Genomic DNA, 56,896 nt, shown 5'->3' with positions numbered 1-56,896 from the left:
TGTTCAGCGGGGAGATACTGGTTTAACACCAAGCGGGATTATTGAAGCGTTAGGTATCCCAAATGCCACTCTAAGTTTTCACTTAAAGGATTTGGTTGATGCCGAATTGTTATTAGTAGAGCGTCAAGGACGAAATATGATCTACCGCCCTAACGCTGTACATGTTCAAAAATTAAGTGAGTTTTTATTAGACAACTGTTGTGGTGGTAAATCATGTATTCCTGTCAAACCCCTCAAGAAAGCCAAAGCCAAATGAAGCAATACAACATACTCTTTTTATGTACCCATAACTCGGCCCGTTCAATCTTGGGGGAAGCGCTAGCATCAACTCATCCTAGTGGAAAATTTGTTGGTTACTCAGCAGGTTCTACTCCCGGAACTTCAGTAAATCCATTTGCTGCAGAACTAACACAAGAAATGGGTTACGACCAAAGCAAGCTCAGAAGTAAAAATTGGGATAAGTATGGTTTATCTGACGCTCCAAAAATGGATTTCATCATTACTGTTTGTGACAATGCGGCTGGTGAGCAATGCCCATATTGGCCAGGAACCCCAGCGACTGCTCACTGGGGATTTCCTGACCCATCACAAGTTCAAGGAAATGATGAGGAAAAGAGAAGAGCATTTAGAGATGTCATGATTGGCTTAAAAAAGCGTATAGACATATTAGCAAATATGCCATTAGATACTTTAGATTCAATGAGCTTAAAAGAGATTCACACAAAAGTATGAGAAGTTATCTAGCCGAATTTGTTGGTACGGCGTTACTTCTAGCAATTGTTGCGGGCTCTGGATTCATGGGAGAAACTCTAGGGGCTGGAAATGCCGCAGTAGCTTTGCTTGGAAATAGCATCGCTACTGGCGCTGGACTCTATGTGCTGATTGTTTTGCTAGGGCCAATCTCAGGAGCTCATTTAAATCCAGTTGTCACATTGATGTTTTGGCGATTAGGCCATTTAGACATAAAAAAATTGTTAGGCTATTGGGCTTGTCAGTTTATGGGTGCCATCACTGGAATATTGCTGACACATATTATGTTTAGTCTTCCAATCATTCAAGAGTCAACTAAGGTTAGAACTGGATTGGGTATTTGGGCGAGTGAATTTATCTCAACCTTAGTATTGCTCTTAGTAATTCGCATTGGTGATAAAGAAGCAAAAGATCGAGTGCCTATGCTGGTTGCTTTAACTGTTACAGCTGGCTATTGGTTTACCTCGTCGACCTTTTTTGCCAATCCTGCAGTTGCTTTAGCGAGAAGTTTTACAAATACATTTGTTGGTATTGCCCCAAATGATGTCTTAGGATTTGTTATAGCAGAGACCATAGCGGCGCTAATGTTAATTGCTTTGATGAATAAATCAAACATAGAAAGTTAACCCTCAATGAATGAAGTAACGATTTACCATAATCCAGCATGTGGAACTTCAAGAAATACACTTAAGATTCTCGTTCAAGCAGGCATTAAGCCAACAGTTATTGAGTATTTAAAAACACCTCCAACCAAAGACCAACTAAAAGAACTAATTTCCCAAATGAAAATCTCAGTTAGGGATTTACTCCGGCAAAAAGGAACTCCATACGATGAACTTCATCTTGAATTACCAAAATGGAGCGATGACGATTTAATAAATTTCATGATGGATCATCCAATATTAATTAATCGTCCAATAGTAGTTACAAAGATTGGCATAAAACTCTGCCGACCTTCTGAAAAGGTTTTTGACATATTACCTGTTGGCAAGATTGATCCATTTACAAAAGAAGATGGTGAAGCTGTCATTGACTCCGGAAAGCGTGATATCAAATAATCTGTCCTTTAAAAAATATAATCCAATTAGACATCTCTGGGACAGTCGAAGTCCTTCAAAAAGACAAAATCATTTAAAAGGCATAAAATAGAAGTATGAGAAAGATTTGTATCGCCATTTGCTTTAGTCTATTATCCAGCTTAATTCATGCGGCAGGGATGCCTATCGATTTATCAGCGCATCTGCCAAATCATCAAGCTACAGTTACGGATAATTCAACCCATCATTGCGACGAAGTGGCAAGCAATTCTCAAGACACTAATACTAATCAGCAATGTCATAGCGATAGCTATCAGTGCTGTTTAGGATTGGTAGTTATTTCAATATTGGGCATTGAATTATCGGCCAATTCAACCCAAGTGCCACCTTCAATTGGCTCATCATTGGTTCTTCAGTCAATGATCAACGCCATCTACAAACCTCCAAAAGCCTAAGTTAATTTTGTAATTCGAATTAGTTTGATTTGTGACATCTAGTCACGCTTATATTTTGGAGAACCACAATGAACATGACTCATTACATGGAGTTATTGGCTGCTAATCAGCCTTGGAATTTAATTATTTTTATGGCTATACCGATTGTTTTAGCTGAGACTTTGGCTATTACCGAGTTATATCTACTCTTTACCCGCAAGTTTGAAGGAGCTGTTTATCATCTCAATCGCTTTGCTGGGATTGCTGTTGGTATTTACTTTGCGGGCATCATTTACTACATGATTACTAATGCAATTATTCCTATTACCAAAGCGGGTGAATGGAGAACGGTGATTGATGTAATAGCCGTCAGCACTTATGTGATCGCAGGTTTGCCATTAATCTGGATAGCATTACAAGAGTTAGGCATAGTCAATAAGGCTTTAGATCAAATGGGTAAGCTAAAAATCCATGCAACTTGCGTTGCACTGTTTTTAGTGTTTGGACATGTGGCAATGATTTCGGGAATGATTGATCCAGGTATTTTTGGATATAAAGCTCCACCTTCAATGGAGATGAATCATGAAATATCAGTAGATCATGCGGAACATATGAAGTAAGTATTTGACATCCCAGTCATTTGTCGTTTAAGACTTGGACAACTAAAAACAGACAATGCCCCACTATGTGGGGCATTGTCTTTTGCGATATTTATTTATCAAGGACTACTTGCTATGTGGTCAAACGAACAATTAAATGAATTTCTTTAACTTAGGATAAGAACATGAAATTAAATGTTATTAACGCAATATTTTTTGAGAATAAACACATAGTTAATCTAAGTTCTTAATTTTGAATTACAACTGGGAGAAATGTAATGAGTGATAACCACCAAGAGGCAAGCCGTCTTCATCAACAAGCTGCGAGCGATCACGAAATTGCTGCAAAGCACCACCATAAAGCCGCCGAGTGTCACGATAGGAATCAGGCAAGTGACGCTAAGGAAAATTCTAAGAGTGCTATGGATTGTTGCAACAGTGCACAAAAATCCTCAACTTCGGCATGTGGATGTTCAGCCAAAAACTAGACTTTTCGTTCAGTAAGTATTCTATTTTAATAGGATGGTCCAAATGTTCCTTAACAAAAAATTCTTTACACGAATCCTCATCTCCACTTTGGGTCTTGGAGTTTTATTTTCTAGTTCGTTGTTTGCTCAGCCAGCGCCCCAAGACAATACTAAAGCCCAAAAAGAACGTATTGATATAACTGAGTTTGATAAAAAATCTACTTTAGTGCAAGAAAACTTCAAAAAGATGCAAGAGCAAATAGATATTATGCGTGTTACTAAGGATCCTCAAGTTAGGCAAAAGCTGATTGAGGAACATTGGACAACGATGCAAGCAAATAACAATTTAATGGGTGGTATGTGGGGTCGTGGAATGATGGGCTGTTGTGGTGGATCAGGATATTGGATGAATGGAGGTCATATGATGGGTTGGGGTGGAATGGGAGGCTATTACTCTAAGCTGACTTCGGAAGAGTTAAAGCAGCGTCAATACATGACAGATCAATATATGAATATGCAGCAAAACATGATGAATCAAATGATGCAGCAAAACTATATGATGATAAATCCTGGGCGCTAGTTGTCAGCGTTCATAACTTTAGTCCAGGCTGCAACAAAATCATTAACAAACTTTTCTTTGTTATCGTCCTGGGCATAAAACTCTGAGTAAGCACGAAGCACGGAGTTAGAGCCAAATACTAAGTCCACTCTAGTGGCTGTCCATTTGGTTTTACCTGTGACTCGATGAATCATGTCATAGCTATTGCGACCAGTTGATTCCCATGTGTAGTTCATGTCGGTCAAGTTAACAAAAAAATCATTACTTAAGACTCCTACTTTGTTTGTAAACACCCCATGTTTTGTTCCGTTATGATTTGTTCCTAGTACTCTCATTCCACCTATCAAGGCCGTCATCTCTAAAGCGGAAAGCCCCATCAACTGCGACCGGTCTAATAATAGTTCTTCAGGTGTAACTACATAGTTATCTTTTAACCAATTGCGAAAACCATCTGCCAGAGGTTCTAATACCTCAAAGGAATTAACATCTGTCATTTTTTGTGAAGCATCGCCTCGCCCTGAAGTAAATGGCACCTTAACATTAAAGCCACCAGCTTTAGCTGCTTGTTCAATACCAATATTACCAGCCAGCACAATGATGTCTGCAACACTCGCGCCAGATTTTTTAGAAATCATTTCGTATATAGAAAGGACTTTTGATAAGCGCTTTGGCTCATTTCCAGCCCAATCTTTTTGGGGCGCTAAACGAATTCGAGAGCCATTAGCACCACCTCGTTTATCAGAGGCGCGGAACGTGCGAGCACTATCCCACGCTGTAGTAATCATCTCACTATTTGATAAACCACTAGCTTTAATATTGGACTTTACTAAATTAATATTATATTTTTTGCGGTATGTTGGAATTGGGTCTTGCCAGATTAAAATTTCTTTTGGAACATCTGGACCAAAGTATCGTGCTTTGGGGCCCATGTCGCGGTGAGTGAGTTTGAACCAAGCACGAGCAAAGGTATCAGAGAAGTAGGCCAGATCTTTATAGAACTTTTCAGAAATTTTTCTATACTCTGGATCCATCTTCATTGCGATATCAGCATCAGTCATCATTGGCATAGTACGTATCGAAGAATCTTCCACATCAACAGGTTTATCTTTTTCTTTGATGTTGATCGGCCGATATTGCCATGCACCTGCAGGGCTCTTGGTTAGTTCCCAATCGTAATTAAGCAACATGTGGAAGTAGCCGTTATCCCATTGTGTGGGATTCGTCGTCCAGGCACCTTCAATGCCGCTAGTAACCATATTACGACCAATACCTCTAGTCTTGTGGTTCAACCAGCCAAGTCCTTGTTCTTCAATTGGCGCAGCCTCAGGTGCTGGCCCTAAATGATCCGTATTACCATTACCATGGGCTTTACCTATCGTATGTCCACCAGCAGTTAAGGCAACTGTTTCTTCGTCGTTCATAGCCATTCGAGCAAAAGTAACACGAATATCTTGTGCTGTTTTTAATGGGTTAGGTTTACCATCTACACCCTCTGGGTTGACATAAATTAAACCCATCATTACGGCGGCCAATGGGTTAGCTAAATCACGCTCTCCTGAGTAGCGACTTCCCTCTCCCCCACTTTTTTGGAGCCACTCTTTTTCTGAACCCCAATAGATATCTTTTTCAGGATGCCAAATATCTTCGCGACCAAATGAGAAGCCGAAAGTTTTTAACCCCATAGACTCATAGGAAAGTGTGCCAGCCAGAATCATGAGATCTGCCCAACTAATTTTATTGCCGTATTTCTTTTTGATTGGCCATAAGAGCCGACGCGCCTTGTCCAGATTTGTGTTATCTGGCCAAGAATTGATTGGAGCAAACCGTTGATTACCAGTGCCTGCACCACCTCTTCCATCGGCAATTCGATAAGTGCCAGCGGAGTGCCAAGCCATACGAATCATTAGGCCACCATAGTGACCCCCAATCAGCCGGCCACCAATTTTGACTCGTAGTCAGTAATTTTTTGATATCTTTTTTGAGTGCATTTACATCTAATTTTTTTAATTCTTTTCGATAGTTAAATGTTGGTCCTAGGGGGTTTGTCTTCGTATCGTGCTGGTGAAGAATATCCAAATTAAGTGATTTTGGCCACCAAGCCATTGGCGTGTTACTTGATTCAGTATTTGCTCCGTGAGCAATGGGGCAAGTTTTATCGGTTGTCATGTTAGTTTCTCATTCAATTAATTTTATTTAAATAATTGCTTCAACAGGTGCAGGTTTTCAAATAAATATGCACTTTTTTCTGTTGAATCACTCAAGCCTCTTCTAAAAAATTACGGGTAAAAATTCGTGACTTCCCTACAATATTAACAACAATTAATTTTTTACTATGTTTGATAACAGACACTCAACAATACTGCTTATCTTTATGATGAATATCTAATACAAACATCTTTGTGTGGAGCTTCTTACTCAATCAATATTTATGCGGAGAATTTTTATGAATGAAAAAAAAGTATCATAACGAAAGCATCTTCTACTGGAGCCGATCAATTGATTTGTGAATTTAAAGCACTTATATCTGATGCCGAGGATTTGATTCAGGCAACTGAGGGGCATTTGGATGGTGCGCTCGGAGCGATTCGTTCAAAAGCCCTAGAAACCCTTGCAGAGGTAAAAGAAAAGGTTGCAGATTATGAAGGTATCTTGACAGATAAAGCCAAAGCAGTGGCTGAAGGCGCAGATAATTTTGTACATCGTAACCCTTGGGAAGCGGTAGGTGTTGCCGCGGGATTAGGTTTATTAATTGGCATATTCATGCGTCGCCGATAACGCACATGTCTCAAGAAAATTTATTATCTGCGATTAAGAATCTTGTATCTACAGGGGCGTCTATTGCGCAAACACGCTTAGAGTTAATTTCGGTTGACATACTTATAGCTAGAAGAAAATTTATAAACCAACTCGTATTAATTGTGAGTGCTTTGTTCTTTTTATTCCTTGGCCTGGCCATGTTGGCACTGTTCATCGTTATCTACAGTTGGGAGTCTGATCGCATCCTCGTTTTAGGGATACTTACTGGTTGTAGTCTATCTATCGGGCTACTCTTGGCCTTATTAACCATGCAATCTTTACGTACGATGCCTAATTTATTTGAGGCATCTATAGCCGAGCTTGCAAAAGACCGTGAAGTGCTCTCAAAATGACTGGTTACCTAAAGGACTTGAAGCTTCGCCGGCGAGAGCTTCAAGCTCAGTCTAATCGAGAGAGGAAAGAGTTCGGGGATCACTTCGAGGCCTTTAAAAAGCCAATCTCTTGGGCTGATAAAGGGCTTGATGCCCTTCATTTTTTAAAGAACAGTCCGCTACTCTGGACTACGGCATTCACAGCACTTGTTCATTACAAGCCTAAGATGGCTTCTAAAGTACTCGTGGTGGGACAAAATGTTATCAAGTTTATTAAAAGCCTTTAAAAAGTGTTTTAAAACCGATGTCACTTAAGTACTAAAGGTAGATTACTCGAACACGTAGAGATAATTAGCTAAAACGAAATTAAAGCAGAAGGGTATTTCTAGCATTTGTTTGATCAAAATCAAACAAGCACTCATTATTATTTTTTAATAGGTACAAATTTATTCTACAGAGCATACCTAAAATACATTCTGCGATGTATAGCATGTGCTTGGTCGTGAATGTAGCGCCCAAGAAAAAGCCAATGTCCTCTCGTGTGGCCGATTCCACCATCGGACATAAAAAACCTAAATCGCATTCGGGGGATTTATTCGTCGTTACCTTAAAATGAATGAAATAAACTTTGGAGTTTTTAATGCTTATAGTAACTTCTATGATTGCCGCCGTATTAACAACTATTTTTATTAAACTTTCTTTTGCTGTTATCAAGCTAAGAAGAAAGAATCAAGTTGGCTTAGGAAGTGGTGGTTTTGAAGATTTAGAGAGAGCTATTCGAGCCCAAGGCAACTTTGCTGAGTATGTTCCTTTTGGCATTATCTTGATCGCTTGCCTTGAGTTAAATGGTGCGCCTTGGTGGTTGGTTGCTATCACTGGTATCACTCTCATTGTTGGTAGACTGATTCATGCTCAAGGAATTAATCAGCCACCGCCAGACTTCAGTAAACGGGTCTTGGGAATGAAATTCACTTTTTACACACTGATATCCCTAGTAGTTCTTAATTTGGGATGGTCTTTGTATCGGTTGGTTGATTAGACGCCATCTTTCAATAGCAAGTAGCGATATTGTCATAGGCTACAAAAAATTTTGATTACCCCAAAAAGTTATAGGCTTTATGAAACAACAATATACATAATCGCCTCATAAGAATAATGTTAAAGTAATAAAAATATTAAAAAAATCCAATCCAACAATTTTCGGTTTGGAAATAGATAAATAATGAAGGAGACACATTGAAACTCAGTTGTGGAATGCGCATGCTATTTTGCTGCCATGTAAAACATTGGCAAAAGTTTTTTCTATGCATGTTGATGGTATTGAGTGGGCCTATTAGTGCACAAGAGTACCCCAATAGACCTGTTCGTATTTTTGGTCATGGCCCTGGGAGTACCGCTGATTATTTGTCGCGCGTTATCGCGCAAAAGCTATCTGAAAAATGGGGTCAACCGGTGATTGTTGATAATCGTGCAGGTGCTGGCGGCACTGTGCCGGCTGATATAGTTGCCAAAGCTCCCGCAGATGGATATAGCTTATTGATGGGGCATGCAGGACCTATGGTGAGCGCCGTTGTTTTATACCCTAACCTTCCTTATGATCCTGTAAAAGATTTAGCTGGAGTGTCCATGGTTGCAACTGGCGTAACTGTGATGATGGTGCATCCAAGTATTCCAGCCAATACAGTTGCTGAATTTATTCAATATGCCAAAAAAAGAAATGACCTCAATTTCTCATCAGCTGGCAATGGCACGATTAGTCATTTAACTGGAGAGTTATTTAAACAAGTGACAGGCGTCAATATGATGCATATCCCTTATAAGAGTGCTGGCGCAGGCTTAACGGCTCTACTCGCCAACGAAACTCAAGTTTCGTTTTTGTCTCCAGTGACTGCAGCTGCACAGTTAAAAACGGGAAAATTAAAAGCATTAGTTGTTTCAACTAACGATCGATTTCCCGGCTTACCAGAAGTCCCGAGTGCATCAGAAGCAGGACTGACGGGAATGGATGCTAAATTGTGGTTTGGACTTTTTACCGCAGCAAAAACCCCTAAAGCAGTCATTCAAAAATTGAATCAAGACATTACAGAAATCCTACGTCGTCCAGATGTAAAAGAACTATTCTTGAAACAGGGTATTCAAGCATCCGCTTCAACACCTGAGTCTTTAGAAGATTTTGTGAAAACAGAAATCAAACGTTGGACTCCTATTATCAAAAACGCAAATATACAGGCTGACTAAAATGACACAAACCACAAACGAACAGACAAAAGATCCACGTATTGAATCGGCTATTTCGCATTGGGCACCACGTTTTGTCGCTAATGGCGTGCCGATGACAGATTTCTTAGAAGTTACTGCAAGCTTGGAACATTGGGATAATTGGTGTCAGGCCTGGTCACAAAGAGCCGCTATCCATGAAGGCCTAGGACATGAAGCATTTAATGACGGTTTTGAATATTCAGCGAGTCAACATTGGACACGTGCGGCCGTTTGTTATCACTTTGGTAAATTTTTATTTGTGAACGATTTGGAGCAGATGCGCCTAGCAAATATGAAAGCTGTTGAATGCCGCAATTTAGCATTACCTCATTTAAAGCCACCTGGCGAAAGAGTCGCTATTCCATACCAAGGTAAATTTTTATATGGCAATTTAAGAAAACCACTAGGTGTCTCAAATCCCCCGATTGTTGTGATGTGTATGGGGCTAGATTCAGCAAAAGAAGAAATGGACGATTATGAAAATCGTTTCTTAGTTCGTGGTTTAGCTACTCTCGCATTTGATGGCCCAGGTCAGGGAGAGGGTGAATATGATTTTCCACTGTGCCCTGAGTTTGAAGAGCCTGTAGGGGCTGTATGTGATTATTTAGAAACCAGGTCAGATATTGATCAAAACCGAATTGGGATTTGGGGAGTTTCCTTAGGAGGTCATTTAGCTCCAAGAGCAGCTTGTTTTGAAAAAAGAATTAAAGCCTGCGTAGCTCTATCGGGTGCATATCAGCGCTCAGCAAGTTTTGAGGGTAGACCTGTAATCAATGTTGAGGCATTTCGTGTTCGGACAAAAAGCGCCAATCTTGAAGAAGCAGGAAAAGTTGCACTGCGGATGTCATTAAAAGGTATTGCTAAAAATATTACTTGTCCAATTTATATTGTTGCTGGGGATAAGGATCGGTTGACACCAGTAGAGCAAGCAAAGCAATTAGCTGCGGAAGTTTCAGGACCATGCGTACTATCCATCATTCCGGGTGGTAATCATGTGGTGAATAATCTTTGGTATAGATATCGCGATCAAACAGCAGACTGGATGTCACGACAGTTATATGCTGTCTAGGGCATTTTTTTCCTAAAAGAGTATGTAATGTCCTGAGGGTTAAATACGCTTAACAGGCTTAAGAAATACCTTTTTCAATCGTCAAACAAGAGTAAAGTGGACTTATGTTCAAAACTTTACTGGCACTTCCTCGAACCGTTTGGTTGATTGGGTTTATAAGTCTGGTTAACGACTCGGCCAGCGAGATGCTCTATCCTTTAATGCCCTTGTACTTGGTATCAGTTTTAATGGTAGGGCCTAAAGTACTTGGTGTTATTGAAGGTATAGCCGAAGCGTCTTCAAGTATCTTTAAACTAGTTTCAGGGGTCATTGTCGATCGAACCAAGAAAGCTAAGCCTTGGATTGTGTTGGGTTACACACTTGCTGGACTTGGCAGACCTCTAATCGCTTTTGCTAATTCGTGGTTCATGATTCTAGCCATTCGTTTCACAGATCGAATGGGCAAGGGGCTGAGGAGCTCGCCACGCGATGCGCTTTTAGCCGAGAGCGTGCAGGCAAATCAACGAGGCATAACATATGGCTTACATCGTTCAATGGATAATGCCGGGGCAGTCATTGGCCCACTGTTGGCGGCTATGTTTTTATCGATGGGTGTTCCACTTAAAGATATATTTCTCTGGGCAATTGTTCCTGCGATTATCGCCATTACTCTCGCTTTTTTTATTAAGGAACCACCAAGGGAAGTTGCGCCACAAGCCAGCAGATTTAGTTGGTCACTCGAAGGGATGCCAATTCAATTTAAAAGATATTTAGTTGTAGTCGGCATTTTTACTTTAGGGAATTCATCGGACATGTTCTTATTGCTAAGAGCTAGAGAAGCGGGTGTTCCTCAAGAACAAATCCCCCTCATGTGGGCGGCCACATCATTGATCACAACTCTTTTGGGAACTCCTTTATCGGCACTATCTGATACCTTTGGTCGCAAGCGGTGTATTTTGATTGCATGGATTGCCTTTGCCTCATTCTATATCGCTATGGGATTACCGGAAATTTCTGTCTATCAAATATTTGGTCTATTTGGTATTTATGGCTTATTCAAAGCTGCAACAGAAGGAGTTGAAAAAGCTTTTGTTGCAGATATGGCTCCCCAAGGGTCGGCAGGAACAGCCTTCGGTTGGTTTAATCTGATCACCGGACTTATGCTCTTTCCCGCTTCGTTTATTTTTGGTTGGGTATATGAATCAATTTCACCATTTTATGCATTCTTGTTTTCCGGAAGTTGTGCAATACTTGCCATCATATTAATGGTTTTTTGGATTGATAGAATAGAAGCTAAAGATTCTATGAAATCAAATTAAATGATGTAAATACATTAAATAAGTGTTTCTCGATATTCCATAAAATCTAGAATAGACTTTGACTATCAATTAAACGCCATCTTTAGCAAGTCTTAAACCAGTCATTTGCCAACGAGCGTGCGTTGGAAAAAAATTACGATAAGTTATTCTGGCGTGTCCAGGCGAGGTATATGCAGAACTTCCTCTAAGAACCATTTGGTTAATCATAAATTTACCGTTGTATTCTCCAGCAATACCTTTCCAAGCTTGATATCTTGGGTAAGGACTATAGTTACTACTGGTCCATTGCCAGACTTTACCAAACAGATCATCAATCAAATCTATATTCGTTTTAGCGAAAGTTTCCCACTCAAATTCAGTTGGTAAACGAGCACCTTCAAAGCCACCTAGATTTTTATCAGCCCAACGAGCAAAGGCTTCAGCTTCAAAATAGCTTATGTTTGATACTGGTGAAGAGGGTTCGATAGGTAAATTACCATGCAGTGAAAAGGAAAAGTATGAACGATTTTTGTTTTTATTCCAATAAAGTGGCGCCGTAATATCTTCAGAGCAAACCCATGCCCAACCAGCATCTAACCACCATTGTGAATCTTGGTAACCACCATCTTCTATAAATAGGAGCCATTGATGATTGGTAACCAGTTGATTCGCGATGAAGTGGTTTTGATTAAGAATTGAATGTGCAGGGGATTCATTATCAAAATGAAAGTCTTTGCCCGTAAAACCAATTTCAACAATACCTGAAACACCCTCTATCCAACGAAAAGACTCCATGAATGAATTGGAAGTTTTGGTCTCGGGGGAATAGGTCGGCAATAATGAGTTCTGATAGAAAAGATGCTGAATATCCGTTAACAATAATTCTTGGTGCTGTTGCTCATGATTAATTCCTAATTTGATGAGCCATTTTAGTTCGGGAGTTAAATGTTCTCGAATGAGAATTTCTACTCTACCCTCTACATTTTTTCGCCATTCAAGAACTTCGTTTAACGATGGTCGTGTTAAAAGTCCGCGGTGTTTACGGGGATGTTTATCTCCAACACTGTTGTAATAACTGTTAAATAACACAGCAAACTGAGAGTTCCAAAATGCAAAGTTCTTTTCAAAAGATTTGAGAACAATCACTTCATAAAACCATGTGACATGCGCCAAATGCCACTTAGCGGGACTTGCATCATCCATCGACTGTGCCTGACAATCCTCAGGGCTTAAGCCAGCAATTAAGTTAACTGTATGGCTTCTTGAGCGGTGAAATTCATTAAGGAGTGAGTCAGTCGTTAACATGGTTTAAGAAGTTTTAGTTAGCATAAATCACTGCAAAATAGTCTTTAGGATCTTTCCAGATTTTTGTCGATTTAAATCCAGCATCCTCTAATAGTTGTTGAATTGAATTAATCGCGTACTTATGAGAATTTTCTGTATGAATTAATTCACCTTTTTTAAAAAACCGATGATTTCCTGACCAAGAAACTAATAAATCTTCCAGAGCTTCCAAGTAAAGCTCAACACGATGTTGAGAGTGGTTGATGATCACCTTGTGACGAAACTGCGAAACATTGAAATTTGATCCGATAATTGCATTGATGGATCTTAAAATGTTGAGATTAAATGCAGCAGTTACTTTTAGATCATCATCGTATGCGGCCTTAAGTACCAGATCGTCTTTCATGAGGTCAACCCCAATCAGTAAACCACCATCGCCAGCCTGCTCTTTAATCTGAGTTAGTAGGGTTAGAGCTTCAGATGTAAGAAAATTACCAATACTTGAACCAGGATAAAAAAAGACTCTACCATGATTATTTATGGTGCTCGGCACTATAAGGTTTTGAGAAAAGTCTAGACCTAAGTATTGCATATGAATATCAGGATACTTACTGCGTAAATTTTCTAGCGCATCCTGTAAGTATTCTTCAGAAAAATCAATTGCAACATAATTGCTAGGTTTGAGAAAATCAAAAAGAGATTCAGCTTTTAGACAATTCCCCGCACCTAAATCAATCAGAGTTTCAAAAGGCCCAATTGTTTGCGCTATTTCCAATTTGTATTGGCTTAGAATGTTTTTTTCAGTGCTTGTGGGGTAGTACTCTGGTAGTAAAGTGATTGCGGTAAAAAGATGCGACCCAAGAGGGTCATATAAAAATTTTGGAGAAATTGATGCTGATTGAGCTAATAGCCCTTTTTCAATCTCAAGGACAAAGTTTTGTTGTTCGAGAACCGTTTTATTTTCAGAGACATCAGGTTTTTGCATAAATAGTGAATGACTAATTTTTTATAGGATTTAAGTGTTTATACTACAAATTAGTCGAATGCGCTGTTCGCTATTTTTAATCGGAGATGTTATGAAAGCCATGTGGAATAAAGAAGTTTTAGCAGAGTCGGTTGAGACGATAGTTGTTGAGGGGAACCATTATTTTCCACCAGCTAGTCTAAATATGAAATTTTTTAAAAAATCAGATAAAACTTCGGTATGTTCCTGGAAAGGTACTGCTAGCTATTACGATGTAGAGGTTAATGCACAATCGAATAAAGACGCTGCCTGGTTCTATTCAGAACCAAAATCAGCCGCAAAGAATATTTCGGGCTATGTTGCTTTTTGGAGAGGCGTAGAGGTTGTAGACTAGTGAAATAAGTCTGCACAAGTCTAATCTTGAAGTGCCTTAACATGCCATTTTTTAAGTAATAGGGCATTGCTTAAGACAAAGAAACTTGATAGAGCCATTGCACTTCCGGCAACCATCGGCGAGAGATATCCGAGGGCCGCCAAGGGGATGCCGGCCGTATTAAAAATAAAAGCCCAAAATAGATTCTGACGAATTTTATTCCAAGTTCTTTTCGAAATATCAATAGCATTGGGCACTAGGCTAAGATCACCGCGCATTAAAGTGATGCCAGCAGATTGAATCGCCACATCAGTCCCAGTTGACATTGCCATACCTACATCTGCAATTGCTAAAGCTGGGGCATCATTAATACCATCACCAATCATCGCAACCCATTGACGACCTTTATTGCTTTTAGAAGTTTTAAGCTTTTCAATAATATCTGCTTTATCACTAGGCATCACTTGCGCAAAGACTTCATCAATACCAATGATTTTTCCAACACGATCCGCTGAAGATTGGTTGTCACCGGAAATCATTGCAGTACGGATGCCTAACTGGTGTAAAGCTTCAACGGCTTGTTTTGCGTTAGCTTTAATTTCATCGCCAAACATGAATGCGGCAATCACAGATGAGTCTGCAGACTTAGCTCTCAATATTGAGATAGTGTTACCTTTTAGTATGGCGGAAGTCATTTGTTCCTCAATATCTTTGTATTGCGGATTGTCCTTTAGAGAAGCAATACTTTGAAGACATAACAGTTCATTGAGCCAAGGACCGCAGATGGGTTTACCTTCAATGCCTATTCCTGCTATTGCTTTATTTTCTAATGAGGTAATAGGTAATATATTTTTTTCACTCGTATATTCAAGTAGCGCTTTTGCAAGGGGGTGTTCACTACCGAGTTGAAGCCCGGCAGCTGTTGCCAGAATATCTTCAATATTTCCCTTTTCATTTGTAAGTGGAATAACCTCAATTAATCTAGGGCGCCCAATCGTGAGAGTACCCGTTTTATCAAATGCGACAACATTGATGCGGTGGGCAATTTCTAATACTTGGGGATCTTTAATCAAAATTCCAAATCGAGCCGCAACCCCAGTACCCGCCATAATTGCCGCGGGGGTGGCTAAGCCCAAAGCGCAAGGACAGGCAATCACTAGAACAGATACTGCGCGCAAAATTGCGATTGGTACAGAGTCCAAATAAAGGAAGTTAGCCAAACCGGTCAATATGGCAATTGCAATAACGCTAGGAACAAAAATAGCGCTAACTTGATCAACAAGCTTTTGAATCGGTGCTTTTTGAGTCTGAGCTTCCTCTACTAAAGAAATAATTTTTGACAACACACTTTCAATGCCAATTGCTTGAGCCTGAATGATGAGGGCACCTTCACCATTCATTGACCCCCCAATAACTTGATCCTGAATCTGTTTTCTGACTGGTTCACTTTCACCTGTCAGTAAGGATTCATTCACATGGCTTTGACCGAACAAAATCATGCCATCCACAGGTATCCTCTCGCCAGGTAAGACAATGACTCGGTCAGTTGGCAGTACTTGGTCTATGGGTAGAATGCGATAATCCGTTAAGTTAAGCGCATCGTTTTTGACCAAAATATCTAAGACTTTGGCATTTTCTGGCCAGAGTTTTTGCAAGGCACGAATAGCTTCACTCGTCTGCTTTTTTGCCCTTGCCTCCAGCCACTTACCAAGAAGTACCATGCTGATGATAACTGCCGAACCCTCAAAGTACAGGCTATTCATATCCTGTGATTGGGCAAATATCAGATACAAACTCAGTCCATAAGCCGAACTTGTGCCGATTGCAATCAGTAAATCCATATTACCGACACCTGCGAGTAAAGATTTGAACCCGGCCACATAAAAGCGCCATCCTAAAATAAATTGTATGGGTGTAGCTAAAGCGAGTTGCCACCATGGGTTTAATGAGAAGTGAATTCCAAAAGGCATTAAGACCATAGGTAAAACAAGAGGAGTAGCTAAAGCAAAGCTAATGATTACCTTAGTTAATCCGTCCATGCCCCAAGAGAACTTTGCTTCTTGTTGTGAACTTTTGCCTAAAGGCTTGCTTGGGTGTGCTTCATACCCAGTTTTGTCGATGGCCTTAATGATTTCATCAATAGTTATAGATGAGCCATGCTTGATACGAATCCGTGCCTGTTCTGTTGCCAAATTGACGCTAATAGCTTCTACGCCACTCATTTTTTGAACAGTCTTTTCTATTCGACCCACGCAGGAGGCACAAGTCATGCCACCAATATCTAAGGTATAAAAATCTGAGCTTAAAGAGGTTTTAGTGTCCATATGAGGTTAATATAGGCTCTTAGTTTATGGATTACAACATTTATCTAAATTACTAAAAAGGATTTGAAATGCTTAATTTCCAAGTATCCGGCATGACATGTGGAGGGTGCGTTAATGCCGTAACTCGTGCAATCCAGTCCCAGGACGCCCAAGCGCAAGTAAAGGTTGATTTGGCAACGCAACATATTGAGCTCAATACGACGTTATCGATTGACCAAGCGCGTGAACTAATCGAAGAGGCCGGTTTTCCAGTCATCAGTTAAGTCGTCTTAAGTCTTGAATTCCGACAAAGTTTAATAAAAAAGGAAAATGAAGCAATCGAATATATTATTTGTTGTTAAAGTTTCAAATAATTGATTTAAGATAGGATAAATCACATTTTCAATGAATAGGCCGATTTATTATGACTACAGTCAAGCAGTGTCTCGATCAAAAACCCAACAAAATTTACTCAGTAAAGTCCTCTGACCCCGTGGAGCAAGTATTACTCCAGATGCGTGATAACCGTATTAGATCTGTTTTAGTCATTGATGATGATGAATTAGTTGGAATTGTTTCACAAGGAGACTGTGCAATTAAAGTATTACTCCCAAATCACAATCCCAAACAAATTCTCGTCTCCAAAATTATGACCAGCAATCCCTTAACTGTTACTCTGTCTAATTCGTTAGAGGAATGTATGGCAATTATGGTACATAAACATATTCGGCATTTACCAGTGGTTGAAAATAAGAAAGTTCAAGGAATTATTTCAGTCGGAGATACTGTAAAAAATATCATTGAGCTTCAAGGTAGCCAAATTAAGTTTCTAGAAACCTACATTAGAGGTCACGGAGTTTAACGTTTGAGTTTACATCCCTTAAATAGGGTTCTCCCTTGTTGAACAAGGGAGCCTACTTATCAATAAATGTTATTTAAATAATTGAGGAATTTGGCGTCATCCTCAATACAATTTTGGTCAGGAAAGTTTGATACCAACCGATTTGGTTGTGATGTAACCAACGGCAGCACCAAATTTATCTTTATAGTTTGCATTAACCAAAGGATCTAAAGTTGGCTTCACTTTGTCATGAAGCTTTGGCAGCCAATCTCCGGCATGTTGAAAATTAGATGTTAAATAAGTCCAACCATTGAGATCATCAATCACTCCGAGTCCAGTTGCCTCAGCTCCCGCAGGCATAGACATAATTCGACTAAGCTGTTTGGTATCAACGTTATAAGCCCAAACGAAGTTATTGACATGAGTTGAGCTATCTTCACCGATAAACAAAGTTCTGAGCTTTTCAGAAAACTTTAAATTATCTGGATTAGAAACAATTTCTGGGTTAGCTAAATTTCCCAAAGCATCAGCCGCAATATCTTCACCCTTCAGAAGGGGATACATTTGGCGAGGTATCCATTCGCTCGGAATTGTATTACCCATTTGATCTTTGAGACCGCCAGATAATTGGTGTGCCAAAATACCACCGGCGATGAGAGGTTCATTCAGGGCGATACCACTATTTGCATTCCAGCCCTTACCGGTTTTAACCATAGAGTCTTGAATATTCTGAAGTGCTGTGTAAGCGATCTTATCTCTGATGTTGACAGTTGTGCCCTCCATCTTGCTAAAGCCCATACTGCCACCCATTAAATAGGCATAACGATGAGTCTCTAAAAATGCCGCAGCTTTTTCCATTCCTGGATTAAGTTTCACCCAGTTGGCCTGTCCGTCATAGAAGATTTTAGTAAAACTAGAATCATTTGGATCGGTTTTTAAAACCGTCATAATGTCGCTGGGTTTTAATCGATCTGCTAATGCTTTGATTTCATCACTAGTTGCATGGCCTAGCTTGATCCAAGCTAAAGAGTTACCGGCATCACCTGGGTTAATAGAAAAGCCAACACCTAATTTAGCCACATACAAGGTTCCAGAAGATAAGTCTTTTTCCTGATCAGCAATAAATACAAAAAGGCCGCTATTGGTATAGTCATCACCCATTAATACAGTACGATTATCCGGCATGACTTGAACTAGTTCATGCGAGATTCTACCGAGACAATAGTGCTTCACAATTTTCCCAGTGCCATCTGGTTGCACCGTAACTTCTGGTAAATGGCCGTAATGATATGGGTTAGCAGTAGATTCATCACCAAATAAATTTTTACTAAATTCTTTAAAGCGCTTATTTTCTGCAATGAAAGGAGCGTCAGGCTCATACTCTTCACTAGAAAGATGTGTGTTCCAAGGCGATAAGCTTGAGCCGCAGGTAATCCATAGTCCCTTGGCCGATGATGTATCTACATTAGAATATTGAACGAGAGATAATTTCCCGGTTTTTTGATCTTGATCTAAAGTTAATACCGCAATCGAAGAAGGGAGTGTTCCATAAGTTTTATCCCCTTTTAAATTTGCAGTAGTGTATTCAAATTGAACAACTGCAAATACAGGCTTACCTTTAATGCCTTTTACATTGGCCTTTGGAAGCTTTAATAAAGAAGTTCCATCGGGGCAGTCAGAAAAAATATGACGCTCTTTACCAGCAACAGATCGATCAAAGATCGGGCGATTATTAATATCGTAATATCCACCCGCTAAGGTTTGAGAGCCTTTACCATCAGAAACCATATTGCCTGTTATGAAAAATGGTTCATAAGATAATTGAAATGATTTCTTTAGCCCATTGGCATAACTTACTTCCAAAGCCGAGCCAATTTCAATACTTGCCATCGCGCTAGGATTACTTAAAGATGGAGCGGGTATGGAGACAAAAGATACGGATTCAATTTTTAGATCTTTAGTGGCTGCTTGAGTAACGCTTGTAAAAAGAGCCATAGTTCCAGAAGTGGCAAGTGGAAACATGGGTGCAGATACCGCTAGTTTAAGAACATCACGACGAGAATAGTTTTTCATAACGATCACTTAAAAAGGATTAATATCAAAAACCTTATATTAAATGACTGTTATGACAAAAATAACAAACAGGGACTAAATGCAGTAAGAAGTTCGTTTTTCAATTTCATTTACCAAGACGGGAATGATTTAAGATAAGTTTATTCAGGCTCACTTTTTAATTACATGATCAAATCACCCAAACCCTTACCCTTAGAAAAAATCCTGTTTAGTCAAGGATTTGGGACTAGGAGACACTGCGCTAACCTTGTTTTGGCGGAATTAGTGAAAGTCAATGGTGAGCCTGTAGACGACCCTGACGCAATGATCTCCCCAGAAAATCTTTTAATTGAAGTTGAGGGCGTTGAGTGGACTTATCAAGAAAAAGCTTATATTGCTTTTCATAAACCTGCCAACTATGAGTGCTCTCATAAAACCAAACATCATCCTAGTGTATATAACCTTTTACCTGTGCCGTTGATTGAGAGAGGGATTCAGTGTGTTGGACGCTTAGATCAAGATACAACTGGATTGCTACTACTTTCTGATGATGGGCAGTTTATTCATCAAATGACAACACCCAAAAAAAATATAGGCAAAGTATATTGGGCTCAGACGGCTGAGCCCATCAAGGATCAGCAGATCGAGCATCTTCTCAATGGGGTTGTATTAGACGATGACCCAAAACCTTGTAACGCAAAACACTGCTTAAAAAAAGAAGAGCATTTACTAGAAATGACAATCGTCGAAGGTCGTTATCATCAGGTAAAAAGGATGATAGCTGCAGTTGGGAATCATGTGCAGGGCTTACATCGTCATGCAATAGGTAATTATGTGTTGCCACATGATTTAATTGAGGGACAATGGCGTTGGTTAAATCAAAAAGATATCAATGACCTCTTTGGTTGATAAGGAACACAATGAAAAATGTTGGGAGATTCTTGTTGTTTTGGGCGTTTATTGCTGTTACGACGAGTAGTCAAGCATCTGAATATCGATTTTATTCTGCTGCTGGAGTGAAGTTGCCAATGATTGAGTTTGCACAACAACTTAATCAAACGAATCCTTCGAATCCAATTGTTAATGACTTTGATACAGCAGGTGCTGCTGAAAGTAAGTTTATTGCTGATACTCAGAGTGCTTGTTTAATTACGACGATTATCAGACTTGAGAAAGCTCTCAGTACTGGCGTGGTGAAAGGAACAGCGCCAATGCCTTTGGCGGATACTTTGGGCGGCATTGCTTTTTCTGGGGATTTTAAACCGACCATTTCGAACGCCACTGAATTAAAACTCGCATTATTAAATGCAAAATCCATCGCATTTTCAGATCCTGCGAGAGGTGCAACCGTCGGCGTACATTTTTTAGAAATCATTAAAAAATTAGAGATTGAAAAAGAAGTATTAGCCAAATCGACACTTGCCAAGGATGGTGTTGAAACCATGAAGTTGGTTCAATCTAAAAAAGTTGAATTAGGTATTACACAAGTAAGTGAAATTATTCAAGCAGATGCGAAGACTTTGTTGGGGCCTTTGCCAGCGGAATTTGAATTATCATCTAGGTATGCAGTATGGTGTTGCGACCCTAAGGATAAAAACATCGCTATGTTTCTTGATTTAATACAATCGGAAATGGGGGCGAAAACACTCAACAAATTTGGATTACGCCCTGTTCGTTAAGCTCAAGCAATACATTCAAATAAAAGTGAAAATAATGAAGAAATATTCTGCGATAAAAAATCTACTCATCATTTTTGGTTTTGGAGTTTTGTCAGGACAATCAATTGCGGCATATCCCGAAAAATCGATTCGATTGATAGTACCTTTCGCGACAGGAGGGACTTCAGAAATTGTGGCACGATCAGTTGCTAATGGGCTGACCAATGCGTTAGGCCAATCAGTTTATGTTGAAAACAAGCCTGGTGGCGCAGGAAACATTGCCATGGAAGAAGTAAAGCGCGCCAATCCAGATGGCTACACATTGATCTTAGGACATGTCGGTACATTAGCGGTGAACCCGGCATTATTTGGAAAAAAACTACCCTATGATCCAAATAAAGATTTTGCTCCGATTACTCTGATTGCCAAAGTTCCAAATGTCATCGCTGTAAGTGAAAAGAGTCCATATAAAACTATTGCTGATTTTGTAGCTGATGCCAAAAAAAATCCTGGAAAAATTAATTATGGATCTGCTGGCAATGGGAGTGCAGGCCATTTAGCAATGGAGTACTTTGCCTCAGAGGCGGGGATTGATCTTGTACATGTGCCTTATAAAGGTTCAGGCCCCATGTTGACAGACCTCATTGGTGGACAGATTCAGGCAACATTTAATGGTTTACCTTCTTTAATTGGCCAGATAAAAGGTAAAACTCTGCGACCCTTAGCAGTAGGCTCAGGAGATCGCTCTAAAAGTCTTCCTCAAGTTCCCACACTTGCCGAGTCTGGATATAAAGGGTTTGAGACCTCGCAATGGTATGGCCTCATTGCTCCGGCAGGAACTCCACGACCAATCATTGATCAATTACAAAAAGAGATTGTCAAAATATTGAGTTCTAAAGAAGATTCGCATCGCATGCTCGAAGATGGAGCGATCTTAGTTGGCAATACCCCAGAGCAATTTATGACATTTATTCAAGCAGAACAATCTCGTTGGGGTAAAGTGGTTAAACAAGCCAAGATTACGATTGATTGACACTAGAGCTTACATTTCAATATGAGCTCTTAAGCCAAATATATTGATTGGACCTCTTGCACTATTAAATGCAGGGTTTTCAATTCGCTGAAAATCTGCTGTTAGAAAAACCCCTTTATATGCCTTGATACTGTAATACGCCTCAAATATTTTTTCACGTTCGTATTGAAGATTGCCATCCCCTATAAAAGCCGTCATCCCACCTCGTTGTAAGTATTCAATTTGTGATGCAGAGATTCCACTGACGGCATAACCAATACCAATCACGTCATCCGACCTCCCCCAAGAAGTGCCTTTAATAGAAACTCCGCCAGATAGGGATTGGCTTATATCAAGGGTTTGGGTTTCTGTTTGACCCGTATTCCAGCTCCAACGAGCAAAAAGCCCAACATCATTTGAGATGGCTTGTTCCAAATTAACGCCATATCCCCATAACTTCTGCTGACCATATCTAGAATTCAGGATATCCGGAGTACTGTTAGTTTGGATCCCAAGATTGATGGCATCACGATAATTAGACATGAAGGCATTTGCTCGGAAATACAAAAGTCTGATGGCACCCGGTTGATCAGCAATTTTATGTTCACGCGTTAGTTCAATTTGATCACCATAATTTTCAGATAAAGAGTAATCTAAATCTGCGGTATTTGGAACTTTGGGCAGGGCTAAACGAGCCGCTTTTAACAGCCAGTTATCTTTGTACCATTCTGCAACCACACCGACTGTATAGCCCTTTATATCAGCTGCATAGTTATAGGCACCCATCGAAAAAATAGCAAAGTTTTGGAATTGCGTCCGGGGATCATGACTGTAAGAATTATCATCAAAAAAATCAAGGGTATTAAATTTACCCGCGCTAATGACGAGTCGATGGGTATCAACATAACCTGCTAATTGATTTGCGCTTGATTCTAGATATTCACGTTCACCACCAAACTGGAAGGTTTGACGCGCATATGCTCGAGCCGTGTAATAAATTGGTGGTGCATAAGCCCCCTTTTGTAATTCGCCGTTTTGAAACCCACCTAGACCGACCAGTGAACTAGTAAACGGTGTGCCGGAGAACATTTCCGGATTGTAATAGACCTCCGTGTTTTGCCAAAGCCTCGCACCAAGAAAAAGAGTACCACTTAATGAGTAACTACGACCATCAGCACCTTCGGTACGGCTTAATAAACTATTTTGGCCATTGTAAGACGAGTAAAAACTATTATGTAATTGATTAATATAAGTTGATTGAGCGTGAATACTAAATTTTTCAACTTCTTCAGTTTCACTATCAGAGGTTTTTGTATTGGACTCAATTGCAGGGCGATCACCAGAAATAGATACTTCACTCACATTTTGTGCAAAAGATGCCCATGAGTAAAGTAAGACTAAAGCGGCAATGCCAAGCTTAAACATAAAAATTCCAAAAACGTAAAACAATTAAAAAGTGACTTAACATGCTGAAAATAATATAACACAAATGAGAATCGTTCTCATCTGTTGATGCATAAAGTTAATTTAGATTTTACTTAAGCTATATGTAACTATGAGGTTATTTAAGTCAATTATTTCTTATTGTGTTGATTCAAATACATTAATTTAATGTATTTGTAATAAGAAGCCTGACCATTAGAAATCGCCAACGCAAAGCCGTATTTTCCATCCAAAAAACCTCGCCGCAAGATAAAAGTACGAAAAAACGCCCAAAAACCATGTACAACGGCAGAAAAGACAGATGAAGATTTTCCATGTTGAAATGCCTGCTCAGCACCCAAAGTTGAATATTGGTTGACTTTGTTAATGACTTGTTCAAAGTTGCGATAACTGTAATGGATTAAATGGTTCTTCAACTGTTTGGTTTTACCATCAGGTAAAAGCCGTTCATGAACTAAATGGTCAGAAAATCGAGCCTGACCCCTTTTAAATAAACGATCAACATAATCAGGATACCAACCACTGTGATGGATAAACTTACCACAATACTGACTAAGTCGCGGTATGGCAAAGCAAACAACATCATGGGGATCTAACAATTGGGACTTCATTTCTTGAATTAATTCAGGAGTTAAACGCTCATCCGCATCGATTGATAAAACCCAATCGCAAGAAGCATGACTTAGTGCGATGTTTTTTTGAGGTCCAAATCCAGGCCAAGAACTTGTTGGAATGATTTTGGCATTAAATTCTTGAGCAATTTCAAGGGTGCCGTCACTACTTTGGTTGTCGACGACAACAATTTCATCAGCAAAACCAGACAATGACGAAAGACATTCAGCAATATTCAGAATTTCATTTTTAGTGATGAGTATTACAGAAATAGAAGGGATCATTAAAAAAATAGGTAAAAAAACGTTGTCATTAAAAGTCTGTTCTAATGCTTCACATATGATAACAATTGTCGTCGCCTCCTATCAATATGGTCACTTAGCAGCCCATTGTATAGAATCCATCCTTGCACAGAGTCAGTCTCCAGAAAAAATCTTTTTTGTAGATGATGGAGCAAAGGATTGTCAGCATCTACCAAATCTATATAAAGATATAGAGTATGTGATGCGACCAAAAAATATTGGCACAGTTCAAAATTTTCAAGATATGTTGAGTCGTGTAAAAACAGAATATGTCATGTTTATTGGTGCAGATAATTGGCTTAGGTCGGATTCGATCGAGTTATTGTCTTCTGCTAAAACCGATATCGTTACTTATGACATTGTTGTTACTGGTGAGTTAAAGGATGAAATACTCATTAGAGTGCCAGGTCAGACTCAAAGGTATCAGGGTGATCACTACTGGAATCGACATCAACAACATCATGGTTCAATGTTGTATAGAACGAGCCTTGGGCAGAAAATTGGCTATAAAAAGAGATTTGAGAATGGCAAACATCCTCAAGAAGATTGGAATTTGTGGGACAAAATGTTAGAACAAGGAGCAACTGTTTCTAGCATTAACGAAGGTCTTTTATATTACCGAAGACATCGTGAAAATTTTTTAAAGTATGAATATTTGGGAGCAGAAACTTCAACTGAAAATAGCGATACAACTCCTGAAGAAAACACTGTTACTGAAAAAATATAAATCGACTAGATTTTTGGCGAAAAAATCATTTTGAGGGTCCATTGATCGCCAGCGTCCCATCCATAACCCAAGCCCATATGAACATTCATACCATTTAAAAAGGTACCTGATGTTTGAAGTTCCAAGATCGCAAAAATTTGTTTAGGAGTCGAGTTAGGGGTGGAATTATTCACAGCGGTTTGACCCTGGTAATACTCTAAACCATATCCTGTGATTGGGCCAATATTGGTCAGTCGAATAGCGCGTGTTTGGTAATTCAACTCCCAATCGCTGTTTTGACCATCTGAGCGACCCGAGTCAATCACTGGATTGAATGCCAATGACCACTGATCATTTTTCCAAGCAACAATTCCTCTAAATTGAGCCCCTTTACGAGGAAATTCCATACCTGTATTAAGTACAGAGTATTCAAAATTACCACCAAGTGCCCAAGGTTGTGTATCGGAATTTTGAATTGGCAACCATTTAATTCGAGTTTTATAACCAGCAGACTCATAGCCATAATCGGGGGTGTAATTGGTTGGTAAATAAAAACCCAACTCAACTGTTTTGGTTAATCCGTAGCTAAACTCTGGAGTTAATCGAACACCACCTTGTGATACACGTTGATTAGGAAAACTAGATGAGGTTTGACCAGAGAAGGTTGTATTTGCATGAATTTCAAGACCAAACTCACCTGGCTCATTAATTTCACCGTCATAAACCTGAATCTCATCGAGAAAAACAGCATGAGAAAAAGACGTGAATATTAATAAGAAAAAAGGCAGGACACGACTAAAGAGAAGACGCATTTGGATATCCTATTAAAATAATATTGTATTTTAACTATTTAATATTGAAAACAAATAAAGAATAGCCATTTAGTCAATTAGAAAATGCAATATAAATGAGTTTTATAAGCCCCGAGTTCTGTTACCTTGCGTTGATATTTTTCGGCATTTATTGGTATTTGCAGACATATAAAACATTTCAAACTTATTTCTTAACTCTGACTAGTTATCTCTTTTACGCAAGTTGGTCGGTCAAATTTACCGCTATATTGTTTATCTACAGCCTCATCATTTGGCTGATGGGTAAGTGGGTATGTACAGAAAAACCTTTCCAAAATAGTAAAAGTCTTAAATTAAGCATAGTAATTTGCATAAGTTTAAGTTTACTTGTCGTAACAAAATACTATGATTTTGCGCGAGAAATCTCAAATGAAGTCTTAAGCTCAATGGGAATTATGCAACACATGCCATTGTTTGAGTTAGTAGTACCCGCTGGAATATCATTTTTCACCTTTCAAGCCATCACCTATTTGGTGTGGCAATCAAATAATGAATCTCAAGAAATAAAAAAACAAATTAGTTTTGGAGATGTCCTCTTGTTTTTAGCGTTTTGGCCTACCTTATTTGCTGGGCCAATATTTAGAGCAAAAGAATTTTTTACACAACTTTATGGGCCACATGCAGGGCAGGCTATTCAGGTAGAAAAAGCAATATATATTATTTTATTAGGACTATTTCAAAAAGTGGTGCTCTCAAATTGGCTTGCCACTTCATTCGTTGATGATGTTTTTGCCTATCCCGATAAACAAAACTTGGTAACGGTAACAAGCGGTACTTGGGCATATGCATTACAAATCTTTTTCGATTTTTCTGGATATACATTACTGGTAACAGGACTGGGTTATTTATTGGGATACCAAATACCTTTAAATTTTCGACAACCCTACTTAGCAAAAAATTTACAAGACTTTTGGAAACGATGGCACATTTCTTTATCCACTTTTATTAGAGACTATGTTTATATTCCATTGGGAGGAAATCAAGGGAGCTTTACAAAAACCCAAATTAATATTTTTATAGCCATGACGCTGAGTGGAATATGGCATGGAGCTAGTTTAACTTTTGTGATTTGGGGCGCCTTGCATGCATTGGGAGTGGTTATTTCAAATATCAATCAGTACCAATTAAAAATTCATTTAAACAGCGTTCTAACTAAAATATTAACAATTCTATTTGTATGTCTTGCATGGATTTTTTTTCGATCAGAAAATATTCATCAAGCATTTGAGTTAATAGGACAGTTTTCAAATGTAACTGGTAAATTTACATTTGAACATTTAGAACTAATTGCTTTGACCATACTATTTTATAAACTAAGTTTTCGGGCTGAACCTATCGAAAATTGGTTCATATTGAAGATCAAAAAATATTGGGGATGGCGTTTATTTATTATTGTGACGGCATTTGTATATTGGATTATATTTGCTGGACCAAGTGGCATTCCCGGATTTATTTACTATAGGTTTTAAATATGCAATCTAGAAAATTACTTCCTTGGTTTCTCGTGATTGTGGCAGCCAACTCGTTTTTATGGTTAGACTCACTAGATCAATATTTTGCTTCAAGATTTCACTTTTATCTTTCTCAATACATTCCAGAACAAGCATTAACGCCATCGATTCGGATGAAACAAATATTAGGGGTTACTGAACGTAAAGAACCTGAGTTTGATCGTATGAACGTCACGACGATTGAACAAAAAATAGCTTTTAAGGATGCGGGTTCATCTAGTCTGATTGCTCCTGCGGTAGTGAAATCCGAAGAAGTGATAAACAATACAAATAGCTTAGATGAGACTCAACTCGCCTATTTAAAAAATAATATTGAGTATGTGACCTTAGGAACTCCAGAACAAAATAAAACACCTGCACTACCTTTCAAATCAAGTAATGTGAAAGTCATGTTTGCTGGTGATTCTATGATGCAAGGAGTGGCACCGATTGCCATTAATGCCTTGAAAAAAACCTATCCTAAGGCAAATTTAGTGGATTTAAGTAAGCAAAGCACAGGGTTAACCGTTAAAAGATATTTTGATTGGCCAACAAAAATAAAAGAAGGTATTGCAAAAGAAAACTATAAATTAGTGATTATTTTTTTAGGGCCGAACGACCCTTGGGATATTTATGAAAATAAAAAGGTTTATAAATTTCCTTCTACGGAGTGGGAAGAGTTATATCGACAAAGGGTTGAAGACGTTTTAAAGTTCGCCAAAGAAAATCAAGCACATGTGATTTGGGTTGGGTTACCCAATATGGGAGAAGAGAGGCTTCGCACTGGAGCAATGATTCAAAATAGAGTATTTAAAAAAGAAACGCACAAATACAGTTATCAATATGTTCCAACAGATGTTCTTTTAGGGCCACTTGATCAACCTTATAAGGCATATATTAAGGATCCGGCAAAGGGAGATATTCTGATGCGCGCAAGTGATGGTATTCATTTCACACCAACTGCGTTACGATTAATTAGTCAACAAGTTGTTCAAGCAGTTCAACAATTGGATCAAGAGTGAAATTTAAATTATTTATATGTGGGTTAGCTATGTGCATAAGTCCTCAAATATATGCACAAGCCTTGATGAACATTCAAGGGTTAAGCCAAAGCCCAGATCTTGTCTGTCCAATTGTAAAAAAATCAACGAATCCACCAACCTCAAATAACTCAGAATTTGAAGAGGTTTACTCCCTCCCTGAGGATGAGTTATTAGAAATCATCCAAAAAAACTCAATACCAAAATCAAATCAAGTGCAAATAAGTTTACCGAAGCATGCAGATGGTAAGCCATATAAAATTGGTGTATGGGGAGATAGTCATACGGCGGCTCATTTTTTCTCAGAAGAACTGATTAGAACCATCGGGTTAGATTCAGATACTGTTTTACCTAGCTTTATTCCGCCATCCATGGCAAGGCCGGGCGTTCGGTTGCCGATTAGAAAATATTGTCAAAGCCCCAATTGGAAATTTAATTATTCTTATACTGGAGTTAACCAAGAGTTTTATGGGCCCGCATTACTCAAGCTTAACACTAATACTTCTGATAGTTATTTATGGATTGATTTTCGTTCGAAAAATAATCAATCAAATGCGTTACAAAAATTAACTATCTTATTTTCTAAGACGATTCAAGCAACGGCAAAAATTGGAATACAAGTAGACAATCGTGCAGAAGAAATTTTCGATATTCAAAATACCCATGGAAGTAATTTACAAATTCAAGGAGACCGTTTATTTGGTGTCGTCAAAATTCGTTTAATTGAGGGCGCTATATCTATTGATGGTTTTATACCTCAGTACGATACGCAACCAAAAGTTTTTTTAGACACCTTTGGCATTCCAAGTGCTACAGTAAAAGGATTACAAAGTATTCAAAAAGAATATGTGGCAGGCCTACAAGTTCCTCAAAATTATGATCTAGTGATTCTAGAATATGGCACCAACGAAGGCAGTCATTTACCTTTTGATGGAAAGACGTATGCCAACTTATTAAGAGAGTCATTAAAAAATTTCCGTAGTATTTATCCACAATCAAGTTGTTTATTAATGGGCCCAACTGATCGAGGTGTTTGGTACAAAAGAACCTATACCAAAGGGAAGAAAAAATTAGTTAAAGCTGCCCCCATGCCTGATTTTTTAATGTATTCAAAGATTCATCAGGAGATTACACAAATCCAAGGGCAGGTGGGCAAAGAGTTCTCTTGTTCAAGTTGGAGTTGGCAAGATGCCATGGGGGGGCCTGGCGGCGCCTATGCCTGGATTAAACAATCCCCACCACTCATGGCGAAAGACTTAATTCATTTAACTGTTCAGGGTTATCAAGAAACGGCAAGACTGTTTAGTCGAGATATTCAATTGCAACAGATGCTAAACACCAAGAACTGAACCTCAAAAATGATAATTAGGTATAAATACTCAAATAGAGGGTATTTATAGAGGCTGACTGAAGGATACAACCGAATTCGGTTGATTATGATTATAAAATGACCTATCTCACCCGAATGAAACGTTTGCCATGATGAATCAGCAAGCCCTCTATTTAGCTCAAAAACTAGCGCAGGCAAAAAATTTGCATGCCCAAGGCAATTTAGAAGAAGCTCAAAAGAGTTATTTATCTTTATTAAAAATTCAAGTTAAAAACCCTGAGGCATTACATGGATTGGGCTTGATTGCTTACATACAAGAAAAACATCAAGAAGCGATTAAATACTTGAATCAAGCAATTCAGATTCAGCCAGATGAAAATTATTTGAATAATCGAGGTACTGTGTACTTTGCATTAAAAAAATACCCAGAAGCGGAGATGGATTACAAAAAAGCTTTACGTTTAAAACCAGGTTTTGCGGATGCTGAATTTAATTTAGCTAATTTATTTACAGAAATCAATCGTATTAAAGATGCTTTGGATATTTATGACATATTAATTCAGAGAAATCCAAAGGATATCGAGGCACTATATAACCGTGGCAATGCTTATAGTCGTATCAAAAACTTACCAGAAGCTATCTTAGATTTTAACCAAGTTATTCAGCTGCAACCCACGCATATCAATGCGTTACTCAATCGTGGGAATGCATATTTAGGGCTTGAAGATTTAGATCTTGCCATTGCATCCTATAGCCAAGCCATTGAGGTTCAACCCAATTTTGTTGAAGCCTTGATTGCCAGAGCAAATTCTTATGTGGCTAAAAAATTGAATGACTTGGCAAGACAAGACTTTTTCAAAGTGACTCAATTAAAGCCCGATCATAAAGAAAGTTATTTTTCTTTAGGCAATGTCTATAAAGATACATTTTATTTGCATGACGCTATTGCGTGTTATCAACAGGCAATAGCAATTGATGAAAATTATTACGATGTATTGACTAATTTAGCCAATACACTTCGTAGATTAAAAGCTTTTGATGAGGCAGCAGTTTATTACAGTCGCGCCGTACAGGCAAACCCGAATTCACCTGAGCCGTACTCCAATTTAGGAAATATTCTGCATGATTTAAAAAGAACCGACCTTGCCATAGACGCTTATGTCAAATCTTTGGAGATTGAGCCAAATTACAAAAGAGGACTTTATAACTTAGGCAATATCTTTAAAGAGCTGAATCAATTAGAAGAAGCTCTTGAGCAATTTGAATTTATTCTATCAACGAACCCAACGGATATAGAGACCCAGTTTGCGCGTGGGATGGTGTTGTTGACTTTGGGTCAATATAAAGAAGGTTTTAGGTTGTATGAGTATCGTTGGCAAAGAGAGTCATTAGTTACAAAATTACGTGAATATGATCAACCCCTTTGGACTGGAAATGAATCTTTAGAGGGTAAAACCATTTTGATTTATATCGAACAAGGCCTTGGAGATACCATACAGTTTGGACGTCTGATGCCTGAACTTGCCAAAAGAGGCGCTAAGGTTATATTTGAGGTACAAAAACCCTTGGTTAACTTAATGAAGCAAATACCTGGGGTGAGCGCAGTTATTCCATATAAAGATGATGTACCTCATTTTGACTACTTTAGCCCTTTATTGAGCATACCTGCAGCACTTGAGTTAGAAGTTCAGACTATTCCATTAGCTCAGGGATATTTACAGGCAAATCCAGATTATGTAACCAAATGGAAAAGCATACTTGGTGATAAAAAGAAACCCAGAATTGGTTTAGTGTGTAGCGGTAATCCGTTGCATGAAAATGATCAAAATAGAAGTATTTTGTTGTTTAATATTATCCCGTTTCTACCGCAAGAGTTTGAGTACATTACCTTGCAAAAAGAGATGCGCGATGTTGATCGTGAGTTGATTAAAAAGTATCCACTATTTAAGTCTTATGGTGATCAATTAGAAAGCTTTGATGACACAGCGGCATTATGTGAGTTAATGGATATTGTGATTAGTGTTGATACGAGTGTGGCGCATTTAAGCGGTGCCTTGGCGAAAAAAACATTTTTATTAATACCGTATTGTCCCGATTGGCGATGGATGTTGGAACGAACTGATACTCCTTGGTACAACTCTATGACAATCTATCGTCAAGAATTTTCAAATGATTGGACATCAACGTTTACAAAGCTGGCGCAAGATTTGAAAAAAGAACTATTAGATTAAATCGTTTGTCTGCGTAAAAACTTGATGCGAATGAAAAGTTGTACCAATAGACTGCCCGTTAAGCTTGCCAATAGAGTTTGCCAAAGATCTAGATGCTCAATGCATAAAGCATAGATTACAAAGTAGGCAACAAAGGAATAAACACCCCTTGATAAGCCCTTAAAAACTTGAAGGACGTGTTCTTGACCATATGACCGGTGTGCAAAAACGACGAGAACTAAGGTCACAACTGGAAATACAGATAGTATGCCGCTCCATATTGCGCCCAGATGATTAGCAAGGGATGTAATAGAAATGGTTAAAAGCATGCCTACAATCATACGAATTGGTAGATCTTTTATACCTGGCAGTGATTTATTTTGAATATTACTTTTAGGTAATAAATACGGAATAACAAAAAGCAAACTAAGGGAAAGTGCTGCTGAAAAAAATAAATCTTGAGGACATAATGAAAGTACAAAGGCACTTACATACCAAGCTATCAGGGATATGAAAAGGCAGGGGATATAACTTAAAAATCGACAAACCCAAGCGTACGTTAAGCCAAAGATGAGTAAACTAACAGAGCCATAAATGACAAAAATACTTGCCTTGGCACCAAAGCTTAAGCCCTGCTCCAGGGTTAAAAAAAACAGAATAGGACCAGCCACCACTGGAAAGGCGCCGAGAGTACCGGCAATTTCAGAGCCCCATTTTCTTCCGACAAAACTAATCAGTACGATAAATAGTGGAACGGTGATGAGTTTTAGTATTAGCAAAGATCGTTAGAAGTTGGGTTGAAATAAGCCATCATATGCTAATTCGGCTTAAAAACAAAACCAAAGTCAGTTAATTGCTGCGTAATTAGGGGACCTGCTGTGAACTCTGTCAAAATAGAGGATTGTTATAAACAGTCATCTGTTTTTAAATACGTTGAAAGAATAATAGAATTTAAGTGAAAAATGAAACCAAAGGAATGTTGATTGGTTTGGTTGGCGTATGTATTTTTGCGTTGACTTTACCAGCAACTAAATTAGCTGTAGAAGTTTTTGATCCCGCCTTTGTTTCCTTTGGAAGAGCGCTAATCGCTGGTATTGCTGGTTTAGGATACATACTGATTACGCAATCACCCATTCCATCATGGCGGATTGTGCGCAGAATCTTCTTGATTATTATCGGCATTATTATCTGCTTTCCGTACTTAATGACATTAGCAATGGCCAATGGTAGCTCTTCTCATGGCGGCATTATTCTTGGATTTATGCCTTTATTAACTACGGTGTTTGGTGTAGTGAGACATAAAGAGAGACCATCGAAAGGATTTTGGTTTGCTTCTTTATTAGGTACCGGATTGGTGTTGACCTATGCGTTGATTCAAGGGGCCGGGTCATTTTCTTACATGGATTTTTTATTGATGACGGCAACTATTTTTTCTGCTCTTGGTTATGCAGAAGGAGCGGAACTATCTAGGCTCATGAGTCCAAAGCTAGTGATATCTTGGGCTGTAGTGATTGCATTACCTATCAATGCCGTAGTTACTTATATGACTTTTCAGCCAAATTACTTAGAAGTCCCCTTCATGTATTGGCAATCTTTTTTATTTTTAGGCTTGTTCTCCATGTATATCGGCTTCTTCTTTTGGTATGAAGGCTTATCTTTGGGAGGCATTTCTAGAGTGAGTCAAGTACAACTTACCCAACCGTTTATCACCTTAATTTGTGCAAACGTGTTGCTTTCAGAAAAGCTGGAGGCTATTAACTTTATTTTTGCAGCCTTAGTAGTGTCCTCTGTGTTTTTAGGAAAACACATGTTGGTTAAGCGCGCTTAACCAAGTTCTCTGATTTTGATGATGAGCGTTTGTTCAGTACCAAGATTGTCCAGAGTCGCTAAGCGAAGTGCCTCTTCTCTAAAATCTAAGAGACTTGGGTGTGAACCGTCATGCCCCAAGTTAATAATATAAGTCCACAAAAGCTGATCTTTCGCAGACTTTTTATATAGGTCAACTACCCTTCTCATGAGTAAAAATTATTTACTCAGCGATCGACTCTGACGAAGCTTCTTCTATAGATGGTTTAGCTGGAGGGCGTTTGGCCATAGCTCTCTTAATTTTGGCCTGCTCTTTAGGCTTTGAGGACTTCTCAAGCATGACACCTAACTGGGTTAGATTGAGTGGACCTAATCTAGCTTTGCCAGTTTTAGTCAGCATAGAGTTGTTTTTACGATTTTTTTGATTTTGGCCTGCAGCCATGGATTACTCCCAAATAAAATGATTTTTTACGGGAGCAATGCTCTTATAAGAACCCAACGGTGGGCACAGGATTGTGATCATCCAAAAGAATAACAGTATATTAACTAAAAAACCACCTATTATGCTAAATATTATTGAAAAACAATGAATTATAGTAATTTTGATATAATTGGAAATATGGAAATAAATAAAACTGCACTGGCATTTTTAGGCTTAAGCCACCCCATACGGCTTCAGGTTTTCGAGCTTATTGTTCATTCAGGTGAGACTGGTATGAGACCACAAGAAATAGTGGAAACAATAGAGATACCTCATGCGACGTTAAGTTTTCATCTAAAACAGTTACAAATTTCAGATTTAATTTGGGTCGAGAGAAAAGGTACCCGATTGTTTTATCGCTGTAATGCAGTGACCTTAAAAAATATCAGCTCACAGCTGATCAGCTTAAATGATCAAATAGTTAATCAAAATAACGCTATCATTACCAAGCCGAGAATAAAAGTAAAACCACACTTTTCTGTAGAAATCCTTAAAGAGCCAACTAGTCAAGAATAAAAGTATATGTCAGCAAAGAAAAATAATTATCTACTTTACCTAGTGGCAACAACTTTCTTTATGGAAACATTGGATAGTACAGTTATTGCAACAGCACTACCCATGATGGCGCTTGATTTTAAAGTATTTGCTGTTGATGTAGGTGTTGGTATCACAGCATATTTATTGACCTTAGCCGTTATGATTCCAATCAGTGGGTGGCTCGCAGATCGGTTTGGTGCGCGCAGAATCTTTACACTTGCAATTGCCATATTTACTGGCGCATCTATCTTATGTGGCATAAGCGAAAGCCTCAACTTTTTTATCTTTTCAAGAGTGTTGCAGGGTGTGGGTGGCGCCTTAATGGTTCCAGTCGGAAGGATAATCGTCTTAAAAAATACACCAAAAGAAGAAATCATCCCGGCTATTGGCTTAATTACTTGGCCAGCATTAATAGGGCCTGTTGTCGGTCCAGCAATCGGAGGCCTATTTACAACATATGCCAGTTGGCACTGGATCTTTTTTATTAATGTTCCCATCGGCATTATTGGAATCATCTTAAGTTTGATATTGATTAAAGGGACTGATGAAGTTAAAAAATCACCATTGGACATTAAGGGTTTTTTCCTCAGCGGCATAGCATTATCAAGCTTGATTTACTCAATCGAGCTTTGCAGGCATATTAGAGAAGACATGCAATATATCTTGGGGTTTTTAGTCTTGGGATTAGTGGTTGGATTTTTGGCAATCAGACATTTCAGGAGGGCAGAGCACCCCATGATTGACTTGTCACTATTAAAAATACCGACATTTGAATCCACATTAATCGCTGGAAACTTATTCAGAATCGCCTTACATTCAACACCCTTTTTAATGCCGTTATATTTACAACTAGGATTAGGGATAGATCCATTTCAAGCTGGTTTGATAGTGATGAGTATTTTTATTGGCAATTTAGCGATGAAGGCTGTAACGACCCCAATTTTGAATAAGTATGGGTTTAAAAAAGTAATGACAATTAATGGAATTGCCATTATTTTTTCATTGATGTCTTGCGCGTTTATTACGGCCTCTATGCCGATTGTATTGGTATTGATTATTTTATTTGTAAATGGTTTAGTGAGATCAATGCAATTCACATCAATTAATACCCTTGGACTCGCTGATGTACCACATCATAAGATGGGGTCAGCATCATCCTTAGCAAGTACAGGAACCCAATTGAGTATGGCTTTAGGAATTGCAGTAGGTTCTTTAGCCTTAAGTTTGGCAACGATGATTAATCAAGGTAATCCGAACGAGCCGAGTATTGTGGATTTTAGATTGTCATTTCTATTGGTACTTGTTTTACCAATATGGGGTTTGTATAGACAACGATTGATGAGTCATGATGCGGGCGACGATATTCGTAAAAAAAATAAACCTCAATAAAAAACACTTAAAATATTAAATCTGTAACAAATAAAAATAATTAGTGATAAAAATCACAGACCACGAGAGACAACAATATGAATATACTTTTTATTGGGATTGGAAAGATGGGCTTACCAATGGCAACCCATCTAAAAAATGCTGGTCATGAATTAAAAGTTATAGATATTAATCCCCAACAAATTAGCCTAGCTAAACAAAATGGACTAATCGTCGGCAATGAGGATGACTATACCTGGGCAAATTGGATCATCACATCGATGCCCAATGATCAAGCCTTCTTAGAGGTGGCAAAACAAATTAGTTTAAAAGCTTCAAAAAATACGATATATGTAGATACGAGCACGATCTCTATTTCTGCCTCAAGTCAAGCAGCGGTGTGGCTAAATGAAAGTCAGATTGACTACCTTAGAGTAGCGGTATCTGGCAATAATCATATGGCCATCGCGGCACAATTAACCGTGCTAAGTTCAGGAAAAAAAGAGATTTATGATCAAGCACATTGTTTGCTAACTTGCTGGGGACCAAAGGTTATCTATTTGGGACAACAAGAACAAGCTAGATTAATGAAATTAGTCGTTAATTTGATGATTGCACAAACCAGTGCGATGTTGGCAGAGGGATTGACACTTGGCAGACTTGGTAATTTAGATTGGCAGGATATGTGGGAAGTGATTACGAATAGTGCAGTTGGTTCTCCAATCATGAAAGCTAAAATGGCACAACTTGGTAAGCCATTGGGGGATAGAGATTTTTCTCCAACATTTACAGTGGAGCAAATGATTAAAGATTTATCCTTAATCAATCAAGCTGCGCAAGAGTTTGGGTCACCCATAGAACAAACCCAAACGACTTTAGATTGGATGAAACAAGCAACACAAGATGGTGAAGGACAGTTAGACTATGCCGCTATTATTCGGGTATTGGAAAGAAAAGCAAAACTAAGTAATTAATTTTTTTTATGAATCAACTTTGGAGAATTTAGTATGGCGCAGAAAATTGGATGGATTGGATTAGGCAGAATGGGCGAGTCAATGGTTAAAAGATTAACCAAGGCTGGTTATGGAGTCGATGTATGGAATCGTACTCGTAGCAAAGCAGATCCGTTAGCACAATACGGTGCAACAGTTGTAGATAAAATCCTTGACCTATCTGCTTGTGAAACCGTCATCACGATGGTTTCAACAACTAAAGACTTAAAACAAGTTTTATTTGGTGAGGGTGGGCTTGTAACAACAGCTACCAAGCCGAAGGTTGTCGTTGATAGTTCATCCATTTCACAAGAAGGTTCTGCAGAAGTTCGCCAACAATTAGAGGCATTAGGCGTTGCATATTTATGTGCACCTGTTTCCGGCAATGCAAAAGTTGCAAAAGCAGGAAAATTATTAATGGTCTCCTCTGGCCCTAAAGATTTATATGACAAGGTTGAACCTTATTTTCAGGCGATGTCAAGAAAGTGTATGTGGATTGGTGAAGGTGAATTGGCAAGGGTTTGGAAAATTGCACACAACACGATGTTTGGTGTCGTTATTCAAAACCTCTGTGAGATTACAGTACTTGCTGAAAAAGCAGGAATTCCACGCCATTTATTCCTAGAGAGTATTAATGATTCCGTTTTGGGCTCAATGTATACACGCTATAAAACCCCAGTATTAACCAACCTTAATTTTGATCAAGTGACCTTTACTCCAGAGTTACTGTTAAAAGATATGGATCTTGGTATGGCCGCAGCTAAAGCACACGGAGTTGCTATGCCATCTGCAGCGGCGACGCGTGAGTCAGTGGCAAGAATGATTGGTCGTGGCTATGGTGATATCGACTTCTCAGCTCTTTTAATCGAAACAGCAAAAGATGCTGGTTTGGAATTAAAATCTGAAAACAAAACGATTGGCGATGGTCTAGAGGCACAATAAAAATGAAAAAAACATTAATACGCGGCGCAACGATCGTGACAATGGATCAGCAGGGTGATTTATTGGGAGCCGATATTCTGATAGAGGGTTCAGAAATAAAAGAAATTGCTCCGCAAATTAATGTTCAAGCAGATCAGACGATTGAGGGTGCAGGATATATTGTCATTCCAGGTTTAATCAATGCACATATGCATACTTGGCAAACGGCATTACGAGGGGTTGCTTCTAATTGGACATTACTAGAGTATTTCCAAAAAATGCATTCGGGACTTGCAACCGTGTTTGAGCCTGACGATTTGTATATTGCCACTAAAATGGGTGCTCTTAATCAAATTAATTGTGGGACTACCACGTTAGTTGATTGGTGTCATAACAATAAGACACCTGAGCATAACGATGCCGCGATTAAAGGACTTCAAGAGTCTGGTATTCGAGCTGCTTTTTTTCATGGAACACCAAAGCCAGAGCCCAAAGAAGGGGAAATTCCTTTTTGGGAGCGCCCTCACCCGCGTAAAGAATTAGAACGCTTGGTACTTCAGTACGGTAGTCATGATCTCATGACGATCGGTACAGCTATTTTAGGACCACATTATTCAACACTAGATGTTGCGCTTCATGATTTTATGATGGCGAAAGAGTTAAATATGACAGCATCGATGCATCAAGGTGGCGGCCCTGCAAGAACTCCTGAGGGGTGGGAAATTTTAGAGTCCAAAGGATTACTTGGACCTGCCATTAATATCGTGCATGGACATGCGTTGAGTGATGAACAGCTGAAAAGATTTTGTGATTTGGGCATGACTTTTTCTGCAACAGCTGAGAGTGAGATGTCGCAAGGTCATGGCCATCCCTTAACCGGTAGATTGAGAGATTTTGGTAAATCACCATCATTAGGTGTCGATCTAGAAAGTGTTTGTGGCGGCGAAATGTTTATACAGGCACGGGTTGCTTTAGGGATTCAACGCAGTTTGGATAATTTTTCTTACCGTGAAAAGCACGGCACGATTCCACCAACGAGCACTATTACAACGAGAGAGGCACTTCGTTGGATTACGATCGAGGGAGCAAGAGTAATTGGTCAACTTGATCGTATTGGAACTTTACGAGCGGGGAAACAGGCAGATTTAGTGATGATTCGGGCTGGCGATTTAAATATGCAACCAGTCAATGACCCTGTCAGCGCCGTCATTATGCAAACAAGTTTGGCCAATATTGAAAATGTGATGATTGCCGGGGAGTGGAAAAAGAAGAATGGTCAATTGGTAAATGTTCAATTAGCACCTCAAATTGAGCATCTGAATGTTTCTGCAAAAAAAATAACTCAAGCCCTAGGGCTTTCATAGGAGTCGAAAAATGATTAAGCAAATCCAATTAAAATTGGCACTCTTCAAGGTTGCATTGATGTGTGTAGTTGCCATGACAACTACACAAGCTTTTTCACAAACCTACCCCAATAAACCGATTCGTTTTGTAGTTGCATTTACAGCTGGAAGTGCTACAGACATTATTGGTAGGGCTGTTGCCGATGTGATGAGTTCTAGTTTAGGACAGCAAATCATTATTGAAAATAAACCAGGCGCCGGAGGCACCATAGCGGCAGGTCAAGTAGCAAAAGCAGATGCAGATGGATATACTTTCTTAGTGCACTCATCGGGCCATGCGTTAAATCCATTTATTTATAATAATTTGCCATATGACACTTTAAAAGACCTTAAGGGAGTAGCTACACTTGGGGCCACCCCAAATGTATTGGTGGTCTCTCCCTCAAAGTCCTGGAAAACTGCAGCAGATTTGGTTGCTGCGGCTAAAGCAAAGCCAGGTGAATTGAATTTTGCTTCAGCAGGTGTAGGAAGTGCGACGCACTTGAATGCTGAAAAATTTAATTTGGCGGCCAATATCAAAGCACTTCATATTCCGTATAAAGGTACTCCAGAGGCAAATTCTGATGTAATTGGTGGAAGAGCAGATTGGTTCTTTTCACCACTAGGGTCGGTGATTTCATTAGTTGAAAGTGGAAAATTAAAAGCCCTAGCAGTTAGTACTTCTAAACGAACGAGCTTATTGCCTAATGTCCCCACAACTCTTGAGGCTGGCATTCCAGACTCAGACTATGTTTTATGGGTTGGACTTTTAGCACCCACTGGAGTTTCTTCAGATATAGTTAAAAGAATGAATGACGAAGTAGCAAAGGCGCTTCAAACTAAAGAAGTTAAAGAGCGTTTTGCAAAATTAGGGGCTGAGCCACTAATCATGACCCCAGATGCATTTAATACCTATATTCGTAATGAAATGGTAGTTGCTTATCGCATTAGTAAGGCTGCTAATTTGAAGTAAACCTTCTTCATCATTAGTAAATAAGGTTGATTATCATCAACCTTATTTTTTTTAAGGTATCCAAAGTAGATCACTCTCAATTTGTATTAATATGTTCTAAGAGGTGCACCCAAACTATCCAAGATAGTTAAATAAAGACATCAAAGTAGATACGCCATTTTTATCACCCCTACTTTGAGGAGCTTTATGAATAAATCAACCCATCACCCACTAATTATTTTTTTTCATTGGTTTAGTTTTGGATTAATCCTTGGGGCATTGCTATTAATTGAAATTAAAAATTATGTACCGAGAGATAATCCATGGCGAGCAGATCTTAAAACCTATCATATGCTATTTGGGCAGATGATTTTGTTGGTCGTGTTACTTAGAGTGATTACTCGGTTATTTGTTATTAATCCAATTGAACAAGAAAAAACTTTTTCTAGATTATTTAAAAAAGTGATACATGCTTGTTTATATATATTTATGTTGGGCATGCCAGTGACTGGTATATTGCTGATGCAATCAGCTGGAAAACCCATCCCATATTTTGGTGACCTATATCCAATGTTGATTCAGGAAAATGTAGACCTGAAAAAGACTTATAAATACATCCACGAGTATTGGGGCAATGCTATTTATTTCTTTATCGGCGCACATGCCATCATGGCGATTTGGCGGGAATATATTATTAAAGATGGAACATTACAAAAGATGTTACTTTCTAAAGCAACACGCTCGCATTAAATCAAAGGGCGCAAGCCCTTTGATTTAAATTGGCTTAGAGTACTGAAGCAAATCTTGCAAGTGATTAAGATTCTTTAAATCCCAACACTTCGCAATTAAAGAACTCGTATTGTCTGCCCCAATAATTGGGATACTTAAATGACTAAATTTATGATTGAGGTTTTCATCTGTCATGGGGTTTTGTAAAGAACCAATGGCATGTTCAACAAAAATATGTAGTTTGCGACCATCTTTGAGGTATGCAGTCACATCAACCGATGCCTCATCAATCGAGTTATCTACAGTTGCTTGGACCTTTGCGCGTAAAGCCACCATTTGAGGACTTTGAACGATTTCATCATGGTATTGATCTTCTGTTGCTTGTCCATATACGATGCCGCATGCACAACCGTGATAAACACTAAACTTGCCTTCTAAACCATCTTTTGGTGTTTTCTTGCCGGTGAGCTCTAGGACCAAAGAGTGGGCCTTAAGTTCTAAGCGCTCCAAGTTATCGGCGGTTACGCCTTGATTTCGAAGCTGAACACAAGCATCAATGCTCGGGTGAATCACAATGCCACAGGCAAACGGTTTGTAGGTATTCAATGAAATCTCAAAACGTTCGCCGAGTTCAGTCGTTACTTCAGACCAGTCATATTTAGTCGATACTGACTGAACCATACCGCGAGGTGCCTCGATAGCCTTATTACTAGCGGTAAACCCATGCTTAGCCATCAAGGCTGAGGTTAATCCAGCTTTAGCAGCTCCACCAGGGTGAAAGGGTTTTGTCATCGTGCCAAATTGTTCACGAAAGCCAATCGGTTGAGATGCTGCAATACCTAAAGCCATCGCAGTTTGAGCCTCTGTTAGTTTGAGTAATCGAGCACATCCTGCTGCAGCACCTAGAGTTCCAGTAGAGCCAGTAATATGCCAACCCCGATCGTAGTGATTCGGGTACATGACATTGCCAATTCTGCAAGAAACATCAACACCAATGACTAAAGCATCGATGATCTCACGACCAGTGGCACCAATTTTTTCACCTAAGGCCAGTATGGCCGATGCCACAGGACCGGCCGGATGAATAATCGTTTTCAGATGGGTATCATCAAAGTCAAAAGTATGTGAACTAATGCCATTAATGAGAGCTGCATTGGCCATGTCTACTTTTTCAGATCTTCCTAAAATACTCGCTTGAGGCGCGGAGTCGAATTCTTGAACAGCTGCCAAAGTAGCTTCAACACTTTCATGCCTCGCAGCACCAACAGCACAGCCTAACCAATTCATAAAAGTACGATGTGCTTCGTGGTCTACAGAGTCATCCCATCCTTTGGAAGGGTGAGAACTAATAAATTTTGCGAGGATTTGAGTAATTGGAGGTGCGTTATGATCTGCACTCACTTGCGTATTGATGGCCATATATTTAGTCTATTTGAATGTTGCGAGATTTAGCAATTTTACTCCACCGGGCAATATCATCTTTGATATATTGCCCAAATTGCTCGGGAGTCATTGGCATGGCTTGGATAGCTTCGCCAGCTAAGCGCTCTTTAAGCTCAGGGTTTTGAATTGCTTTGTTGATTTCACTATTGAGAAGTGTAATGATCGCTGGGGGAAGATTGGCAGGACCAGAAATGCCGTACCATTGAACGCCTTCGAAACCCTCAAGCCCAAGCTCTTTAAACGTTGGGACATCAGGAATTAAAGGATGTCTTTTAAGGCCTGTAACAGCAATAGGCCTGACTTTACCTGTTTTAATATGTGGCATTGCGGCCGCTAAACCCGGCATCATCGAAAGGGTTTGTCCGGCAATTGTATCGATGAAAGCTGGAGCAATTCCTCGATAAGGGACATGAGTACTTTCGAAGTTGGCTTGTTGCTTTAACTGCTCCATCGATAAATGAGTAAGAGTTCCTGGACCAGCTGAGCCATAACTCATTTTTGCGGAATTATCTTTGGCATATTGAATAAACTCTTTAAAGTTCTTTATAGGTAGGGGGCTATAAACAACAAGGACATTTGGAGTTCCACCGACCATGGCGATGGGAGAAAAGTCCTTTATAGGATCATAGGGGATTTTCCGAACTGCCGGATTAGTGCCATGGGTCCCAACATAGGACAGCATTAAGGTGTATCCATCAGGGGTTGCACGAGCGGCTTTTTGTGAGGCAATAATTCCGCCTCCCCCACTTTGGTTATCAACGAGAAAATTTTGCCCTAGCGATTTAGTTAGACGCTCAGCTACTGTTCTAGCGACGAGGTCAAGCCCTCCCCCGGCAGCAACAGGCGCCAATATGGTCACAGGCTTATTTGGGTAATCTGAGGCATAACTAGCGCCCCCAAATAAAGAGAAAAAAGCAAGAATAGTGAAACTAATTTTTAGGAGTCGCATATATGTAGAGAATTTTTGATATTTAAAATATACTAAAGCACAAAGAATCTTAACAGGAGATGGATGACTATGCATTTTAGAAAAATAAAAAATTTGTTGCTAATTATCCCAATTGTGATGAGTTGTTTTTCATCCAAAGTATTTGCGCAAAGTGAATACCCTACTAAGCCAATTACATTTATTGTTCCCTATGGTGCAGGAGGGGGAGCAGATTCGAGAAGCCGCCAAATCGGCCAACAACTCAGCGCAATTCTTAAAACGCCAGTTATCGTGGAAAACAAAGCGGGAGCTGGAGGTAATATTGGTACAGAGTACATCGCTAAGGCTCCACCTGATGGATACACCATTGGCATGGGGAACTTTGCGCCACTTGCTGTCAATAAGGCTTTATTTAAAAGCTTGCGCTATGACCCTGAGAAAGATTTAGTTCCAATTATTTTGATTGAAAAAGGGCCTTTGGTTTTAGTCGTGCCGCCAAGCTCTCCGTATCTCACCATCAATGATGTAATTAAAGATGCAAAAGCGAAGCCAGGTAAATTAACCTTTGCATCAGGAGGCATTGGCGGAAGTCATCAATTATCTGCGGAACTTTTTGAACAAAGTGCCAATATTGAAATGATTCATGTCCCATATAAAAGTGGCGCGGCAGGACTAACAGATCTGATGGGAGGCAATGTCAACATGATGTTCGATCAGATGTATTCTGCGATGCCAAGTATTAAGGCGGGAAAGTTAAGACCAATTGCTATTACCAGTTAAACACGATCACCTTTATTGAAGGATGTCCCAAGTTTTACGGAGTTAGGATTTCCGCAAATTGTCGTCAATAATTGGCAAGGGTTGATCGCTCCAAAAGGAACCCCTAAAGCAATTATTGATAAGTTAAATTTAGCCGTTAATCAAATCTTGAAAGACCCTCAAATTCGCGAATTTATGTTGCAACAGGGCAATGAAGTGGGTGGAGGAACTCCAGAAGAATTTGCTGCCTTAATTAAAGCGGAGTCAATCAAATGGAGCGAAGTTGTAAAAACCGCCAAAATTGAACCACAATAATTATTGATTAAAGTCCTTTTGGAATACGAGACCTGCATGCTCGCGTAGGGCATGAAACTCAATATCTTTCCAAAGTTGTTGGGCAACCTCAAGTTCTGATTTATGCGTTGCTAAAAAAACGGGGGCCCCAACAACATCTTCACTGATTCTGTGAGAATTTTCTTGAATAAACTTTTTCAGAGTGACAGGGTCTTTACAACTGATCCACCTTGATAAAGAGTATCTGGCGGGTAGTAATCTAACTTCTGCATTGTATTCACATCTTCAGGCGGTGAGCGACAACTTCAAATTGCAGTTGACCAAACGCACCCAGAAGCATTTGTGTACCGACTAATGGTTTGAATACCTGAATTGCGCCCTCTTCTCCCAGTTGCATCAATCCTTCTCTTAATTGTTTTGTACGTAATGGATCTGCAGTTTCAACTAATTTAAATATTTCTGGGGCAAAGAAAGGAAGGCCCGTAAACTGTAATTTTTCACCCTCAGTAAGAGTATCACCAAGTTGCAATAAACCATGATTAGGCAAACCAATAATGTCACCAGGAAAAGCCTCATCTAAAATATCGCGTCGTTGTGAAAGAAAGGATAGAGCATTATTCGTTCTTATTTCTTTACCGTTACGAGAAATCTTTAAACGCATACCACGCTCAAAATATCCGGAGCAAATTCTTAAGAAGGCAACACGATCTCGATGCGCGGGATCCATATTCGCCTGAATTTTAAAAACGACTGCAGAGAAGTTTTTTTCTGACGGAAGTACCTCTCGTTGAATCGTTAGCCTTGATTTTGGAGCTGGAGCAAGTTCAACCAGCGTATTTAAAATTTCTTGAACACCAAAATTATTAATCGCAGAACCAAAAAATACAGGTGATTGTCTTCCCGCTAAAAATTCCTCTAGATCAAAACTTGGCATAGCACCTTGAACCAACTCAACTTCTGATAAGGCAGTAGATAAAGAGTCACCTAATTGTGAAGCTAGGGCTGGGTCATGAATACTAATACGTTTTTCCGTATGAATATCTACGCGATCTTCACCAGCTTTAAACATCCGCATGGCTTCTTGGCTGATATCAATCACTCCAGCGAAAGATTTCCCCATGCCAACAGGCCAAGTCATAGGAACCACTGACATCCCAAGCGCTTCCTCAATTTCATCCATCAAATCTAAAGGCCTCTTGACCTCACGATCTAGCTTGTTGATAAATGTAATGAGAGGAGTATTTCTCGCTCGACAAACATCAATCAATCTCCGAGTTTGAGATTCAACCCCATTCGCGGCATCAATCACCATGAGCGCAGAATCAACCGCAGTTAATACGCGATAGGTATCCTCGGAAAAATCTTGGTGACCTGGCGTATCTAAAAGATTGATGATGCAGTCGCGATATTCCATCTGCATCACAGAACTTGCAACAGAAATTCCCCTTTGTTTTTCAATTTCCATCCAATCAGAAGTTGCATGCCGAGATGCTTTTCTAGCTTTTACACTACCAGCAATCTGAATTGCCCCTGCATATAAAAGTAGTTTTTCTGTTAAGGTCGTTTTACCTGCATCGGGGTGTGAAATAATCGCAAAACTTCTTCTACGAGAAACTTCATTGGCAATGATTTGGCTTGGGGGAGAATTGGTCATATCAATCAAACAAAACTGACACATCAATGTATTGTCAGCAAAACTATAAAAAATGATTATAGTCTGTCCACACAATTGAATATCAATTTCCCATATTTTTCAGGTATAAATTAACTTGAAGTAATTAACTATCTCACATCAATCCATCATCATGAATTTGCTCTTTAAAATAATTCCTATTACTATTTTGTTAACCACTTCGATGAATACTTCTGCTGAAAAAGCATTCAAAGATAATCCCTACTCCATGTTTTCCGCAGAAAAAAATCATGTACAGAAAACCACGATTGAATGGCGACCTGTGGAGAACCTTCAAAATGAATGTGAAAAAGAAAGTAAAAAACGAGGTTTTAAAGGTTTTGGTTACCCTGTAACAGCATGTTCATTTTGGGAAAATGGCATACGTGGAAATCGTTGCATCGTGTTTACAGCCAAAAACTTAAATATGCATACCCTAGGCCATGAGGTCAGGCATTGCTTTCAGGGAAACTACCATCCTTGATTAAAAGCGATAGCTTAAGCCCACCTTGAAGATCGAGGAATAGCCGACCCCAATTTGGTCACGAAAGTTTTGGGAAACTCGTAAATAAGATATCCCTAGATCAATATCTTCAGCGGGTGAGTAAGTAATCGCCGGCATAATATAGGAGTTATATCGCCGATCGTCTGTTGGCGTAATGTCAGTCACTAAACCGATATCAAGACCTATGTGAAGTTTCTCTGTAATATTCCAAATAGGTGCCATGGATAATTGAAAGAGCTCAGTTCTTAACTCACCATAAGTGCCGGCTACTGGATAATTTGCGTTGTAGGGCTGATGTTGATACGAAAAGTTAACCAGTAATGAATAGTCCTTCTTATCATAAGCTCCAATCAAATTAACGCCATATCCCGGTAGAGCCATTCCAAGTCCAGCGTCTTGATGGCCAGTACTATTTGGGAAGGAGAAAGTTGGTTTGATTGCAAAGCCTAAGCCAGTATCTTCATCACTATAAATACGATATTTAGCCCCCAAGTTGTAGTTAGTCAGAGGAGAATAACTACCAGTTGGAAAACCATAGTAGGTCATTCCAAAACTAATTTCTGTACGGTCATTTAAGCCATAGGTGTAACCTATAGGAAAGCCTATAGCACGATCAGCCCCCAAGAACTCTTCACCAGGGACATTAATATCAATGATGCCATCGCCAGTGTTTGAACCACTTTTATTAAAAATATTGTAATAATAAAAATCGAATTGATGTTGCCCCTTTTTAACAGTTGAAGCATCATCGGTTAAAAAGGGTTCATAGGCATTCGCTGAATAAGAAATGAATAAAACATAAAACAATAAAATTGGTTTAAACATTGTTTTGTGACGGTAATGTGAATATTTTTTATTGTAGAAAACCCTTATGACATAACTGTGTCTCTATTTTGAATGATTATTTAAAAATTATTTAAAAATGCACTTTGTTGAAATATATCCTCAATAGAATTAAATTTCCCTTAAACCAAGTTGGAGATAAAGATGAGTATTTTTGGAAGAATTAAAGACAGTATTTTTGGTAAAAAAGATGAAGCTGGTCAAGGTGGACAAGCCGCTGATGCTGCAACAACTGCTGCAGCTGCAATCACACAAGTGGATGTTGAGGCTGTTTTAACTGATTTAGCAGCAAAAGCAGGTCGCCCTAGCAATTGGAAGACATCAATCGTAGATTTAATGACTTTATTAGGTTTAGATAGTAGCCTTTCCCATCGCGTAGAGTTAGCTAAAGAATTAGGTTACACAGGTGATACGAATGACACAGCGACGATGAATGTTTGGTTAATCAAACAAGTAATGTCAAAATTAGCTGAAAATGGCGGAAAAGTATCTGCAAATTTAATGCACTAATTACTACTTGTAGACAATCCCTCATCATGCGATGAGGGTTTTTTTTACCCAAAATTTAGGGTGTATCATGAATAACAGCTTATTTTGGAATCAATCGTATGGCTTTTAATCCTAATTTTTTAAGTGAGAGTATTCAACTTTCTGTTGCGCCGGTATTTTTATTAACGGCAGTTGCTGGGATGATTGGTGCCTTAACACAGCGGATTGCTCGCGTCATTGATCGGTCAAGAGCTTTGCAATTTGACATCATGAACGAAAAAGATCCAGAGCATCAGCAGGTATTAAAACGTTTTCATGAGGAGGAGCTCATTTACCTCTCAAAAAGAGCGCATTTAGTAAATATCTCGATGGCTTTGCTTGTCTTGTGTGCAATCCAAATAGGTTTGACGATACTCGAGTTATTTTTTGCAGAAACAATTGCCGGAAAAATGAGCATTTCTGACTATGTTTTGTATACCTTCATTGGTGGCATTAGTTGTTTTATTCTGGCACTAATCTGCTTATTGTGGGAGGTTTTTATTGCCTCTTACTCAGTAAGAATGAAACCGCACTCAAAGCAATCGATGCAGATCAAGTAATTAATTGATCAACTTTAAATAAAATCATTGCACCTAAAATTGCAAAAATACCTGCCGCAATCATATGAATTAGTTTTAAAGGTAATCGTTTAGCAAACGAGTTACCTAAAAAAACGGCAGGTACATCAGCAAATAGCATACCCAAAGTTGTGCCCACAACAACAGTAAAAGGCGCCTGATAATTCGCGGCTAAGGCAACGGTTGCGATTTGTGTTTTATCACCCATCTCCGCTAGGAAAAAAGCGATTAAGGTCGTTAGAAATACACCATAAGAAGCTTTGGATGGTTGCTCCGCCTCGTCTATTTTGTCAGGAATTAAAGTCCAAATAGCCATTCCCAAAAATGAAAAACCAAGAACCCAGCGCAGTATTTCCGGGCTTAAGAGAGACGTTATCCAAGTCCCTAAGGCTCCGGCAAGGCCATGGTTCAGTATGGTTGCAATTAAAATTCCGGCAATGATGGGCAAAGGTTTTTTGAAACGCGCAGCAAGAAGAAATGCAAGAAGTTGGGTTTTATCACCCATTTCTGCCAGAGTGACGACGCCCGTACTCACTAATAATGCTTCAAAACTCATACATACACCTTAATTTTTTAATCGGAAATTTTTGATAAAGAGAATAAGAAACAAACTAAAAAACAATAATGACCAACTAGGTACAGACAGAAAAAATATAGGCGGTAGTGGCATGCTACAAAAGCCATCTGCTTTGAAGAACGATGGTGCCATTTGTACGATATTAAATTGATTAATAAAGACCTCAAGAGGATCAAGCCCACAAGAGGATTCTGGATGGGCAATCACCCATTGATGACGTAATGCTATAGCCAAACCCGACAAGGAAGCTAGCAGAGCTAAAAAATAAAATATTTTTCTTGTTTTTTCAAAACAATAAGCCATCAGACACATCAAAGCGATCAGCAAAAAAGCAATTCTTTGTAATATACATAGTGGACATGGAGGGTAGTGAACTCCTATCCAGCCAATGTGCTGAATATATAAAGCAAAACCAAGCAAGCATGAACACGCTATAAAAATAAATAGATAAGAATTTTTTGACATGACTCAATGATAGAGGGTTTAATATAAAAGAGCTAAACCAAACTTTAAAATAATCTTGGTATAGTGAGAAGATACCTAGGAGAAAACAATGGCTAAATTTTTAAGCAGATTCATATTATTTCTTTTTATTCTAATCATTCTGTTTGTTCTCTACACTTGGCTTACATTGTCCTATTCCTATTCCAATGGAAGTCGTGCTGGATTTTTACAAAAATTCTCTAAACGTGGCTGGGTATGTAAAACCTGGGAAGGCGAGTTGGTTACAGGTAGTATGTTAGGTAACCAAGAGAAATTTTCCTTTTCTGTGAGAGATGAGGACTTGGCCAAAATGGTTTCCTCTAATATTGGAAAACGTGTTGAAATCGAATACGATCAACATGTGGGGGTTCCAACGAACTGTTTTGCAGAGACCGAGTATTATGTGAAAAAAATTAAGTCAGTTCCTGATATTCGCGATGAGCTATTACAAAAAGCGCAACCGGGAGAAATAAATAAATAGCATCAATAAAAGATCACTTCGGTGATATTTTATTGCCTATTATCTAAAAAAGCGCCTATTCCATTGGTCTGAAGCACTTAAAAAAACCACAGAGCTAATAAAAATAAGGGTTTTCCTTAAATAAAAGCTTTCACAAGCCCATAAAATATGGTTAAAATGAAATTGCGTTTAATTTGCGCTTAATTTTATAAGTTTGTATTTTTAGTCATTTCATTTCAAGGAGCATAATTTGAATAAAGCAGAACTCGTTGCAGCTATTGCTGACGAATCAGAATTATCTAAAGCTAAAGCAGAGCACGCATTAAATGCTGCATTAGATACAATTAAAAAAGCTGTTACTAAAGGCGATAACGTTCAGTTAATCGGTTTTGGTACATTTAGTTCAGGAAAGCGCGCTGCTCGTGTTGGCCGTAATCCTAAGACTGGTGAAGCGATCAAAATTGCAGCATCAAAAACAGTTAAATTTTCTGCTGGTAAAGCATTTAAAGATAGCGTAAATAAGCGTAAGAAGTAATTCTTAACGTAAATAATAAAAAAGCCCAATGCAAATTGGGCTTTTTTACATCTTAAGATTGTATTAATTAAGTTTGAATTAAACGTCTTCCTCGATTAATACTCATTAAGATTCCAACACCAAACCCCAGTGTTGTGAGCGCAGTACCGCCATAGCTAATAAAGGGTAAAGGCACACCAACTACTGGTAAGAGACCGCTTACCATTGCCATATTCACAAATGCATATGTAAAGAAAATAAGTGTCACTGAACCGCCTAATAATCGCGAATACAAATTAGGTGCTGAGGCCGCGATTTGTAAACCCCGTTGGATTAAAAGAAAAAACAAAATAATAAGCACTAAATTTCCAAAAAGGCCAAACTCTTCAGAGTAAACAGCAAAGATAAAGTCAGTATGTTTTTCAGGGATAAATTCTAGGTGAGTTTGAGTTCCTTTCATCCAGCCTTTGCCGAATAAACCGCCTGAACCAATTGCAATCATAGACTGTAGTGTATGGAAGCCTTTACCTAATGGGTCTGAGCTGGGATCGAGTAAGGTACAAACACGGTGTTGTTGGTAGCTTTTTAATAAAGGCCAAGTGACTCCTTTGGCACAAATAGCATCACCAAAAATGACAATCAAGACAATTCCTAAGAGAGCAATAACGGCGAAAGGAAGTACAAATTTCCAGGGAAACCCAGCAAATAAGATGACATAAAATCCAGCGGCAAATACCAAAATGGCAGTCCCTAAATCAGGCTGTCTAGCAATCAGAAAAATTGGCAGTAACAACAAACAAAAAGCGACAAAGAAGTCCTGCAGTTTTACCATGCCATCTTTTTTGTGAAAATACCAAGCGAGCATCATTGGCATTGCAATTTTCATTATTTCTGATGGTTGAATCACAACCCCGATATTGAGCCAACGCCGCGCTCCTTTTTTGATTAACCCAAATATTGCGACAGCCACAAGAAGAGCGACACCAACTAGATAGACCCAAAGAGATATTTTTTCTAACCATTTAATCGGTATTCTTGAGGTAACCCACATAATGATTAAAGCGGTTGCAAGGTTTCTAGACTGCTCAACCCAACTTACAACAGTCCCGGAGCTTGCTGATAAAAATGTGATGTTACCGACCACAACTAAACACAATAAAATGATGGCTAGACTTGGGTCTAATCCTTGCCAAAGGAAACTCAGACGTTTTACTACGGAGCGGTTTTCCATGCAGGAACTCCTTCTGGCCAAGTGTTTAGCATTAAATAATCAAGCGTTTGTCTAGCAATGGGAGCTGCAGCAGTGGCGCCAAAACCTGCATTTTCAACCACTAAAGCTAGCGCATATTTAGGCTTATCTGCTGGAGCGAACGCTATATAAAGCGCATGATCTCTTTTAAACTCAGAAATCGCACCAGCGTTGTACTGTTTACCGCCTAGGCTAAAAACCTGAGCAGTTCCTGTCTTTCCAGCAACAGGATATTTGACACCAGCAAAGGGCACTCTTCCCGTTCCTGATTGATTCACGCCAATCATTCCATCAGTAATGACAGCTAAATTTTCTTTCTTGATATTTAATCTTGTTGTTTCTGAAGGAACTGTAAGTGATTTTTGGTGAGTGATCGGATCTTCTATCATCTTCACTAAATGTGGCCTCATAACCACACCTTGATTAGCAATGATTGCTGTTGCTTGGGCAAGTTGGAGAATAGTGTAACTGTTATAGCCTTGTCCAATACCAATAGAAATCGTGTCACCTTCACCCCAAGCTTGCTTTGATGGGTCGGAGTAATATGCTTTTTTCCACTCTTTGGAAGGTAATATTCCCCGTACCTCACCATTAATATCAATACCTGATATCTGCCCAAATCCAAGATCTTTCATAAAAGCGCTGATGGCATTAATACCCATATCCCGAGCCAAAATATAGTAATACGTATCACAAGAGACTGCGATAGATTGACGCATATTGACAAAGCCATGGCCATTGACAGCATCATCCCTAAAGGTTGTATTGCCAAATTTAAAATAACCAGGATCACTAATACCTTGTTCTGGAGTTCTAAATTTTCCTTCTAAAGCAGCTAAAGCCATAAAAGGTTTAAAAGTTGAGCCCGGTGGGTAGGTTCCTCGTAATGGCCGATTAAATAAAGGCTTTTCTGGAGAGTCATTTAATTTTTTCCACAAATCAGCATCAATGCCGTCAATAAAGGCATTTGGATTATATGTTGGCATCGAAACAAAAGCCAGGACGTCCCCCGTACTAACTTCAATGACAACGGCAGCACCGCGCCTTTTGCTATAGAGATGCTCCATCAGGTACTGTAATTTAATATCTACAGCAAGAGAAAGATTAGAGCCTGCGATTGGCGCTGTCGATGACAAGTTACGAACTACCCGTCCACCGGCAGTGATTTCAACTTGACTATAACCCAGAGTTCCCCTTAATTCTTTTTCATAACTTTGCTCAAGACCAATTTTCCCAACTTGTTGGATACCCTTTATTTTGATAGGGCGTAATTCATCACTGTTGGTCTCATCAGAGGATTCTTCAAGTTCAGCAAGCAGTTTTTCACGATCTTTTTGAGAAACTCTTCCGGTATATCCAATGAGGTGGGCACCTAACTCTTGATAGGGATATTCACGAAAATATCTTACTTGAACTTCCACACCCGGAAAGGCGTATCGACGAGACATAAATCGCGCGACTTCTTCATCATTTAAGAAATTGCGAAGGGCAATACTTTCAGTTTTTTTTGCCCCTTGAAGCGATCTATAAAAGTTTTGTCGATCTTTATTAGATATTTTAATAACGGTATTGAGCGAGGTAACCAATTCCTCAATCGGTTGATTGACTCCTGCTGGAGTAATTTCTAAAGAGTAGGATGGAAAATTCCTAGCAATGACAATGCCGTTACGATCGATAATAAGACCCCGTTGGGATTGCGTTGTAATAATTGCAATACGGTTGCTTTCCGATGCGGTTGAATATTTTGTATGTTTAACTACCTGAAGCCAAAAGAAGCGAAAAAACAAAATAAATAAACAAATCATTACAAACCATAGGGCGATTTGAATGCGACTTTGGAAGGTTTCTAAAGATGAATAAGAATCATTTTGCCGAGCCATGCATTACCCCATCAAGAATGATGATGGTTGATAAAAGATGCGCGACTTGATAAAGCATTTTTAAAGATAGGCCATAAACCAGTTTCAATAAGACTCGGTATGATGAGGAAAGCAAAAGAAATTTCCTTACTTTGCCCAATGAGCCAAAGCATCAGTAAAAATACAAAATTGGCAATTAAAAATACTTGAAGCATGATGAATGTTTGCCCAAATAAAGTCGCATTTAATAAACGACGTTGCGAATAAATAATGACAAAACTAGCGGTTACATAAATGATGGCATGAATACCCAAATACTGAGATGTTTGAATATCCATTAATAGGCCGAGCAAAAATGCGGATAATAAATTAATCTTTTCTGGAGCTTGTAAAACCCAAAAAGCCAAAGCAATGAGAAGAAAATCAGGAACCCATGGGGAATTACCCCATGGAAACATGTTCAAAATAAAGGCACCTATCAGAGTAAAGAGTGGTCCCGTCATTGTGCGCAGCTTGAAAATTGAAAAGGCCATTAATTTCCTTTTTTCTGACGAAGTCTATTTTTTACAACCTCAGACTCTGTAGGACTTGGAGCAATCGTCGTTGGTTGGTATAACAAGATACTTAAATGTCGATGGTGATGTAATTTGGCTAATGGCTTACATGCGATGATCGCCCCAGAGTTATCAGAAGAGCGATCGATTTTACTAATCATCGCAACCGGCATTCCAGCAGGATAAGTACCATCAATACCTGATGTAATTAAATGGTCACCAACATCTAAGTCAGCCAGATTATTAACATAACGTAATTCTAAAGGCTCTCCTCGACCTACTCCAAACAGAACTGTCCTTAAGCCATTGCGCTCAACCAGAACGGGGATGGCAAAGTCTCGATCCTCCAGAAGAGCGGCTTCAGAAGAGTTTTCAAAAACTCGAACAATTTGACCCATGATGCCGGCCTCGGATGCAATAGGCATTCCTGATATAACGCCATCAGCACTCCCTCGATTAATAATAATTCTCTGCGAGCTTGGACTTAATGGACTAAAAATCACTTCAGCAGCCAAAGACTTTACCTTTGATTTTTGTTGAAGAGATAGCAACTTGCGCATATGCGAGTTTTCAGACTCTAATGCCTCTGCTTGGTTCGCCATGAGTCGGAGATTATCTAACTGTGAAGATTGTTCCTCTAATTGATGCTTTAAAGAGGCGCGTGTTTGAAAGTAATCTAAAGATATATCAGACAATTTACCTGGTTGGGATAATAATTGTTGGATTGGAAAAAGTAGATTATTTCCAACCAACCTGATTTTCTCAGTGGCATGCAGTTTGTAATCTGCAAAGATAAACACTGAACCCAACAATAGAAAAAAAAACAACTTTAAAAAAGGTGCACCTTGATTAAATAAGGTCGGGGAGCTCCGAAACAATTTGCACCTCAGTTTTTATGGTGAAGTTACTCTTGAGAGAAGATACTACTCAGCTTATCCATTCTTTCTAGAGCCATTCCAGAGCCACGAGCTACGCAGGTCAATGGATCATCAGCTACGTGAACAGGCAAACCAGTTTCTTCTAACAACAATCTGTCTAAATCGCGAAGTAATGCGCCACCACCTGTGAGCATCATGCCTCGTTCTGCAATATCAGAAGCTAATTCAGGAGGAGTTTGTTCGAGAGCAGATTTCACCGCAATCACAATTTGATTTAAAGGATCGGACAAAGCTTCTAAAATTTCATTACTCGTAACGGTAAAGCTTCTTGGAATACCTTCCGAAAGATTTCTACCTTTCACTTCCATTTCGCGAACTTCATTTCCGGGGAAAGCCGAACCAATCGTTTTCTTAATTAGTTCAGCCGTTTGCTCACCTATCAACATACCGTAATTACGGCGAATGTAATTAGTAATAGCATCATCAAATTTATCACCACCAACACGTACCGACCACTTGTAAACCATACCGCCGAGGGACATCACACCAACCTCAGTTGTACCACCGCCGATGTCTATGACCATAGATCCGGAAGCTTCTGTTACAGGAAGGCCAGCGCCAATTGCAGCAGCCATTGGCTCTTCAATGAGGAATACTTGAGATGCCCCAGCTCCAAGAGCTGATTCACGAATAGCTCGTCTTTCAACTTGGGTTGATCCGCAAGGTACACAAATAATAATTCTTGGACTTGGCTTCAAAAATTTGGTTTCATGAACCATTTTGATAAATTGTTTGAGCATTTGCTCAGTGATCGTAAAATCAGCAATAACACCATCCTTCATCGGGCGGATGGCTTGGATATTACCCGGCACTCTACCCAACATAGCTTTCGCTTCATGCCCTACGGCTAAGATGGTTTTTTTACCACTTGAGCCATCTTGTCGAATTGCAACAACAGAGGGTTCGTCTAGAACTATGCCTCGGTCGCGCATATAAATGAGTGTGTTGGCTGTGCCAAGATCGATTGCTAAATCGTTAGAAAAGTAACTACGGAAGAGTCCGAACATAAGATATTTGGGAGAATATTAAAATTTACAATATAAACTGGTTTTTAGAAGATAATGTATATGATACTGCAAGCATGTTATGAATATTGAAGAAATTAATCATTTAGCCAAACTATCAGGTTTGGAATTAGATCCTCACCAGACCAAACAGGTTTCTAAGGAGTTAGAAAACATTTTTAGTTTGGTGGCAGAATTGCAATCCGTTGATACAACAGGGGTTGAGCCTTTGTTTCACCCAATTGCTGTGATTGAGCCACTTAGTCAAGCATTAAGGGTAGATATTGTGTCTGAAGAAAATAATCGCACAAATAATATGTTATCTGCGCCAGTCAGTCATGAGGGGCTCTTCTTAGTGCCTAAGGTGATTGAGTGAACTGGCACGAAAAATCGCTCACAGAGCTATCTAATGCCCTTTCTGGCAAGGAAATATCTAGCGTTGAGCTAACCCAGTATTTCTTGAATCGTATGGCAAGATCTCAAAAGTTAA

Annotated in this window: 61 protein-coding genes and 3 pseudogenes (2 of these 64 running past the window's edge); 42 read left to right on the top strand and 22 right to left on the bottom strand. The window is 39.1% G+C overall.

The window, feature by feature from the left end; translation table 11 throughout:
- The 8 genes from QMN06_RS12145 to QMN06_RS12110 all read left to right on the top strand — a co-directional run.
- Nucleotides 1-256: the 3' portion of a metalloregulator ArsR/SmtB family transcription factor gene (locus tag QMN06_RS12145; RefSeq protein ID WP_281970386.1), read on the top strand. Its footprint begins 74 nt before the window's first position; 256 of the gene's 330 nt are visible here — the last part of the coding sequence; its start codon lies beyond the left edge, outside the window; the stop codon is at nt 254-256.
- Complete coding sequence (locus QMN06_RS12140) at nt 214-732, top strand: arsenate reductase ArsC (RefSeq protein ID WP_281970385.1); 519 nt, start codon at nt 214-216, stop codon at nt 730-732. Before QMN06_RS12145 ends, QMN06_RS12140 begins: the two co-directional genes overlap by 43 nt.
- Nucleotides 729-1,376 (top strand): MIP/aquaporin family protein, encoded by a 648-nt coding sequence (locus QMN06_RS12135; RefSeq protein ID WP_281970384.1) that lies wholly within the window; start codon nt 729-731, stop codon nt 1,374-1,376. Before QMN06_RS12140 ends, QMN06_RS12135 begins: the two co-directional genes overlap by 4 nt.
- Nucleotides 1,377-1,382: 6 nt before the next feature.
- Nucleotides 1,383-1,808 (top strand): arsenate reductase (glutaredoxin), encoded by a 426-nt coding sequence (gene arsC / locus QMN06_RS12130; RefSeq protein ID WP_281970383.1) that lies wholly within the window; start codon nt 1,383-1,385, stop codon nt 1,806-1,808.
- Between the two features lie 95 nt (nt 1,809-1,903).
- On the top strand, nt 1,904-2,242 hold the full coding sequence (locus tag QMN06_RS12125) for a hypothetical protein (protein WP_281970382.1): 339 nt from the start codon (nt 1,904-1,906) through the stop codon (nt 2,240-2,242).
- A 68-nt stretch (nt 2,243-2,310) separates the two neighbouring features.
- Nucleotides 2,311-2,841 carry a DUF6803 family protein gene (locus QMN06_RS12120; protein WP_281970381.1) on the top strand — a complete coding sequence of 177 codons (531 nt, stop codon included), beginning with the start codon at nt 2,311-2,313 and terminating at the stop codon, nt 2,839-2,841.
- A gap of 257 nt (nt 2,842-3,098) precedes the next feature.
- Nucleotides 3,099-3,308, top strand: coding sequence for a hypothetical protein (locus QMN06_RS12115; RefSeq protein ID WP_281970380.1), 210 nt, complete (start codon nt 3,099-3,101; stop codon nt 3,306-3,308).
- A gap of 43 nt (nt 3,309-3,351) precedes the next feature.
- Nucleotides 3,352-3,867, top strand: a complete 516-nt coding sequence (locus QMN06_RS12110; protein WP_281970379.1) for a hypothetical protein — start codon at nt 3,352-3,354, stop codon at nt 3,865-3,867.
- Here QMN06_RS12110 and katG read toward each other — a convergent pair.
- Nucleotides 3,864-6,012 (bottom strand): annotated as a pseudogene (gene katG / locus QMN06_RS12105) (catalase/peroxidase HPI). The gene QMN06_RS12110 and the pseudogene katG overlap by 4 nt on opposite strands.
- A 330-nt stretch (nt 6,013-6,342) precedes the next feature.
- Between katG and QMN06_RS12100 the strand changes: the two are divergent.
- From QMN06_RS12100 to QMN06_RS12070, 7 genes are all read left to right on the top strand, one after another.
- Nucleotides 6,343-6,621 (top strand): DUF883 family protein, encoded by a 279-nt coding sequence (locus tag QMN06_RS12100; protein ID WP_281970378.1) that lies wholly within the window; start codon nt 6,343-6,345, stop codon nt 6,619-6,621.
- A 5-nt stretch (nt 6,622-6,626) separates the two neighbouring features.
- Nucleotides 6,627-6,995, top strand: a complete 369-nt coding sequence (locus QMN06_RS12095) for a phage holin family protein (RefSeq protein WP_281970377.1) — start codon at nt 6,627-6,629, stop codon at nt 6,993-6,995.
- Nucleotides 6,992-7,261, top strand: a complete 270-nt coding sequence (locus tag QMN06_RS12090) for a YqjK-like family protein (protein ID WP_281970376.1) — start codon at nt 6,992-6,994, stop codon at nt 7,259-7,261. Before QMN06_RS12095 ends, QMN06_RS12090 begins: the two co-directional genes overlap by 4 nt.
- 353 nt (nt 7,262-7,614) lie before the next feature.
- Nucleotides 7,615-8,013: an MAPEG family protein gene (locus QMN06_RS12085; RefSeq protein WP_281970375.1), complete on the top strand. Its 399-nt coding sequence runs from the start codon at nt 7,615-7,617 to the stop codon at nt 8,011-8,013.
- Nucleotides 8,014-8,210: 197 nt separating this feature from the next.
- Complete coding sequence (locus tag QMN06_RS12080) at nt 8,211-9,212, top strand: tripartite tricarboxylate transporter substrate binding protein (protein WP_281970374.1); 1,002 nt, start codon at nt 8,211-8,213, stop codon at nt 9,210-9,212.
- 1 nt (nt 9,213) lies between these two features.
- Nucleotides 9,214-10,302 (top strand): alpha/beta hydrolase, encoded by a 1,089-nt coding sequence (locus QMN06_RS12075; RefSeq protein WP_281970373.1) that lies wholly within the window; start codon nt 9,214-9,216, stop codon nt 10,300-10,302.
- Nucleotides 10,303-10,406: 104 nt separating this feature from the next.
- The gene (locus tag QMN06_RS12070) at nt 10,407-11,600 is read left to right on the top strand and encodes an MFS transporter (protein WP_281970372.1); all 1,194 of its coding nucleotides are present in this window, start codon (nt 10,407-10,409) and stop codon (nt 11,598-11,600) included.
- 69 nt (nt 11,601-11,669) lie between these two features.
- Here the strand turns inward: QMN06_RS12070 and egtB are convergent, their stop codons facing one another.
- Together egtB and egtD are read right to left on the bottom strand one after the other, a co-directional pair.
- Nucleotides 11,670-12,884: an ergothioneine biosynthesis protein EgtB gene (gene egtB, locus QMN06_RS12065; RefSeq protein WP_281970371.1), complete on the bottom strand. Its 1,215-nt coding sequence runs from the start codon at nt 12,882-12,884 to the stop codon at nt 11,670-11,672.
- A 13-nt stretch (nt 12,885-12,897) separates the two neighbouring features.
- Nucleotides 12,898-13,848: an L-histidine N(alpha)-methyltransferase gene (gene egtD / locus QMN06_RS12060; protein ID WP_281970370.1), complete on the bottom strand. Its 951-nt coding sequence runs from the start codon at nt 13,846-13,848 to the stop codon at nt 12,898-12,900.
- Nucleotides 13,849-13,939: 91 nt separating this feature from the next.
- Here egtD and QMN06_RS12055 point away from each other — a divergent pair, with 91 nt between their 5' ends.
- A complete protein-coding gene (locus QMN06_RS12055) occupies nt 13,940-14,221 on the top strand; it encodes a DUF427 domain-containing protein (RefSeq protein WP_281970369.1) in 282 nt (93 codons plus the stop codon).
- Nucleotides 14,222-14,241: 20 nt separating this feature from the next.
- Here QMN06_RS12055 and QMN06_RS12050 read toward each other — a convergent pair whose 3' ends face one another.
- On the bottom strand, nt 14,242-16,524 hold the full coding sequence (locus QMN06_RS12050; RefSeq protein WP_281970368.1) for a heavy metal translocating P-type ATPase: 2,283 nt from the start codon (nt 16,522-16,524) through the stop codon (nt 14,242-14,244).
- Nucleotides 16,525-16,592: 68 nt separating this feature from the next.
- On the opposite strand from QMN06_RS12050, the gene QMN06_RS12045 reads away from it, so the two are divergent.
- Both QMN06_RS12045 and QMN06_RS12040 read left to right on the top strand, forming a co-directional pair.
- Nucleotides 16,593-16,787, top strand: coding sequence for a heavy-metal-associated domain-containing protein (locus QMN06_RS12045; protein ID WP_281970367.1), 195 nt, complete (start codon nt 16,593-16,595; stop codon nt 16,785-16,787).
- A 140-nt stretch (nt 16,788-16,927) separates the two neighbouring features.
- A complete protein-coding gene (locus QMN06_RS12040; RefSeq protein ID WP_281970366.1) occupies nt 16,928-17,365 on the top strand; it encodes a CBS domain-containing protein in 438 nt (145 codons plus the stop codon).
- Nucleotides 17,366-17,482: 117 nt separating this feature from the next.
- Here QMN06_RS12040 and QMN06_RS12035 read toward each other — a convergent pair whose 3' ends face one another.
- On the bottom strand, nt 17,483-19,417 hold the full coding sequence (locus QMN06_RS12035; RefSeq protein ID WP_281970365.1) for an alkaline phosphatase PhoX: 1,935 nt from the start codon (nt 19,415-19,417) through the stop codon (nt 17,483-17,485).
- Nucleotides 19,418-19,582: 165 nt separating this feature from the next.
- Here QMN06_RS12035 and QMN06_RS12030 point away from each other — a divergent pair, with 165 nt between their 5' ends.
- The 3 genes from QMN06_RS12030 to QMN06_RS12020 are packed head-to-tail and all read left to right on the top strand — an operon-like array spanning nt 19,583 to nt 22,087.
- Nucleotides 19,583-20,305 carry a pseudouridine synthase gene (locus tag QMN06_RS12030; protein WP_281970364.1) on the top strand — a complete coding sequence of 241 codons (723 nt, stop codon included), beginning with the start codon at nt 19,583-19,585 and terminating at the stop codon, nt 20,303-20,305.
- Nucleotides 20,306-20,316: 11 nt separating this feature from the next.
- On the top strand, nt 20,317-21,075 hold the full coding sequence (locus QMN06_RS12025; RefSeq protein ID WP_281970363.1) for a substrate-binding domain-containing protein: 759 nt from the start codon (nt 20,317-20,319) through the stop codon (nt 21,073-21,075).
- Nucleotides 21,076-21,109: 34 nt separating this feature from the next.
- Complete coding sequence (locus tag QMN06_RS12020; protein ID WP_281970362.1) at nt 21,110-22,087, top strand: tripartite tricarboxylate transporter substrate binding protein; 978 nt, start codon at nt 21,110-21,112, stop codon at nt 22,085-22,087.
- A gap of 9 nt (nt 22,088-22,096) precedes the next feature.
- Here the strand turns inward: QMN06_RS12020 and QMN06_RS12015 are convergent, their stop codons facing one another.
- On the bottom strand, nt 22,097-23,491 hold the full coding sequence (locus tag QMN06_RS12015) for a carbohydrate porin (protein WP_281970361.1): 1,395 nt from the start codon (nt 23,489-23,491) through the stop codon (nt 22,097-22,099).
- 149 nt (nt 23,492-23,640) lie between these two features.
- On the bottom strand, nt 23,641-24,405 hold the full coding sequence (locus QMN06_RS12010; protein ID WP_281970360.1) for a glycosyltransferase family 2 protein: 765 nt from the start codon (nt 24,403-24,405) through the stop codon (nt 23,641-23,643).
- A gap of 55 nt (nt 24,406-24,460) precedes the next feature.
- On the opposite strand from QMN06_RS12010, the gene QMN06_RS12005 reads away from it, so the two are divergent.
- A complete protein-coding gene (locus QMN06_RS12005) occupies nt 24,461-25,150 on the top strand; it encodes a glycosyltransferase family 2 protein (protein WP_281970359.1) in 690 nt (229 codons plus the stop codon).
- Between the two features lie 5 nt (nt 25,151-25,155).
- On the opposite strand, the gene QMN06_RS12000 is transcribed toward QMN06_RS12005, so the two are convergent.
- A complete protein-coding gene (locus tag QMN06_RS12000; protein WP_281970358.1) occupies nt 25,156-25,941 on the bottom strand; it encodes a hypothetical protein in 786 nt (261 codons plus the stop codon).
- 278 nt (nt 25,942-26,219) lie between these two features.
- Here QMN06_RS12000 and QMN06_RS11995 point away from each other — a divergent pair, with 278 nt between their 5' ends.
- From QMN06_RS11995 to QMN06_RS11980, 4 genes are all read left to right on the top strand, one after another.
- Nucleotides 26,220-27,449: an MBOAT family O-acyltransferase gene (locus tag QMN06_RS11995; RefSeq protein ID WP_281970357.1), complete on the top strand. Its 1,230-nt coding sequence runs from the start codon at nt 26,220-26,222 to the stop codon at nt 27,447-27,449.
- A 2-nt stretch (nt 27,450-27,451) separates the two neighbouring features.
- On the top strand, nt 27,452-28,492 hold the full coding sequence (locus QMN06_RS11990) for a DUF459 domain-containing protein (RefSeq protein WP_281970356.1): 1,041 nt from the start codon (nt 27,452-27,454) through the stop codon (nt 28,490-28,492).
- Between the two features lie 29 nt (nt 28,493-28,521).
- Complete coding sequence (locus QMN06_RS11985) at nt 28,522-29,859, top strand: hypothetical protein (RefSeq protein ID WP_281970354.1); 1,338 nt, start codon at nt 28,522-28,524, stop codon at nt 29,857-29,859.
- 130 nt (nt 29,860-29,989) lie between these two features.
- On the top strand, nt 29,990-32,071 hold the full coding sequence (locus tag QMN06_RS11980; protein ID WP_281970352.1) for a tetratricopeptide repeat protein: 2,082 nt from the start codon (nt 29,990-29,992) through the stop codon (nt 32,069-32,071).
- On the opposite strand, the gene QMN06_RS11975 is transcribed toward QMN06_RS11980, so the two are convergent.
- Nucleotides 32,068-32,829: a hypothetical protein gene (locus QMN06_RS11975; protein WP_281970351.1), complete on the bottom strand. Its 762-nt coding sequence runs from the start codon at nt 32,827-32,829 to the stop codon at nt 32,068-32,070. The two genes, QMN06_RS11980 and QMN06_RS11975, sit on opposite strands and share 4 nt — an antisense overlap.
- Before the next feature lie 176 nt (nt 32,830-33,005).
- Here QMN06_RS11975 and QMN06_RS11970 point away from each other — a divergent pair, with 176 nt between their 5' ends.
- Nucleotides 33,006-33,878, top strand: a complete 873-nt coding sequence (locus QMN06_RS11970) for a DMT family transporter (RefSeq protein WP_281970349.1) — start codon at nt 33,006-33,008, stop codon at nt 33,876-33,878.
- Here the strand turns inward: QMN06_RS11970 and QMN06_RS11965 are convergent.
- Nucleotides 33,875-34,066, bottom strand: a complete 192-nt coding sequence (locus tag QMN06_RS11965) for a hypothetical protein (RefSeq protein WP_281970348.1) — start codon at nt 34,064-34,066, stop codon at nt 33,875-33,877. The genes QMN06_RS11970 and QMN06_RS11965 overlap by 4 nt on opposite strands.
- Before the next feature lie 13 nt (nt 34,067-34,079).
- Nucleotides 34,080-34,298 (bottom strand): hypothetical protein, encoded by a 219-nt coding sequence (locus QMN06_RS11960; RefSeq protein WP_281970346.1) that lies wholly within the window; start codon nt 34,296-34,298, stop codon nt 34,080-34,082.
- 144 nt (nt 34,299-34,442) lie between these two features.
- Here QMN06_RS11960 and QMN06_RS11955 point away from each other — a divergent pair, with 144 nt between their 5' ends.
- The 7 genes from QMN06_RS11955 to QMN06_RS11925 all read left to right on the top strand — a co-directional run bounded on the left by QMN06_RS11955 (nt 34,443) and on the right by QMN06_RS11925 (nt 41,239).
- Nucleotides 34,443-34,853, top strand: coding sequence for a helix-turn-helix domain-containing protein (locus QMN06_RS11955; RefSeq protein ID WP_281970345.1), 411 nt, complete (start codon nt 34,443-34,445; stop codon nt 34,851-34,853).
- Nucleotides 34,854-34,859: 6 nt separating this feature from the next.
- Nucleotides 34,860-36,263, top strand: a complete 1,404-nt coding sequence (locus tag QMN06_RS11950; RefSeq protein ID WP_281970343.1) for a DHA2 family efflux MFS transporter permease subunit — start codon at nt 34,860-34,862, stop codon at nt 36,261-36,263.
- Nucleotides 36,264-36,340: 77 nt separating this feature from the next.
- Complete coding sequence (locus QMN06_RS11945; protein WP_281970342.1) at nt 36,341-37,216, top strand: NAD(P)-dependent oxidoreductase; 876 nt, start codon at nt 36,341-36,343, stop codon at nt 37,214-37,216.
- 33 nt (nt 37,217-37,249) lie between these two features.
- Nucleotides 37,250-38,176, top strand: coding sequence for an NAD(P)-dependent oxidoreductase (locus QMN06_RS11940; RefSeq protein ID WP_281970340.1), 927 nt, complete (start codon nt 37,250-37,252; stop codon nt 38,174-38,176).
- Between the two features lie 2 nt (nt 38,177-38,178).
- Nucleotides 38,179-39,519: an amidohydrolase family protein gene (locus QMN06_RS11935; protein WP_281970339.1), complete on the top strand. Its 1,341-nt coding sequence runs from the start codon at nt 38,179-38,181 to the stop codon at nt 39,517-39,519.
- Nucleotides 39,520-39,529: 10 nt separating this feature from the next.
- The gene (locus QMN06_RS11930; RefSeq protein WP_281970337.1) at nt 39,530-40,510 is read left to right on the top strand and encodes a tripartite tricarboxylate transporter substrate binding protein; all 981 of its coding nucleotides are present in this window, start codon (nt 39,530-39,532) and stop codon (nt 40,508-40,510) included.
- A 186-nt stretch (nt 40,511-40,696) separates the two neighbouring features.
- Complete coding sequence (locus QMN06_RS11925) at nt 40,697-41,239, top strand: cytochrome b (protein ID WP_281970335.1); 543 nt, start codon at nt 40,697-40,699, stop codon at nt 41,237-41,239.
- A 24-nt stretch (nt 41,240-41,263) separates the two neighbouring features.
- Here the strand turns inward: QMN06_RS11925 and QMN06_RS11920 are convergent, their stop codons facing one another.
- Nucleotides 41,264-42,637 carry an MmgE/PrpD family protein gene (locus QMN06_RS11920; protein WP_281970333.1) on the bottom strand — a complete coding sequence of 458 codons (1,374 nt, stop codon included), beginning with the start codon at nt 42,635-42,637 and terminating at the stop codon, nt 41,264-41,266.
- A 4-nt stretch (nt 42,638-42,641) separates the two neighbouring features.
- Nucleotides 42,642-43,610: a tripartite tricarboxylate transporter substrate binding protein gene (locus QMN06_RS11915; protein ID WP_281970331.1), complete on the bottom strand. Its 969-nt coding sequence runs from the start codon at nt 43,608-43,610 to the stop codon at nt 42,642-42,644.
- Nucleotides 43,611-43,673: 63 nt separating this feature from the next.
- Between QMN06_RS11915 and QMN06_RS11910 the strand changes: the two are divergent.
- Nucleotides 43,674-44,663: pseudogene (locus QMN06_RS11910) on the top strand (tripartite tricarboxylate transporter substrate binding protein).
- On the opposite strand, the pseudogene QMN06_RS11905 reads toward QMN06_RS11910, so the two are convergent.
- A pseudogene (locus QMN06_RS11905) lies at nt 44,664-46,296 on the bottom strand (peptide chain release factor 3).
- Between the two features lie 151 nt (nt 46,297-46,447).
- Between QMN06_RS11905 and QMN06_RS11900 the strand changes: the two are divergent.
- On the top strand, nt 46,448-46,798 hold the full coding sequence (locus tag QMN06_RS11900; protein WP_281970330.1) for a hypothetical protein: 351 nt from the start codon (nt 46,448-46,450) through the stop codon (nt 46,796-46,798).
- Here QMN06_RS11900 and QMN06_RS11895 read toward each other — a convergent pair whose 3' ends face one another.
- Entirely contained in the window at nt 46,799-47,644 is an 846-nt protein-coding gene (locus tag QMN06_RS11895) for a hypothetical protein (RefSeq protein ID WP_281970329.1), read from the bottom strand.
- A gap of 162 nt (nt 47,645-47,806) precedes the next feature.
- Between QMN06_RS11895 and QMN06_RS11890 the strand changes: the two genes are divergently transcribed.
- Complete coding sequence (locus tag QMN06_RS11890) at nt 47,807-48,172, top strand: DUF3597 domain-containing protein (protein WP_281970328.1); 366 nt, start codon at nt 47,807-47,809, stop codon at nt 48,170-48,172.
- A 98-nt stretch (nt 48,173-48,270) separates the two neighbouring features.
- Nucleotides 48,271-48,750, top strand: coding sequence for a DUF2721 domain-containing protein (locus QMN06_RS11885; RefSeq protein ID WP_281970327.1), 480 nt, complete (start codon nt 48,271-48,273; stop codon nt 48,748-48,750).
- On the opposite strand, the gene QMN06_RS11880 is transcribed toward QMN06_RS11885, so the two are convergent.
- Nucleotides 48,743-49,324, bottom strand: coding sequence for a TMEM165/GDT1 family protein (locus tag QMN06_RS11880; RefSeq protein ID WP_281970326.1), 582 nt, complete (start codon nt 49,322-49,324; stop codon nt 48,743-48,745). The two genes, QMN06_RS11885 and QMN06_RS11880, sit on opposite strands and share 8 nt — an antisense overlap.
- A gap of 9 nt (nt 49,325-49,333) precedes the next feature.
- Nucleotides 49,334-49,810, bottom strand: a complete 477-nt coding sequence (locus tag QMN06_RS11875; protein ID WP_281970325.1) for a disulfide bond formation protein B — start codon at nt 49,808-49,810, stop codon at nt 49,334-49,336.
- Nucleotides 49,811-49,898: 88 nt separating this feature from the next.
- Between QMN06_RS11875 and QMN06_RS11870 the strand changes: the two genes are divergently transcribed.
- Together QMN06_RS11870 and QMN06_RS11865 are read left to right on the top strand one after the other, a co-directional pair.
- Nucleotides 49,899-50,309, top strand: a complete 411-nt coding sequence (locus tag QMN06_RS11870) for a hypothetical protein (protein WP_281970324.1) — start codon at nt 49,899-49,901, stop codon at nt 50,307-50,309.
- A gap of 229 nt (nt 50,310-50,538) precedes the next feature.
- Nucleotides 50,539-50,823, top strand: coding sequence for an HU family DNA-binding protein (locus tag QMN06_RS11865; protein WP_281970323.1), 285 nt, complete (start codon nt 50,539-50,541; stop codon nt 50,821-50,823).
- Between the two features lie 67 nt (nt 50,824-50,890).
- Here the strand turns inward: QMN06_RS11865 and rodA are convergent, their stop codons facing one another.
- From rodA to QMN06_RS11840, 5 genes are read right to left on the bottom strand one after another with little or no spacing between them, the layout of a single operon-like run.
- Nucleotides 50,891-52,033 (bottom strand): rod shape-determining protein RodA, encoded by a 1,143-nt coding sequence (gene rodA, locus QMN06_RS11860; protein ID WP_281970322.1) that lies wholly within the window; start codon nt 52,031-52,033, stop codon nt 50,891-50,893.
- Nucleotides 52,015-53,931: a penicillin-binding protein 2 gene (gene mrdA, locus QMN06_RS11855; RefSeq protein WP_281970321.1), complete on the bottom strand. Its 1,917-nt coding sequence runs from the start codon at nt 53,929-53,931 to the stop codon at nt 52,015-52,017. Before mrdA ends, rodA begins: the two co-directional genes overlap by 19 nt.
- 11 nt (nt 53,932-53,942) lie before the next feature.
- Nucleotides 53,943-54,443 carry a rod shape-determining protein MreD gene (gene mreD, locus QMN06_RS11850; protein WP_281970320.1) on the bottom strand — a complete coding sequence of 167 codons (501 nt, stop codon included), beginning with the start codon at nt 54,441-54,443 and terminating at the stop codon, nt 53,943-53,945.
- A complete protein-coding gene (gene mreC / locus QMN06_RS11845) occupies nt 54,443-55,342 on the bottom strand; it encodes a rod shape-determining protein MreC (RefSeq protein ID WP_281970319.1) in 900 nt (299 codons plus the stop codon). Before mreC ends, mreD begins: the two co-directional genes overlap by 1 nt.
- 26 nt (nt 55,343-55,368) lie before the next feature.
- Entirely contained in the window at nt 55,369-56,409 is a 1,041-nt protein-coding gene (locus QMN06_RS11840; protein WP_281970318.1) for a rod shape-determining protein, read from the bottom strand.
- A 79-nt stretch (nt 56,410-56,488) separates the two neighbouring features.
- On the opposite strand from QMN06_RS11840, the gene gatC reads away from it, so the two are divergent.
- A complete protein-coding gene (gatC, locus tag QMN06_RS11835; RefSeq protein ID WP_281970317.1) occupies nt 56,489-56,782 on the top strand; it encodes an Asp-tRNA(Asn)/Glu-tRNA(Gln) amidotransferase subunit GatC in 294 nt (97 codons plus the stop codon).
- Nucleotides 56,779-56,896, top strand: partial view of an Asp-tRNA(Asn)/Glu-tRNA(Gln) amidotransferase subunit GatA gene (gene gatA, locus QMN06_RS11830; protein ID WP_281970316.1) — the start only. The gene runs 1,382 nt beyond the window's last position; the window shows 118 of its 1,500 coding nt (coding positions 1-118); its start codon is at nt 56,779-56,781; its stop codon lies beyond the right edge, outside the window. Before gatC ends, gatA begins: the two co-directional genes overlap by 4 nt.

This window comes from Polynucleobacter sp. SHI8 (genome assembly GCF_027944005.1).
Taxonomy (GTDB): Bacteria; Pseudomonadota; Gammaproteobacteria; order Burkholderiales; family Burkholderiaceae; genus Polynucleobacter.
Note: the sequence above shows the minus strand (reverse complement) of the source record. Positions and strands in the feature narration are given on the sequence as shown.

Excerpts from the sequence above, each read along its gene's own strand:
- arsC (WP_281970383.1), top strand. The coding sequence starts at position 1,383 with ATGAATGAAGTAACGATTTACCATAATCCAGCATGTGGAACTTCAAGA.
- QMN06_RS11935 (WP_281970339.1), top strand. The coding sequence starts at position 38,179 with ATGAAAAAAACATTAATACGCGGCGCAACGATCGTGACAATGGATCAG.
- QMN06_RS12075 (WP_281970373.1), top strand. The coding sequence starts at position 9,214 with ATGACACAAACCACAAACGAACAGACAAAAGATCCACGTATTGAATCG.
- mrdA (WP_281970321.1), bottom strand. The coding sequence starts at position 53,931 with ATGGCTCGGCAAAATGATTCTTATTCATCTTTAGAAACCTTCCAAAGT.
- QMN06_RS11915 (WP_281970331.1), bottom strand. The coding sequence starts at position 43,610 with ATGCGACTCCTAAAAATTAGTTTCACTATTCTTGCTTTTTTCTCTTTA.
- QMN06_RS11900 (WP_281970330.1), top strand. The coding sequence starts at position 46,448 with ATGAATTTGCTCTTTAAAATAATTCCTATTACTATTTTGTTAACCACT.
- QMN06_RS11940 (WP_281970340.1), top strand. The coding sequence starts at position 37,250 with ATGGCGCAGAAAATTGGATGGATTGGATTAGGCAGAATGGGCGAGTCA.
- QMN06_RS12030 (WP_281970364.1), top strand. The coding sequence starts at position 19,583 with ATGATCAAATCACCCAAACCCTTACCCTTAGAAAAAATCCTGTTTAGT.
- QMN06_RS12010 (WP_281970360.1), bottom strand. The coding sequence starts at position 24,405 with ATGATCCCTTCTATTTCTGTAATACTCATCACTAAAAATGAAATTCTG.
- QMN06_RS12040 (WP_281970366.1), top strand. The coding sequence starts at position 16,928 with ATGACTACAGTCAAGCAGTGTCTCGATCAAAAACCCAACAAAATTTAC.
- QMN06_RS12050 (WP_281970368.1), bottom strand. The coding sequence starts at position 16,524 with ATGGACACTAAAACCTCTTTAAGCTCAGATTTTTATACCTTAGATATT.
- QMN06_RS12015 (WP_281970361.1), bottom strand. The coding sequence starts at position 23,491 with ATGTTTAAGCTTGGCATTGCCGCTTTAGTCTTACTTTACTCATGGGCA.
- QMN06_RS12085 (WP_281970375.1), top strand. The coding sequence starts at position 7,615 with ATGCTTATAGTAACTTCTATGATTGCCGCCGTATTAACAACTATTTTT.
- QMN06_RS12125 (WP_281970382.1), top strand. The coding sequence starts at position 1,904 with ATGAGAAAGATTTGTATCGCCATTTGCTTTAGTCTATTATCCAGCTTA.
- QMN06_RS11960 (WP_281970346.1), bottom strand. The coding sequence starts at position 34,298 with ATGGCTGCAGGCCAAAATCAAAAAAATCGTAAAAACAACTCTATGCTG.
- QMN06_RS11980 (WP_281970352.1), top strand. The coding sequence starts at position 29,990 with ATGATGAATCAGCAAGCCCTCTATTTAGCTCAAAAACTAGCGCAGGCA.
- QMN06_RS12025 (WP_281970363.1), top strand. The coding sequence starts at position 20,317 with ATGAAAAATGTTGGGAGATTCTTGTTGTTTTGGGCGTTTATTGCTGTT.
- QMN06_RS12115 (WP_281970380.1), top strand. The coding sequence starts at position 3,099 with ATGAGTGATAACCACCAAGAGGCAAGCCGTCTTCATCAACAAGCTGCG.
- QMN06_RS12045 (WP_281970367.1), top strand. The coding sequence starts at position 16,593 with ATGCTTAATTTCCAAGTATCCGGCATGACATGTGGAGGGTGCGTTAAT.
- QMN06_RS11880 (WP_281970326.1), bottom strand. The coding sequence starts at position 49,324 with ATGAGTTTTGAAGCATTATTAGTGAGTACGGGCGTCGTCACTCTGGCA.
- QMN06_RS11955 (WP_281970345.1), top strand. The coding sequence starts at position 34,443 with ATGAATTATAGTAATTTTGATATAATTGGAAATATGGAAATAAATAAA.
- QMN06_RS11875 (WP_281970325.1), bottom strand. The coding sequence starts at position 49,810 with ATGTCAAAAAATTCTTATCTATTTATTTTTATAGCGTGTTCATGCTTG.
- QMN06_RS12000 (WP_281970358.1), bottom strand. The coding sequence starts at position 25,941 with ATGCGTCTTCTCTTTAGTCGTGTCCTGCCTTTTTTCTTATTAATATTC.
- QMN06_RS12005 (WP_281970359.1), top strand. The coding sequence starts at position 24,461 with ATGATAACAATTGTCGTCGCCTCCTATCAATATGGTCACTTAGCAGCC.
- QMN06_RS12090 (WP_281970376.1), top strand. The coding sequence starts at position 6,992 with ATGACTGGTTACCTAAAGGACTTGAAGCTTCGCCGGCGAGAGCTTCAA.
- QMN06_RS11990 (WP_281970356.1), top strand. The coding sequence starts at position 27,452 with ATGCAATCTAGAAAATTACTTCCTTGGTTTCTCGTGATTGTGGCAGCC.
- QMN06_RS11985 (WP_281970354.1), top strand. The coding sequence starts at position 28,522 with ATGTGCATAAGTCCTCAAATATATGCACAAGCCTTGATGAACATTCAA.
- gatC (WP_281970317.1), top strand. The coding sequence starts at position 56,489 with ATGAATATTGAAGAAATTAATCATTTAGCCAAACTATCAGGTTTGGAA.
- mreD (WP_281970320.1), bottom strand. The coding sequence starts at position 54,443 with ATGGCCTTTTCAATTTTCAAGCTGCGCACAATGACGGGACCACTCTTT.
- QMN06_RS12120 (WP_281970381.1), top strand. The coding sequence starts at position 2,311 with ATGAACATGACTCATTACATGGAGTTATTGGCTGCTAATCAGCCTTGG.
- QMN06_RS11995 (WP_281970357.1), top strand. The coding sequence starts at position 26,220 with ATGGGTAAGTGGGTATGTACAGAAAAACCTTTCCAAAATAGTAAAAGT.
- QMN06_RS12020 (WP_281970362.1), top strand. The coding sequence starts at position 21,110 with ATGAAGAAATATTCTGCGATAAAAAATCTACTCATCATTTTTGGTTTT.
- QMN06_RS11885 (WP_281970327.1), top strand. The coding sequence starts at position 48,271 with ATGGCTTTTAATCCTAATTTTTTAAGTGAGAGTATTCAACTTTCTGTT.
- QMN06_RS11890 (WP_281970328.1), top strand. The coding sequence starts at position 47,807 with ATGAGTATTTTTGGAAGAATTAAAGACAGTATTTTTGGTAAAAAAGAT.
- QMN06_RS12095 (WP_281970377.1), top strand. The coding sequence starts at position 6,627 with ATGTCTCAAGAAAATTTATTATCTGCGATTAAGAATCTTGTATCTACA.
- QMN06_RS12110 (WP_281970379.1), top strand. The coding sequence starts at position 3,352 with ATGTTCCTTAACAAAAAATTCTTTACACGAATCCTCATCTCCACTTTG.
- egtB (WP_281970371.1), bottom strand. The coding sequence starts at position 12,884 with ATGTTAACGACTGACTCACTCCTTAATGAATTTCACCGCTCAAGAAGC.
- QMN06_RS12070 (WP_281970372.1), top strand. The coding sequence starts at position 10,407 with ATGTTCAAAACTTTACTGGCACTTCCTCGAACCGTTTGGTTGATTGGG.
- QMN06_RS11930 (WP_281970337.1), top strand. The coding sequence starts at position 39,530 with ATGATTAAGCAAATCCAATTAAAATTGGCACTCTTCAAGGTTGCATTG.
- QMN06_RS11895 (WP_281970329.1), bottom strand. The coding sequence starts at position 47,644 with ATGTTTAAACCAATTTTATTGTTTTATGTTTTATTCATTTCTTATTCA.
- egtD (WP_281970370.1), bottom strand. The coding sequence starts at position 13,848 with ATGCAAAAACCTGATGTCTCTGAAAATAAAACGGTTCTCGAACAACAA.
- rodA (WP_281970322.1), bottom strand. The coding sequence starts at position 52,033 with ATGGAAAACCGCTCCGTAGTAAAACGTCTGAGTTTCCTTTGGCAAGGA.
- QMN06_RS12135 (WP_281970384.1), top strand. The coding sequence starts at position 729 with ATGAGAAGTTATCTAGCCGAATTTGTTGGTACGGCGTTACTTCTAGCA.
- QMN06_RS12035 (WP_281970365.1), bottom strand. The coding sequence starts at position 19,417 with ATGAAAAACTATTCTCGTCGTGATGTTCTTAAACTAGCGGTATCTGCA.
- QMN06_RS11840 (WP_281970318.1), bottom strand. The coding sequence starts at position 56,409 with ATGTTCGGACTCTTCCGTAGTTACTTTTCTAACGATTTAGCAATCGAT.
- QMN06_RS11945 (WP_281970342.1), top strand. The coding sequence starts at position 36,341 with ATGAATATACTTTTTATTGGGATTGGAAAGATGGGCTTACCAATGGCA.
- QMN06_RS11925 (WP_281970335.1), top strand. The coding sequence starts at position 40,697 with ATGAATAAATCAACCCATCACCCACTAATTATTTTTTTTCATTGGTTT.
- QMN06_RS12140 (WP_281970385.1), top strand. The coding sequence starts at position 214 with ATGTATTCCTGTCAAACCCCTCAAGAAAGCCAAAGCCAAATGAAGCAA.
- QMN06_RS11870 (WP_281970324.1), top strand. The coding sequence starts at position 49,899 with ATGGCTAAATTTTTAAGCAGATTCATATTATTTCTTTTTATTCTAATC.
- QMN06_RS11920 (WP_281970333.1), bottom strand. The coding sequence starts at position 42,637 with ATGGCCATCAATACGCAAGTGAGTGCAGATCATAACGCACCTCCAATT.
- QMN06_RS12055 (WP_281970369.1), top strand. The coding sequence starts at position 13,940 with ATGAAAGCCATGTGGAATAAAGAAGTTTTAGCAGAGTCGGTTGAGACG.
- QMN06_RS11950 (WP_281970343.1), top strand. The coding sequence starts at position 34,860 with ATGTCAGCAAAGAAAAATAATTATCTACTTTACCTAGTGGCAACAACT.
- QMN06_RS11965 (WP_281970348.1), bottom strand. The coding sequence starts at position 34,066 with ATGAGAAGGGTAGTTGACCTATATAAAAAGTCTGCGAAAGATCAGCTT.